The sequence below is a fragment of the Aurantimonas sp. E1-2-R+4 genome (assembly GCF_036549515.1).
In the GTDB taxonomy this organism is placed as follows: domain Bacteria; phylum Pseudomonadota; class Alphaproteobacteria; order Rhizobiales; family Rhizobiaceae; genus Aurantimonas; species Aurantimonas coralicida_A.
This window is the reverse complement of sequence record NZ_JAZHLK010000027.1, coordinates 1-55,723: the sequence shown is the minus strand read 5'-3', so window position 1 is coordinate 55,723 and position 55,723 is coordinate 1. Positions and strand designations below refer to the sequence as shown.

The following is a 55,723-nucleotide window of genomic DNA, read 5'->3' as shown; positions in this document are numbered from 1 at the left end:
CTGGAAATGACGCCGCAAGAGGGCGGCGGCGCGCCTGACGCCGCGGCGATCCGCGCCGCGCGGGCCAACCTCAAGCACCATTTGCGCTATCTCGGCTGGCTGGCCGAAAGCCGCGACTGGCTGGCCGGGACGAAGCTGTCCTACGCCGATCTGGCGGCGGCGGCCGCCCTGTCGATCCTCGACTACCTCGGCGAAGTTCCCTGGGACGACGAGCCGGCGGCCAAGGACTGGTACATGCGGGTCAAATCCCGGCCGTCCTTCCGCCCGCTGCTCAGCGAACGGGTGCGCGGCCTGCCGCCGGTACATCATTATGGCGAACTGGATTTCTGAGCCGCGCGGCGGTTTCCGCTGGCCGCAGGCTTCCGCTATAACTGACGCATGGTGGCCCCACCCCACAATTTGCCTGACCGCCTGAAATCCTTCATCCGGGACGACGCGCGCCGTCTCGGCTTCGACGCCGTCGGCATCGCGCCGGGCACCGGCGACGTTGCGGCCGGTCCGCGGCTCGACGACTTCCTCGCCCAGGGCCGCCACGGCACCATGGACTGGATGCCGGAGACGGCGGAACGGCGCCGCTCGGCGAGGGCGCTGTGGCCACAGGTGCGCTCGATTATCGTTCTGGGCCTGAGCTATGCGCCGGACGAGGACCCGCTGGCGATCCTGTCGCGGCCCGATCGCGGCGGGATTTCGGTCTATGCCCGCCACCGCGACTATCACGAACTGATCAAGGGTCGGCTGAAGGAACTGGCGTCACGGCTGATCGCCAAGGCCGGAGGCGCCGCCAGCGGCCACGACGCCAAGGTCTTCGTCGACACCGCGCCGGTGATGGAAAAGCCGCTCGGCGAGATCGCCGGACTCGGCTGGCAGGGCAAGCACACCAATCTGGTCAGCCGGGAACATGGCTCCTGGCTGTTCCTCGGCTCGATCTTCACCACGCTCGAGCTTCCCGCCGACGAGCCGGGTCGAGACCTGTGCGGCTCGTGCCGCGCCTGCCAGGACGTCTGTCCGACCGACGCGTTCCCCACGCCCTATCAACTCGACGCGCGGCGCTGCATCTCCTACCTCACCATCGAAACCAAGGCGGTGATCCCGCGCGAGTTCCGTGCCGCGATGGGCAACCGCATCTATGGCTGCGACGACTGCCTCGCCGTCTGTCCCTGGAACAAGTTCGCGGCGAACGCCCGCGAGGCCAAGCTGATCGCGCGCGACGAATTGCGGGCGCCGCGCCTTGCGGAACTGCTCGCCCTCGACGATCCTGGCTTCCGGGCGCTGTTTTCCGGTTCGCCGGTGAAGCGGATCGGTCGCGACAAGTTCGTCTCCAACTGCCTGATCGCGGCCGGAAATTCCGGGAATCCGAATTTGGCTCCCATGGTCGGGGGACTGCTGCGGGACCCAGCGCCGCTGGTTCGGGCGATGGCGATCTGGGCGCTGGACCGTCTCGATCGTGCTGGCGCCTTGCGTGAACGCGTCGGGGCGCTCGATAGCGAAGACAATCCGAACGTCAGGAGCGAATGGCATGCGCTGGGGCAGGAAGACGAGGCAGTCGGCCGAGACGGTGCGTGATGCCACTGTCACGGCCGGCGAAACCGCGGTCAAGGCTGGCAGAATGAGCGTCGAGCAGGCCCGGCACTCGCTGCAATGGGCCGGCGACAGCCTGCCCGACGCGCTGCGCCGCCGCCAGGCGATCGGCGCTGGGGCGGTCGGGGCGCTGGCGATCGGCGCGCTCGCCGTCGGAGTGATCGCGGTCGGCGCCTTCGCGATCGGCCGGCTGTCGATCGGTCGGGCAAAGGTCGGGTCCGCCGATATCGGTCGTCTCAGGATCGGTCGGCTCGAGGTCGACGAGATCGTTCCGGCCGGCCGGGTTCATTCGCGTGTCAAAGGCCGAGCGGCATGACGGACATATCCGATCTATCTCGGATGCGGCTCTTCGTCTTCGGCCACGGCTATTCGGCTTCGCGCTTCGTCGAGACGTTCGACGCCAAGGCCTTCGACAGGAACACGGTCACCGGCGTTACAGTCCGCTCCAGGGACAAGGCGGCAAGCTTGGCCGCGCATGGCCTGAAGCCCTTCGTTTTCGACGGCGAGCATCCGGCGGACGGCATCGCCTCGACGCTCTATCGCGCCACCCACCTCCTGGTCTCGATCCCGCCCGGCCATGCCGCCCCGGCCGGCGCCTGCGTCGGCGGCGCCAACGCCCGGGCCGGCGATCCGGTGCTGCGCTGGTATGCCGACGAGATCGCCCATGGCAGCCCGAACCTGCAATGGATCGGCTATCTGTCGACGGTCGGCGTCTATGGCGACCATGACGGCGACTGGGTCGACGAGGACAGCGAGACGCGGCCGGTCTCCGAGCGCTCCAAGGCGCGGGTCGCGGCGGAGGATGCCTGGCGGAAGGTCGCGGATACGCGCGGCGTGCCGTTGGCGATCCTCAGGCTTTCCGGCATCTACGGGCCGGGCCGCAACGGCTTCGTCAATCTCGCCAAAGGGACGGCCAAGCGGCTGGTCAAGCCCGGCCAGGTGTTCAACCGCATCCATGTCGACGACATCGCCGGAGCACTGGCGCTGCTTGCCGACCAGCGCCTCTGCGGTGTGTTCAACGTCAGCGACGACGAGCCGGCGCCACCGCAGGAGGTCGTCGCCCACGCCGCCGAACTCGCAGGCGTCGCGCCGCCGCCGGAAACCGGTTTCGATGAGGCCGAGTTGTCGCCGATGGCGCGCAGTTTCTACGGCGAGAACAAGCGGGTTTCCAACGCCAAGATCAAGGCGGCGGGCTACGCCTTCTGCTATCCGACCTATCGCGAGGGCCTGGCGGGGCTGGTCGGGGATTACGGGTCGGCACAGCAAGGGTAATACCAACCTGCGGTGATAGGGACCTATTCGATGGCGCTGAACGGGCTTGTCCGGCCAGGAGCGGCGCGCAGTTCGATGCGGCGCATCGGGCAAGCGGTGCGACGCCGTCCGGCGAGCCCATTCAGCCCACCGCAGGCCGGGCGCTCGCCGCGCCTGGCTTCGTCGCGGGCCTCGCCCGATGCGCCGCATCGTGCGTCGCCCCGCTCCTCGCCACGCATCGGCGATCGTCCCGGTCGAATGGGTTCCTATCACCGCAGGTTGGTATAAGGCCCGCCCCCGGTTTGATCCGCATCAAGGCGACGGTTGCTGGAAGGTTCATGGTTTGCGGATGGTACGGCGGAGCGCGCGCGTGCGAGCCGCCCGAGCCGGAAACATGGAGCAGCACAATGAGCAGGCACACAATCATTCCGGCGGCGGTCGCGGCCGTCGCCCTGATGCCGGGCATGGCCCTGGCGCAGCAGACGGAACCCTATCGATACGCCTATGGCCCGCATATGGGCTGGGATGGAGGCTGGTCCGGCATGATCTTCGGTCCTTTTTTCATGATCCTGTTCCTGGCCATCGTGATCGGCCTCATTGTCCTCCTGGTGCGCTGGCTCGGCGGCGGGGCGTGGCCGGCGATGCAGGCGCCCAATCAACAGGGCGGACGCTCGCCGCACGATATCCTCAAGGAGCGCTTTGCGCGCGGCGAGATCGACAAGGACGATTTCGAGGAACGCAAGCGTACTCTCGGCGAGTGACCGAGGGGTCGCGGTCGACGGCGAACCGGCTCGGCGACGGCGGTCAGGCCGCTGTCGCGGGTTCCGGCGCCGCGCCCGGCTTCAGCGCGAAGACGTCGGACGGCGAAAAATAGAGGTCGACGAGCGCGCCGCGCAGCGGCGGCGGCGCGGTCGGCCGGTTGAAGGTGTCGGCGAGGATGATGCCGCCGGCAACCGACAGTTTCAGCCGCACCACCGAGCCGAGAAATTGCGTGTCCTCCACCCGAGCGCTCAGCCGGTTGATCCGTTCGGGCGAGGGTTCGAGCTTCACTGCCTCGGGCCGTAGCGCCAGCGTCACCGGGGCTCCCGCCGCGCCTTGCGGCGGTTCGGCCAGCGTCACCGACGTGCCGTTGACCGCGACCGTCGAACCGCTCTCCCTGACGCCGTCGAGAAGGCTGAGCGTGCCGACGAAACTCGCCACGAAACGGCTGGTCGGCCGATTGTAGATCTCGAAGGGTGCGCCGCATTGTTCGATGCGGCCGTCGCTCATCACGACGATCCGGTCGGAGATCGACAGGGCCTCTTCCTGATCGTGCGTGACGAAGATCGTGGTGATGCCGAGTTCGCGCTGCAGCGCGCGGATCTCCTCGCGCAGCGACAGGCGGATCTGCGCGTCGAGCGCCGAGAGCGGCTCGTCGAGCAGCAAGACGCGCGGGCTCGGCGCCAGGGCTCTGGCGAGCGCGACGCGCTGCTGCTGTCCGCCGGAGAGCTGGTAGGGATAGCGCTCGGCGAGATGCGGCAGCTTGATCAGCGCCAGCATTTCCTCGACACGGGGGCCGATCTCGGATTTCGAGCGGCCGGCGACCTTGAGGCCGAAGGCGACGTTGTCGGCGACCGAGAGGTTCGGAAACAGCGCATAGGCCTGGAACACCATGCCGATCCGCCGGCGGTTGGGCCGGGTGTCGGTCACGTCCTCGCCGTCGATCACGATGTTGCCGGCCGATGGCGTCTCGAAACCGGCGATCATCCGCAGCATCGTCGTCTTGCCGCAACCGGACGGTCCGAGAAACGAGACGAACTCGCCGCGCTCGATGCTTAGGTCGAAGTCGCGGACCACGGTAGTCGCTCCGAAGCGCTTCGAGACGTTCGAGATCTGGAGAAAGCTCATCGGGCGGCGCGCCTTCCCAATTTGAACAGCGATCGTCCCGAACGGGAGCGGCCGGGAGCCTGGCTGCCGACAACCTGGAGCATGGCCATGCACGCCCAGGTGACCGCGAAGGCGATCACCGCCAGCGCCGCGGGCTCATAGGCGCGGTTGGCTCCCATCAACGCGAGATAGGGGCCAAAAGCCGGCCGGTTGAGCAGGCTTGCCAGCACGAACTCGCCGATCACGATGGCGAAAGTCAGGAACGCGCCGGACAGGACCGCCGCGCGGACATTCGGCAGGATCACCTTGAACAGGATCGTCGGGCGCTTGGCGCCGAGGCTTTCGGCGGCCTCGGTCAGGGTCCGGATGTCGATCGCCGCCATGCCGGTATCGACCGCGCGGAACATGTAGGGCAGCGACAGGATGACATAGCCGAAGACGAGCAGGATATTGGTGCCGAGGGCGCTGCCGGTGAAGGGCAGGAAAGACGACGAGTTGTAGAGCCGCAGATAGCCGAAGACGAGAACGATCGGCGGGATCACTAGCGGCAGCAGCGTGATGAACTCCACGAGAGGCCTCAGCCTGGGAAATTTCAGCCGCACCCAGTAGGCCGTCGGCACGACGAGAAGCGCGCCGAGGACGATCGTCGCCAGCGCCGCCACGACGGAGAAGACGAAGGTCTCGCGAAAACGCGGATCGTCGAAAACGACACGGTAGGCCTCGAAACTCCAGATTCCGCGCAGCATCGACAGCGAGAATTCGAACGTGGCGACCAGCGGCAGGAAGAAATACAGCGCGCCGACGGCGACGATGGCGAAGGGGGCGATCCGCGAATTTGTCATTGCCGCCACCGCTCGGCACGGGCGCGCAGCCACAGATAGAGAACATTGGAGCAGCCGGTGATGACGATCATGCCGAAGGCGAGCGCGTAGCCGAGATTGGGGTTGTAGAGGACATCGCCGCGGATCTGCGCGTAGAGCAGGATCGGCACGATGTTGAGCGAGGAGCCGGTGAGTGCATAGGCGGTCGCGATCGCGCCGAAGGAATTGGCGAAGAGCAACAGGAAGCAGCCGAGGATCGAGGGCGCCAGCACGGGCAGCCCGACCATCCGCCAATATTGCCAGCGCGATGCCCCGAGGATCTCGGAGGCCTCGCTCCATTCCTTCTTCAACCCGTCGAGCGCCGGGGTGATGATCAGCACCATCAGCGGAATCTGAAAATACAGATAGGTGATGGTCAGGCCCCAGAACGACAACAGGTTGAAGCCCAGCGTGTAGATGTTGATACCGAACGTATCCTTGAGGAACAGTGTGACCAGGCCGAGCCGGCCGAGCGTCGCCAGGAAGGCGAAGGCGAGCGGGATGCCGGCGAAATTAGAGGCGACGCCCGCGAAGGTGACTACGGTCGGCCGGATCCCGCCCGGAAGGCCGCCGTGGACGATCGCGTAGGCGATGAAGAAGCCGACCAGCGCGCCGAACGCCGCCGAGGCCAGGCTGACCTGGATCGAGATCGCATAGGCCGCCATGATCTGCGGGGTGAACAGGCCGATGATATTGTCGAAGGTCAGCGCGCCGCTCGGGGTCTGAAAGGCGCCGAAGACCAGATAGACCGTCGGCCCGATCAGGAACAACAGCGCGAAGGCGAAGAATGGAACGATGCCGAGCCAGGCCAGCGAGCGCGGCGGTCGTCTGCGCGGCGGTCCCGCGGCGGGCGCCGTTCGCGAACCGGTCGTCCCTGCATCGACGATAGACGCCATGATCCCCCGCTGTCGTCCGTGTCGCGACCGGACGGACCGCCGGCGTCGCCGGCGATCCGAACATCGAGCGTGCTACTGGACGGTGGCGCCGACGACACTGTCCCACTCGCCGGTGATCGCCGCCTTGGCGGCGTTCTGGTCGTCGAGGCTCGGGAACTTCGCGGTATCGTAGGCCTCAGCCGGCGGCAGCTTGTCGAGGAGTTCCTGCGGGATCTTGCCGGCTTTCGACATCGCATTGAACCGGATCGGATGACAATAGCCCTTCAGGTAGGTCAACTGGCCTTCGTCTGAGTAGAGATATTCCATCCACAGCTTGGCGGCGTTCGGATGCGGCGCGAAGGCGCTGATCGCCTGGACGTAGACGCCGGCGACGACGCCCGACTTCGGCACCACGACTTCCGTCGCGGGATTGCCCTTCAGCGTATCGCGCGAGGCGAGCGCGTTGTAATCCCAATGGATGAGCACAGGAGTCGTCCCCTGCGCCAGCGTCGCGGTCGAGCCGACGACCGGGACGAAATTGCCCGCTTCGTTCAGCTTCTTGAAGAAGTCGAGGCCGGCCTTGCCGACCGCCTCGCCGCCGCCGTCGGGCGTGGCCACGAGTCCGGCCGCGTAGACCGACTGGATCGCCTGGGCCGAGCTGCGCGGATCACCCGCCAGCGAGACCGCGTTGGCATATTCCGGCTTCATCAGATCGGCCCAGTCGGTGGGCACGTTGTCGATGATGTCCTTGTTCACCTGGAAGGCCAGGACGCCGTAGTAATCGCCGTACCAGTTGCCGTCGGCATCCTTGGCATCCTCCGGAATTTCGTCCCAGGTCGAGACCTTGTAGGGAGCCAGCAGGCCTTCGGCCATCGCGGACGGTCCAAACGACAGTCCGACATCGATGACGTCGGGCGCCTGCGGGCCGGTGTTGCCCTTGTTGGCCTTGATCGCCTCGATCTCGTCGCCGGAGCCGGCATTGGGATTGAGCTCGTTGACTTCGAGGCCGTACTTCGCCTTGAAGCCTTCGATCATCTCGCCGTAATTGCACCAGTCGTGCGGCAGCGCGATGGTGGTGAGCTGACCTTCCTTTTTGGCTGCCGCCACGAGATCGTCCATCGACATCGCGGCGTCGCCGGACTGCGCGAGGGCAAGGCTGGTCGACAGCGACAGGACGGTGGCGAGCGCCGTGGTGCATGTTCGGGACGTCATCATGGGTAACCCTCTCAGAGAGCGTCGACACGGGCGTCGACGAAAACCAGTCGCTTCCCCAGTGGGAGCGCCGGTGCGGTAACATCCGTCGATGACAGTCCGATGTCGCTGCACGGCAGGCTTCAGAAAGGCTCGACCGGTGATATTAGGCACGTCCTCGCCTCGCCATCAATCCGATATGAAAATGGGGCCCGCGCCGCGGCAATGGCGCATGGCGGTTCGAGTGAGCGAACCGGCGGTCGTTTCGGCACGGTGAGGCGTTCTCGGCTTTGCTATCCGGACCCGCCGTCGCCGTCCCACCAATGCATGCTCCCCGCCCAAGCTATCGCGATGGATTGAGATCGCCGGTTCTCTCGGCCTCAAAGAGGATCCACGCGACCACGGCGTCCCTGGCGGGGTTCGGCCTCGCCGCGATCGGGTGGACGATGTGGTAGCCGCCTTGATCTTCGCTTTCGTCCCGCCACAGCATGACGAGTCGGCCCCGCGCAATCTCGTCCGCCAGAAGCAGGCGCGGCGCCAGCGCGACGCCCTGTCCGTTCGCCGCCGCGTCCATGGCGAGCGCTGTCTGATTGAATTGCATGATGCGATGGCGGGCCGTCGTCCCGCAGCGCTCGAACAGCGTTTCCCAGAAAATATGGCTGTCCTGGATCAGCCGGTGCGCCGTAAAATCCTCAAACCGCTCGATCGCGGCGGCTGACTCCGCGTATCCGGGGCTGCAGACCGCGCAGAGATCGAGCGGGGCGAGAAGCGTACTGTGCGTGCCGCGTTCGAACGGCGGGTGCCCGTGACGGATGGCGATGTCGACGCCGTCGGGCTGGAAATCGGCGATCCGTTCGCTGGCGACGGTGCGCAGGTCGATCTCCGGGTGGGCCTCTTCGAAGCGGCTTAGTCGCGGCACCAGCCATTTCGCCGCGAAGGAGGGCGTGACGCTCAGCGTGATGCGAGCGGTCTCCGGCCGCAGCTTCTCGGTGGCATCATCGATGATCGCCAACGCCCGGAAGATGGGGCGATGATAGCTTTCGCCCGTCTCGGTCAGCGCGAGGCCGCGTGCCTTGCGATGGAAGAGCACCTGCCCGAGATCGGCCTCGAGCTGGCGCACCTGCTGCGCTACGGCCCCTTGCGTCAGGTTCAGTTCCTCCGCCGCGAGCCGGAAGTTCAGATGTCGCGCGGCGGCGTCGAACATCCGCAACGCGTTCAAATTCGGTGTTCGCACGGGGAGCGCCCCTGTTCAGGCAGTAGACTTTCTACAGTCTGGCGCAACGAGACATGATTGGTCAAGCCGCCGCCGGAGGTCCATTCTGGCACCGGATAGAGACAACGGAGAACGGTAATGACCTCGAAAGTAGCTCTCGTCACAGCCGGCGGTAGCGGCATGGGCGCCGACGCGGCAAAGCGCCTGGCCGCCGACGGCTACACCGTCGCGATCTTGTCGTCGTCCGGCAAGGGCGAGGCGCTCGCCGCCGAGCTTGGCGGTGCCGGCGTCACCGGCTCGAACCGGTCGGTCGCGGATCTGCAAAAGCTTGTCGATCTGGCAATGGACCGCTGGGGCCGCGTCGATGTGCTGGTCAATTCGGCCGGACATGGGCCGAAGGGGCCGGTGCTGGAGATCAGCGACGAGGACTGGCACACCGGCATGGAGGTGTATCTGCTCAATGTCGTGCGGCCGACCCGTATCGTGGCGCCGATCATGGTGGCGCAGGGCGGCGGTTCGATCGTCAACATCTCGACCTTCGCCGCCTTCGAGCCGGACCCGCTGTTTCCGACCTCGGGCGTCTTCCGGGCGGGGCTTGCCGCCTTCACCAAGCTGTTTGCCGACAAATACGCCGCCGACAATGTGCGGATGAACAACGTCCTGCCCGGCTTTATCGACAGCCTGCCCGAGACCGAGGACCGCCGCGCCCGCATTCCGATGGGCCGCTACGGCAAGGCCGGCGAGGTCTCGTCGCTGATCGCCTATCTCGCCTCCGAGGACGCCGCCTACATGACCGGCCAGAACATTCGCGTCGATGGCGGGCTGACCCGTGCTGTCTGACGCCGTGGCGGAGCCGGCACCGCGCAACAACGGCGAGATCGCCTTTACGATCAAATGGGTTGCGTCGATCATCCAGATCATGGGCTATACGGCGACGGCCTTTGGGTGGACGCCCTGGAACATCTATCTGTTTGTGATCGGGCTTATCGGCTGGTTCGCGGTCGGTGTGCTGTGGAACGATCGGGCACTCATCCTGATCCACCTCGTCGCTCTCGGCGCGATGCTGGTGGGACTCGCGAGCAGCTGAAAGTCGCCGGAAATCGGCTGATCGTCGCTCCGTCGCATCGACCTGACGAAGGCCTGATCGCCGAACCAGATCCGCGAGCGGAACGATGCGCGACTGCCGGCTCCCTCGCGTCTGGATATTGGCGGCATCGGCACGTTGTCATTGCCGCCCGGGCGATTATAGACTTCCCCGCGAGGAGAAAGCGCGCCCGGAAGGACACCGGCGCGCTGCGGTAGCAAGATGTTCGACGGGCACAATCCCTATCTGGTCGCCCTCTCGCTGGCGGTCGCGATTCTGGGCGGATACACCGGCTTCAGCCTCGCGGCCCGGGTCCGCGGCGCGCCGGGACTGACGCGCCGGCTGCTGCTCGCCGGCGCGGCCGTGTTCCTCGCCGTCGGCATCTGGACCATGCATTTCATCGGCATGCTGGCCGCGCCGCTTCCGCAGGCCGCCGGCTATCTCGTCCTGCCGACGATCGTCTCGTTTCTGATCTGCGCGCTGGTCGTCGGCGTTTCGCTGTTCTTCGTCAGCGTCGGTGAGCCGTCCGAAGGGCGGGTCATCGCCTCGGCGCTGTTGCTCGGCGCCGGTATCGTCTCGATGCACTATGTCGGGATTCACGGACTGGCGGGCGATTTCACCATCGAGCACGACCCCGTCATGGTCGGCCTCGCGGCGCTCATCGCGGTCGGCACGGCCTATGGCGGCTTGCGGATCCTGATCGCCCGGCATGATGGCCGGCGGCTGGCGCTGAGTGCCGTCGCCTTCGGCCTCGCCGTCTCCGGCATGCACTATACGGCGATGTACGGGATGCGATTGCAGCCGCTCGATTCCCTGGACGGCGCGAGCCCCGTCGGACTGGTCGCCTCGGCCGAAGTTCTGGCGCTGATCGTCGCGCTGCTCTGTTTCGTCATCGCCGCGGGCTTCCTGCTGCTGCTGGTTCCCGAACCGCGCCAGCGCGCTGTCCATGCCTTTGCCCCGGCGGGCATCGGCGACGCGGCGTTTTCAACAGACGTCGTCGACGTTGGTGCGACTCATCCTCTGACCGACGCGCGGCCGTTGTCGCCGCCGCCGGTGACGCGGCTGCCGGTCGAAGGGCCGGACGGCACGCATTTCATCGACGTGGCGGAGGTGCGCGGCGTGAAGGCTGATGCGCATTATACGCTGGTGCATGACGGCACCCGTGAGCGGATGTGCCCGTGGTCGATTTCCACGACCGAGGCGCGGCTCGACCCGGCCCAATTCCTGCGGGTGCATCGCAGCCACATCGTCGCGATCCCGCACGTGACCTCGGTGCGCCGGGCGGGAGATGGCGGCATCGTCGAACTCGACGGGCTGACGCCGCACCAGGTTCCGGTGAGCCGAGCCCGGATCGCGGAACTGAAGACGCGTCTCGGCCTCGCCCGACACGATGCCAGGCCGCAGCAGGCCGCAAATAGGTCATAAACGCTGACGCAGTTCATGCGCCGAAAACGGCATTTCGTGCGCAATCCGGGCGTTCGTGACGCGTTGAAGCCGGCCGTCTTGCCGACGCGCGAACCGCGGAACAGCCTCGCCCCAAATATCCGCGCCTATCGCGAAAAAGGACAAGGGGGGAACGATGATAACGGGTCAGTTCGACTATCACCGGCCAGCGACCGTCGCCGAAGCGGTCAAGCTCATGGCCTCGCTGGGCGAGGACGCGAATCTTCTTGCCGGCGGCCACAGCCTGATCCCGATGATGAAGCTGCGGCTCGCGGCGCCCGAGCATCTCGTCGACCTGCACGGCATCGGCGCCTTGAAGGGCATTCGCCGCGAGGGCGACACGGTGGTGATCGGCGCGATGACGACCCAGCACGAACTGCTCGCCAACGACACCATCGCCGCATCGCTGCCGATCCTTCGCGAGACGGCGCTTTTGATCGCCGACCCGCAGGTGCGCTATCGCGGCACGATCGGCGGCAATGTGGCGAATGGCGATCCGGGCAACGACATGCCGGCGCTGATGATGACGCTGGGTGCGCGCTACCGGATCGAAGGGCCGAGTGGAACCCGCGAGGTCGCGGCGGCGGAATTTTATCAGGGCGCCTATGTGACCGCGCTGGAGCCGGGCGAGATCGTGACGGCGATCGCCATTCCGGCGCCGGCGGACGGCCACGGCTACGCCTACGAAAAGCTGAAGCGCAAGGTCGGCGACTACGCGACGGCGGCCGCCGCCGTCATGCTGACGATGGACGGCGGCACGGTGGCGAGTTGCGCGATCGGGCTGACCAATTTGTCGGACACGCCGTTGCTCGCCGACGAGGCGGCCGGGATCGTCATCGGCACCAACCTCGATGACGCGACGCTGAAAAAGGCTGCCGCCGCCGCCGAGGCGATCATGTCACCGGCCGCCGATACGCGCGGTCCGGTCGAATACCGCAAACATGTCGGCGGCATCATGGTCGCGCGCGCGCTGACCCGCGCCGCCGGCCGCGCCGGCTGAGGGGGAAACCATGGCGAAGACTCACATCACGATGACGGTGAACGGCGAAGCGGTCGAAGGCCTCGTCGAGCCGCGCATGCTGCTCGTCCATTTCATCCGCGAGAATTTACAGCTCACCGGCACGCATATCGGTTGCGAGACCACCCATTGCGGCGCCTGCACCATCGATATCGACGGCATGTCGGTGAAGAGCTGCACGATGTTCGCGGTCCAGGCGGAAGGCGCCGCGATTACCACGATCGAGGGCGTGGCCAATGCCGACGGTACGCTGTCGGCCTTGCAGGAGGGCTTCCGGCAGATGCACGGCCTGCAATGCGGGTTCTGTACACCGGGCATGATCCTGCGCGCCCAACGTCTGCTGCAGGAGAACCCGACGCCGAGCGAGGAGGAAATCCGCTTCGGTATCGCCGGCAATCTATGCCGCTGCACGGGCTACCAGAACATCGTCAAGGCGATCCAGTACGCGAGCGCCAAGATCAACGGCACCGAATTTCAGGAGGCCGCGGAATGAACGACATGGCACCCACGCGGGAACAACGCGAAGCCAAGCTCGAAGGCATGGGCTGCAAGCGCAAGCGCGTCGAGGACGTGCGCTTCACCCAGGGCAGGGGCAATTATGTCGACGATTTGAAGCTGCCGGGCATGCTGCACGGCGATTTCGTGCGCTCGCCCTATCCGCATGCGCGGGTGCTCTCGATCAACACGGAGGCGGCGCTGAAGGTGCCGGGCGTGTTGGCCGTGCTGACCGCCGAGGATCTCAAGGGCGTCAATCTCGCCTGGATGCCGACGCTCGCCGGCGACGTGCAGATGGTCCTGGCCGACGGCAAGGTGCTCTACCAGAACCAGGAAGTGGCCTTCGTCGTCGCCACCGACCGCTATGCGGCGGATGACGGCATCAACGCCGTCGAGGTCGAATACGAGCAACTCGACGTCGTCATCGATCCGTTCACGGCGATGGCGCCCGACGCGCCGGTCCTGCGCGAGGATCTGGCCGGCAAGACCGAGGGCGCGCACGGGCCGCGCAAGCATCACAACCACGTCTTCGAGTGGACTGTCGGCGACCGGGAGCTGACCGACGCCGCCTTTGCCAACGCCGACGTGACGATCAAGGAGATGCTCTCCTATCACCGCACCCATCCCTCGCCGCTGGAAACCTGCCAGTGCGTTTGCTCCTTCGACAAGATCACCGGCGAGCTGTCGATCTGGGGCACCTTCCAGGCGCCGCACGTCATCCGCACGGTGGTGGCGCTGATCGCCAAGATTCCCGAGCACAAGATCCATGTGATCGCGCCGGATATCGGCGGCGGTTTCGGCAACAAGGTCGGCGCCTATCCGGGCTATATCTGCGCCGCCGTCGCCACGATCGTCACCGGCAAGCCGGTGAAATGGGTCGAGGATCGCATCGAGAACCTGACCACGACGTCGTTTGCCCGCGACTACCACATGACCACGGAGATCGCCGCGACCAAGGAGGGCAAGGTCACCGGGCTTCGCGTCCATGTCCTCGCCGATCACGGCGCCTTCGACGCCTGCGCCGACCCGTCCAAATGGCCGGCCGGCTTCTTCAACATCGTCACCGGGTCCTATGATTTCCCGACGGCGCATGTGGCGGTCGACGGCATCTACACCAACAAGGCCCCAGGGGGCGTCGCCTATCGCTGCTCGTTCCGGGTGACGGAAGCCGCCTATTGCATCGAGCGCGGGATGGACATTCTGGCGCAGAAGCTCGGCATGGACCCGGCCGAACTGCGGCTGAAGAACTTCATCAAGCCGGAGCAGTTTCCCTACCATTCGGCGCTCGGCTGGGAATATGATTCCGGCGACTACCACACCGCCATGAAGAAGATGATGGAGGCGGTCGACTACGCCGGCCTGCGCAAGGAGCAGGCGGAAAAGCGCGAGGCCTTCAAGCGCGGCGAGACGCGCGAGATCATGGGACTCGGCGTTTCCTTCTTCACCGAGATCGTTGGCGCCGGCCCGTCGAAGAACTGCGACATCCTCGGCATCGCCATGTTCGACAGCTGCGAGATCCGGATGCACCCGACCGGCGCCGGCATCGCCCGCGTCGGCTCGAAGAGCCAGGGCCAGGGCCACGAGACCACCTGGGCGCAGATCATCGCGACGGAAATCGGCATTCCGGCCGACGACATCATGGTCGAGGAGGGCAACACCGACACCGCGCCTTATGGTCTCGGCACCTACGGCTCGCGCTCGACCCCGGTGGCCGGCGCGGCGATCGCCATGGCGGCGCGCAAGATCAAGGCCAAGGCGCAGATGATCGCGGCCTACAAGCTCGAAGTCCACGAAGGCGATCTGGAATGGGACATCGACGGTTTCCGGGTGAAGGGCCTGCCGGAAAAGACCATGTCGATGAAGGACATCTGCTGGGCGGCCTATAATTCGGTGCCGCCGGGAATGGAGCCGGGGCTGGAGGCGGTCAGCTATTACGATCCGCCCAACATGACCTATCCCTTCGGCGCCTATATCTGCGTGATGGAGATCGACGTCGACACCGGCGTCTACAAGATCCGCCGCTTCTATGCGCTGGACGATTGCGGCACGCGGATCAATCCGATGATCATCGAGGGGCAGGTCCATGGCGGTCTGACCGAAGCCTTCGCCATCGCGATGGGCCAGGAAATCCGCTACGACGAGACCGGCAACGTCATCACCGGCTCGTTCATGGATTTCTTCATGCCGACCGCCGTCGAGACCCCGCATTGGGAGACCGATTTCACGGTCACGCCCTCGCCGCATCACCCGATCGGCGCCAAGGGTGTGGGCGAAAGCCCGAATGTCGGCGGCGTGCCGGCCTTCTCCAACGCCGTCAACGACGCCTTTTCGTTTCTGGGCTCGACGCATATCCAGATGCCGCATGATTTCTGGCGCAACTGGAAGGCGGCGAAAGACCTCGGCGCGCTCGGTTGAGCCTGTCGTGAGAGAGCAAAGCATGGCGGCGTCGCGCGTCACGATCGGCGCGCGGCCGGCGCCGCGGGGGAGACCGGAGCACCGGCCATGAACCTGTCCCGCGACCAGATCGCCGAGCGCCTCGCCGGGGCGGGCTACATCGCTGACGCCGAACTGGCGGTGGCGATCTCGCTGATGGACCTTCTGAAGCGTCCGCTGCTTTTGGAAGGCGAGGCCGGCGTCGGCAAGACCGAGGTCGCCAAGGCGCTGGCGGCCGTGCATTCGGCCGAGCTGATCCGGCTGCAATGCTACGAGGGCCTCGACCAGTCGACGGCGCTCTACGAGTGGAACTACCAGCGGCAGTTGCTGGCAATCCAGGCGCACCAGGCCGAAGCAGGCGGCAAGGCGGGCGCGATCGAAGACCAGATCTTCTCGGAAAAATATCTCCTGGAGCGCCCGCTGCTCGCCGCGATCCGCCGGGAAAAGCCGCCGGTCCTGTTGATCGACGAGGTCGATCGCGCCGACGAGGAGTTCGAGGCGTTCCTGCTTGAGCTCCTGTCGGACTTCCAGGTCTCGATCCCCGAGCTCGGCACCATCACCGCCGTCTCGATCCCGCATGTCGTGCTGACATCGAACGGCACGCGCGAGCTGTCGGACGCGCTGCGCCGACGCTGCCTTTATCATTACGTCGACTACCCCGACGTCGATCGCGAGGCCCGCATCATCATGGCGCGGGTTCAGGGCGCCGGCGCCTCGTTGTCGCTGCAGATCGCACAGATGGTCGAGAGCATCCGCAAGGAGGATCTGCGCAAGGTTCCGGGTGTCGCCGAGACGCTGGACTGGGCGGCGGCGCTGGTCGGCCTCGACGTGCGCGATCTCGCCGATCGGCCGGAGACCGTGCACGAAACGCTGATGTGCCTGTTGAAGACCCATGAGGACAAGGCGCGGCTGTCGCGGGAAGTGACGGAGCGCCTGCTAGGGAAGGTGGCATGACAGGCCGCGGCACGGCGCCGGCCCTGGTGCCGGGGGAGCCCGAGGCGGTGTCGGCGCTTGTCGCCGACAAGCTCGCGGCGTTCTTGCGCACCTTGCGCGACAATGCCTTTGCCGTCGGCCTCAGCGAGGGCCAGGACGCGGCGATGCTGCTGGCGTCCGGCTATGGCGACCGGCCCGGCCTACTGCGGGCGGCCTTCAAACATCTGTTCGCCGCGCGCAAGGCCGACTGGGAGGTCTTCGACGGCCTGTTCGACGCCTTCTGGCTCGGCAAGCGGGTGCGCTCGCGCTCGGCGATCTCCGGATCGACCCGGGCCGCCAACAGCCCATCGCTCAAGAATCTGCGCAACGACGCCGCCCATTCAGGCGGCGACACGGCGCCGGACCAGATGCCTGCCGGCGACGAGCCCGGCGAGGACCGCGACGGCGTCGGCCGCATGGAAGGCGCGTCACGGGCTGACAATCTCGCCGAAACCGATTTTCGCAAGATCGCCGATCCGGCGCAGATCGCGGCGGCCCACGACATCGCCGCGCGCCTGGCGCGGACCATGCGCACGCGCCTCACCCGCCGCGATCTTGCCCGCCGCCGCGGCTACCGGCTCGACCTTCGCCGCACCATCCACCGCAATATCAGCCATGGCGGGGTGCCGATCACCCTGGTGAAGCGCCGCCGCAAGGAGAAGCCGCTGCGGCTGGTCATGCTGCTCGACGCGTCGGGCTCGATGAGCCTCTACACCGTCGTCTTTCTCCGCTTCATCCACGGCGTCCTGGACGAGTTTCGCGAGGCCGACGCCTTCCTGTTCCACACGAGGCTTGCCCATGTCTCCGACGCGATGAAGGAGAAGAACCCCGTCCGCGCGCTCGACCGGCTGTCGATGATGGCGCAAGGCGCCGGTGGCGGCACGCGGATCGGCGAGAGCCTTCAGACCTTCAACCGCTGGCACGCGGCGCGGGTGATCCATTCGCGGACCTGCGTCATGATCGTTTCCGACGGCTACGAAACCGGCGACGCGGCGCTGCTTGGCCGCGAGATGGCGCGGCTTTCCCGGCGCTGCCGCCGGATCGTCTGGCTGAACCCGATGATCGGCTGGGAGGGCTACGCGCCGGAGGCCGCCGGCATCAAGGCGGCGCTGCCCCATATCGACCTCTATGCCCCGGCGCATACGCTGCAGAGCCTTGCCGACCTCGAACCCTATCTGGCGAAACTGTGACGGACCCCTTGCGATGACCGCCCATGTCGACGTGATCGATCTGATATCCCGGCTGAAGGCGGCCGAGGAAGCCTTCGTTCTGGCGACCGTCGTGCGGACCGTTTCGGTGACCGCCGCCAAGGCCGGGGCCAAGGCGGTGATCCGTGCGGACGGCACCATCGCGGCCGGCTGGATCGGCGGCGGCTGCGCCCGTGGCGCGGTGCTGAAGGCGGCGCGCGAGGCGCTCGCCGACGGTGTGGCGCGGCTGGTCTCGGTGCAGCCGGAAAACCTCCTTGCCGAACTCGGCGTCAGCCCCGGCGAAAGCCGCGAGGGCGTGCGCTTTGCCAAGAACATGTGCCCGAGCGAGGGCACCATGGACATCTTCATCGAGCCCGTCCTGCCGCAGCCCTCGCTGGTGATCCTTGGCGCCAGTCCCGTCGCGATGGCGCTGGCGAGCCAAGCCCGCCCACTCGGCTTCCACGTCACTCTCGCGGCTCCGGCGGAGGATCGGCCGGGCACGCCGGACGCCGACCGCGTCATCGACGGCTTTGCGGTCGATGGCCTGCAAGAGGCCCGGCGCTTCGTCGTCGTCTCGACGCAAGGTCGGGGTGATAAGGCGGCGTTGACAGCCGCGCTGGGCATTGCGGCCGACACCCACGCCTTCGTCGGCAGTCGGCGCAAGATGGCGGCGCTGCGCCAGACGCTGGCCGCCGAAGGTGCCGACCCTTTGGCGCTCGCCGGGGTCAAGGCGCCGGCCGGTCTCGATCTCGGCGCGATCACGCCGGAGGAGATCGCCCTGTCGATCCTCGCCGAGATCGTTCAGGCTCGCCGTCGCGGCCAGCGCGAGGGTGGGGGATAGGGGCCGGTCAACCCGCCTATCGCCTCCCCCTCACGTGAATTTCTTGAACATCGCGGTTTCGTCGAGCAGGCCTTCCAGCTCGTTCATCCGCCGCCGCGCGGTGTCCCAGTGGATCGCCTGGATGCCGGCCAGCAGGGCCTCCACCATGTAGGTCAGGACGACGGTCGAATCCCAGGCCGACGGTACCTCGATCCGGGCATGAAAGCCGTGCGCCGCGTGGGTGGTGATCGGCGATCCCCACTGGTCGGTCATCAACACGATGGTCACGCCGCGCGCGCGGGCCATCTTGGCGAGACTCAGGAGTTCGCGCTCGTAGCGCCTGATGTCGAAGATCAGGAGGACGTCGCCCTCCTTCATGCTCAACACGCTGTGCGGCCAGATATTGGCGTTGGGCGGCAACAGATGCGCGCCGTCGCGGATCACCTGGAGCAGGCTGAAGAAATAGTCGGCCAGCGAGCGAGTGACACGGCCGCCGACGACGAACACCGCGCGATCGGGGTCCGCCAGAAGGGCTGTCGCGGCGTCGAAGGTTTCGACGTTCATCCGCTGCAGGGTCTTGCGGAGATTGTCGGATACCGCCTCGGCGAAGCGGTTGAGGATATGGGCGTGCGGTAACTCGTCGGTCCAGTGCTCGCGCCTGGCGACGGGATCGGAAATCATCATCTTCAGTTCGCCGCGCAGGCTCGCCTGAAAATGCGTGAAGCCGTCGAAGCCGAGCTTGCGCGCCATGCGCAGCACCGTCGGCGTCGAAACGCCGGAGCTTTCCGATAGGGCCGTGATGCTGCCGAGCCCGGAGATCGGATAGTCCTCGAGGATGGCGTCGGCCAACTGCCGCTCGGCGCGGGTCAGATCGGGAAACGCGGCGCGGATCAGCTCCGCGACCGTCCGGTCATCGCTCGTCGTCATGGAAAAGCTCCCCGTTCATCCGCGCCGGCCTCGTAACATGGCGCCAGCCCTCCGACGAATTTCGCGGCCGGCGCGCTTGACATGGTAGGTAACTCTGTAATGATCGTTTCAGAGCCAGTCGAGAGGTAACGCCTTGTCCGAAGGGAGTGCAACACCGAAGGAGCCGTCCGCCGGCTCGCGCGCTCAAACGGTCGAGGTGATCAATCCGGACGGGGCCGGCACCATTCTTCTGGTCTGCGAACATGCCTCGAACGCGATTCCCGCCGAGTTCGGCGATCTCGGCATCGGTGCGGCGACCAAAGCCAGCCACGCCGCCTGGGACCCGGGAGCATTGGCGGTGGCACGGCATCTGTCGGAGACGTTCGACGCACCGCTCGTCGCGCAAAAGGTGTCGCGGCTCGTCTATGACTGCAACCGGCCGCCGGAGGCCGAGGATTCGATTCCCGCGCGCAGTGAAGTCCACGAGATTCCCGGCAATACTGGGCTGATCGCGACCGCGCGAACCGACCGGGTCGAACGCTTCTATCGGCCGTTCGAGAGCGCATTGGCAAAGGCCGTCGCGCGGCATCGCGCCACCCATGCCAACCCCGTCCTTTTGACGATCCATTCCTTCACCCCGGTCTATGCCGGAGAGCGCCGGTCCGTGGAAATCGGCATCCTGCACGACAGCGACCAGCGCCTCGCCGATGCCATCCTGGAGGCGGCCGATGGCTCGCTCGACATGCGCCGCAACCAGCCATACGGTCCGGCTGACGGGGTCATGCATACGCTGGCGACCCACGCGGTTCCGCATGGGATGGCCAATGCGATGATCGAAATCCGCAACGACCTGATCGCCACGCCCGCGGACGTGGTCGAGATCGCCAGCCGCCTGGCAGCCTGGGTGTCGCGCGCCCACGCTTCGCTCGGGGCCGACGCGTCGAAAGGGGCGGCGGCATGAAGCGGCTGGCCGCCTATGTCCGGTTCATCGACCGCGTGAACGGTTGGGTGGGTCTCGTCACGATGTATTCGATCTTCGGGATGATCGGCATCCTGTTTTATTCGACCATCACCAAGACCTTTTTCCTGCCATCGCTGTGGACGCTGGAGATGGCCCAGTTCGCGATGGTGGCCTATTTCCTGGTCGGCGGTGGCTACTCGCTCAAGATGGGCGCCCATGTCCGCATGGACCTGGCTTACGGGCGCTGGCGCCCACGCACACAGGCGGCGACCGACGCGGTCACGATCCTTCTCCTGATCTTCTACCTCGGCATCCTCCTCTATGGGGGCCTCTCATCCACGGCCTATGCGCTGGAATATGGCGAGCGGAGCTATTCGTCCTGGCGGCCCTACATGGCGCCGATCAAGATCGTCATGGTCTGCGGCATCGTGCTGATGCTGCTTCAAGCCATCGCCATGCTGATCCGCAACGTCGCCGAGGCTCGCGGAATCGTGCTGCCGGGGGTCGAGCGGCTGCCGCGGGAAGACGAGGTCGATCACCCGCGTGACCGGGAACCGGACGAAGCCGAGCGGGGGGCCTCCTCGTGAGCTACGAGATGATCGCCATCCTCATGTTCGCCAGCATGATGGTGATGCTGCTGACCGGCCAGCGCGTCTTCGGCGTCATCGGCGGCGTGGCGGTGGTGACCGCGCTTTTTCTCTATGGCGACGGCGGCTCGGAGATGGGTTTCTCGGCCGTGATGAAGCTGATGAAATGGTATCCGCTGCTCACGCTGCCGCTGTTCATCTTCATGGGCTACATGCTGTCGGAGAGCGGCATCGCCGACGATCTCTACCACATGTTCCACGTCTGGATGGGCGGCACGGCCGGCGGCCTTGCCATTGGGACGATTGGGCTGATGGTGATGATCTCGGCCATGAACGGGCTCTCCGTCGCCGGCATGGCGATCGGCGCGACGATCGCGCTGCCTGAACTGTTGCGGCGCGGCTACGACAAGGTCATGGTGACGGGGGTGATCCAGGCGGGATCGTCGCTGGGCATCCTGGTGCCGCCGAGCGTCGTCCTCGTCCTTTACGGCATGATCGCGCGCCAGCCGGTCGGCCAGCTCTGGCTCGCCGGCGTGTTTCCGGGGCTGATGATCGCGGCGATGTTCGTCGTCTATATCTACCTCCGCTGCCGGGTGAACCCGGAGCTGGGTCCCGCCCTGCCGCTGGAAGAGCGGGAGGGCATCACCCGCGCGGAGAAGATCGGTCTGCTCAAGGCCGGCATCCTGCCGCTGTTCATCTTCTTCGCCATGACCGGCCTTTTCGTCATGGGCGTCACCAGCCTGGTGGAAAGCTCCGCCGTCGGCGCGGTGGCGGCGATGATCGCGGCGCTGGTCAAGCGTCGGTTGACCCTCCATGTGCTGCACGAGACGGTGCGAAAGACGCTCCTCATCTCCTGCATGTTCTTCTGGATCATCATGGCGGCGCTCGCCTTCGGCAGCATCTTCGACGGTGTCGGCGCGTCGCGAGCGCTGGACAGCTTCTTCACCGAGGATCTGGGGCTTGGGCCCTGGCAGATCCTGATCATGATGCAGATCTCCTACATTCTGCTTGGCATGTTCCTCGACGACACGGCCATGCTGGTCATCGTCGCGCCGCTCTACATTCCGCTTGTCGGCGCCCTCGGTTTCGACCTCGTCTGGTACGGCGTCCTCTACACGATCACCTGCCAGATCGCCTATATGACGCCGCCCTTCGGCTATAATCTCTTCCTGATGCGGGCGATGGCGCCGCCCGAAATCACGCTGTCCGACATCTACCGCTCGGTCTGGCCGTTCGTCGGCATCATGATCGTCGGCCTCGGCATCGTCACCGCCTTTCCGCAGATCGCGCTGTGGCTGCCGGAATACGCCTATTCCAATGGCCGCTGACCAAGCTGGTCGGCAAAACAAGCGGGCGGCAAAGCCCGTGCAACCGGCCTGACCGGGCCGCAACAGAAGGAAGCGACGACATGACGAACAGACGCGATTTCCTCAAGAAGGCGGGCGTTGTCACGGCGGCGGCCGGTGCCTCGACCCTCGCCGCCCCGGCCGTTCATGCCCAAAGCGCGCCGATCCGCTGGCGGTTGCAGACCTATGCCGGCCCTGCGCTCGCCGAATTCGTCGTCAAGGGCATGGTCGACGACTTCAACAAGGCGGCCAATGGCCAGATGGAGATCGAGCTGTTCTTCGCCGATCAGCTTGTGCCGACGGGCGAACTGTTCCGTGCCATGCAGCGCGGCACCATCGACATGGTCCAGTCGGACGATGATTCGATCGACGCGCCGGTCGATATCTCGGTGTTCGGCGGCTATTTCCCGTTCGGCACCCGCTACAGCCTCGACGTGCCGGTGTTGTTCGAGCAGTACGGGCTGAAAGAGATATGGGAAGAGGCCTATGGCGAGGTCGAGGGCGTCAAATGGCTCTCTGCCGGCTCCTGGGATCCCTGCAACTTCGCCACCAAGGAACCGATCAACAGCCTCGCGGATCTGAAGGGCAAGCGGATCTTCACCTTCCCGACGGCCGGCCGCTTCCTCACCCGCTTCGGCATCGTGCCGGTGACGCTGCCCTGGGAGGACGTCGAGGTGGCGCTGCAGACCGGCGAACTCGACGGCATCGCCTGGTCCGGCATCACCGAGGACTACACCGTCGGCTGGGCCGACGTGACCGAATACTTCCTCACCAACAATATCTCCGGCGCCTGGTGCGGCTCGTTCTTCGCCAACCAGGAGAAGTATGACGAGCTGCCGGAGCACCTGAAGATGCTGTTGAAGCTGGCGATGGATTCCTCCCACTACTTCCGCCAGCAATGGTATTGGGGCGGCGAGGCCAAGCTGCGGGTCAACGGCGACAAACTGAAGCTGACCACGATCCCGGAAGAGGAATGGGCGACGGTGGAAGCCGAGGCGTTCAAGTTCTGGGATGAAATCGCCGCGACCAGCGAGCGCACGGCCCGTGTGGTGAAGATCTTCCGCGAGTACAACGACGTGATGGCGAAAGCCGGCAAGCCTTACCGCTACAGCTAGAATTGAGCTGATCGAACCTCACCCAGCCGCGGCGCCACGATCGGCGCCGCGGCGCCCTCACTCCAACTGCGACATGTCTCACCGATGCCCGGCAAACTGACCTTCGACGAACTGAAACAGGCCGTTCAGAGCGGCGAGATCGACACCGTCCTGGTGGTCCAGGTGGACATGCAGGGGCGGCTGATGGGCAAGCGTTTCCACGCTGCGTTCTTCGTCGAGAGCGCCTGGGAAGAGACCCATGGCTGCAACTATCTCCTCGCCACCGACATGGAGATGAACACGGTCGAGGGATACGAGGCGACGAGCTGGGCGGCGGGCTATGGCGACTACGTCATGCGGCCGGACCTGTCGACGCTGCGCCGCGTGCCCTGGCTGGAAGCGACGGCGCTGGTCCTCTGCGACGTGGAGGATCATGACGCCGATGGGCCGGTCGCCCATTCGCCCCGCGCCGTCTTGAAGTGCCAGATCGCGCGGCTGGAGGCGATCGGGCTGAGGCCGACGATGGCCTCGGAGCTCGAATTCTTCCTGTTCGAGGACAGTTTCGCGGCCGCCGAGCGGGCCGGCTACCGCGATCTTTCCCTCGTCAGCGCCTATAACGAGGACTATCACATCCTCCAGACGACCAAGGAAGAGGAGGTGATGCGCGCCGTGCGCAAAGGGCTCTACGGCGCCGGCATCCCGGTCGAATGCTCGAAGGGCGAGGCCTCGGCGGGCCAGGAAGAGATCAACGTCAAATACGATCACGCGCTGACCGCCGCCGACAATCACGTCATCGTCAAGAACGGCGTCAAGGAGATCGCCTGGGCCAAGGGCCGCGCGGCGACCTTCATGGCGAAGTGGAACGACAGCTCCGCCGGCTCGTCCAGCCATGTCCACCAGTCCCTGCAGACCTTGGGCGGCGAGCCCGCCTTTTATGACGCCGAGGCCGAGCACGGCATGTCGGAACTGATGCGGCACTATCTGGCCGGGCTGCTGAAATACGCCGACGACGTCACGCTGTTGCTCGCGCCGAACGTCAATTCCTACAAGCGCTTCGTCGCCGGCACCTTCGCGCCGACCATGGCCGTGTGGAGCCTCGACAACCGCACCGCCGGCTATCGCCTGTGCGGCGCTGGTACCAAGGGCGTCAGGGTCGAGTGCCGGGTCGGCGGCTCGGATCTCAATCCCTATCTCGCTTTCGCCGGCCAGATCGCCGCCGGCATCGCCGGGATCGAGGAAAAGCTGGCGCTGGAGCCGGCCTTCGAGGGTGATGCCTACGGCGCGCGGGAGGGGATGCGGCACGTCCCGTCCACCCTTCGCGCCGCCACCGAGGCTTTCGACCAATCCGCGATGCTGAGACAGGCCCTGGGCGACGACGTCGTCGCCCATTATGTGCATGCCGCCCGGTGGGAGCAGCGCGAATATGATTCCCATGTGACCGACTGGGAAGTCCGGCGCGGCTTCGAGCGCTCCTGAGAGGTTGTGATGAGCGAATTGACCTGTATCTCTCCGATCGACGGCAGCGTCTTGGTCCGTCGGGACACCGAGGACGCGGCGGCGCTGGCGCCACGCCTTGCGGCCGCGCGGGCGGCGCAGAAGGATTGGGCGGTTCGACCGCTTGCCGAGCGTGTCGCGATCGTCGACCGGGCGATTGCGGCGCTGGAGGCGATGAACGACGAGATCGTTCCCGAACTCGCCCGGATGATGGGCCGGCCGGTGCGCTACGGCGGCGAGATCGGCGGCGTGAAGGAGCGTGCCTTCCACATGACCGCGCTGGCGAAGGACGCGCTGGAGCCGACGGTGATCGAGGATTCCGACGCCTTTCGCCGCTTCATCGCCTATGAACCCCTCGGCCTCGTACTGGTCGTCGCGCCTTGGAACTACCCGTATCTGACCGCGGTCAACACGATCGTGCCGGCGCTGGCCGCCGGCAACGCGGTGGTGCTGAAGCATTCGACGCAGACGATCCTCGCCGGCGAACGCTTCGCCGCCGCGTTCTGCGCCGCCGGCCTGCCGGACGGGCTGTTCCAGGCGATCCACGTCACCCATGAGACGACCGCCGAGCTTCTTCGCGCTCGCGCCTTCGACTTCGTCAATTTCACCGGGTCGGTCGGCGGCGGACGGGCGATCGAGCGCGCCGCGGCGGGCACCTTCACCGGCGTCGGACTGGAGCTCGGCGGCAAGGATCCGGGTTATGTCCGCGCCGACGCCGATCTCGACGCGGCGGTGGAGACGCTGATCGACGGCGCGATGTTCAACTCCGGCCAATGCTGCTGCGGGATCGAGCGGATCTACGTCGCGGACGCGCTCTTCGACGCCTTCGTCGAGAAGGCGGTCAAGATCGTCGAAGCCTATCGTCTCGGCGATCCGCTCGACCCGGAAACGACGCTCGGGCCGATGGCCAACATCCGCTTCGCACGCGAGGTCCGGGCCCAGGTCAAGGAAGCGATCGACGCCGGCGCCAGGGCGCTGATCGATCCGGCGCTGTTTCCGGCCGATACCGGCGACACCGCCTATCTCGCCCCGCAGATCCTGATCGACGTCGATCATTCCATGCGCGTCATGCGCGACGAAAGCTTCGGCCCCGTCGTCGGCATCATGCGGGTGTCATCTGATGAAGAGGCGATCGCGCTGATGAACGATTCGCCCTTCGGACTGACCACCTCGCTGTGGACGCGGGACGCCGACGCGGCGGAGCGGATCGGCCGTCAGATCGAGACCGGGACGATCTACATGAACCGCTGCGACTATCTCGACCCGGCGCTCTGCTGGACCGGCTGCAAGGACACCGGCCGTGGCGCGGCGCTGTCGACGCTCGGCTATCGCAGCGTGACCCGCCCGAAATCCTATCATCTGAAGAAAGCCTGACCCATGAAGCTCTGGGGCAATTGGTCGTATCCCACCGCCATCCGTTTCGGCGCCGGACGCATCGCGGAACTCGCCGACGCCTGCGCGGCCGCCGGCATCGCGCGCCCGCTGCTGATCACCGACAGGGGCCTGGCCAAGCTGCCGGTCACCGCCCGCGCGCTCGACCTGATGCAGGAGGCGGGGCTGGGACGGGCGATGTTCGCCGATGTCGATCCGAACCCGAACGGCGCAAATCTCGACGCCGGGGTGAAGGCCTATCGCGACGGCGGCCATGACGGGGTGATCGCCTTCGGCGGCGGCTCGGGTCTCGATCTCGGCAAGCTCGTCGCGCTGATGGCCGGGCAGTCGATCCCGGTCTGGGACCTGGAGGACATCGGCGACTGGTGGACGCGGGCGAATGCCGACGCGATCGCCCCGATCGTCGCGGTTCCGACGACGGCGGGAACCGGCTCGGAGGTCGGCCGCGCGGGAGTCCTGACTGACGCGGCGACTGAAACCAAGAAGATCATCTTCCATCCGAAGCTGATGCCCCAGGTCGTCATCTGCGATCCCGAGCTCACCATCGGCATGCCGCCGGCGATAACCGCCGGTACCGGCATGGATGCCTTCGCCCATTGCCTGGAGGCCTATTGCTCGCCGCATTTCCATCCGATGAGCCAGGGCATCGCCCTGGAGGGCCTGCGGCTGGTCAAGGCGTATCTGCCGCGCGCCTTTCGCGACGGCTCGGACATCGAGGCCCGCGCCCAGGTGATGGCCGCTGCCGCGATGGGCGCGACCGCCTTCCAGAAGGGGCTCGGCGCCATCCATGCGATCTCGCATCCGATCGGCGCCCTCCATCACACCCATCACGGCACCACCAACGCCGTCGTCATGCGGCCGGTGCTGGTCTTCAACCGCGAGGCGATCGAAGCGCGGATCGAACGGGCGGCGGCCTATCTCGGCATCGCCGGCGGCTTCGAGGGGTTCGACGCCTTCGTCGGCGAACTCACCGGTGAGCTTGGCATCCCCGCCAACTTGACGGCGTTGGGCGTCGTCGATCCCGACATCGATCGTCTAACCGAGATGGCGTTGCGCGATCCCAGCACCGGCGGCAATCCGGTCACGATGACGGCCGAGAACACCCGCGACCTGATCCGCGCCTGTCTGTGAGACGATGCGGGGGCGCCGGGCCCCGCCGCGCTCAAGCGACGCAACTCGACTTCGAGGCCGGCATGGCTTAGGCAGTGGCCGCGAAATCCCGGCGCGTGGATGCGTGTCGAGAGCCGCGGTCTTGTGCCCACGCTTTCCGAGAGACGATGATGCTTCACACGATTTCAGGCTTCGATCGCATTGGCGAAGAGAACGCCTTCGCCGTGCTCGCGCGCGCCACCGCGCTCAGCGCCACGGGCAAGGACATCATCAATCTCGGCATCGGCCAGCCGGATTTTCGCACCCCGGACCATATCGTCGAAGCGGCAATCAAGGCGCTGCGCGACGGCCACCACGGCTATACGCCGGCAACCGGGCTGCTGGCGACACGCGAGGCGGTGGCGCGGCGAACGCTGACGACGACCGGCGTCGAGGTGTCGCCGGAGAGCATCGTGATCCTGCCGGGCGGCAAGCCGACCATGTATGCGGCGATCGTCATGTTCGGCGAGCCGGGCGCCGAGATCCTCTACCCCGATCCGGGATTTCCGATCTATCGCTCGATGATCGAATACACCGGCGCGACGCCGGTGCCGGTGCCGGTGCGCGAGGAGAATGGCTTTGCCTTCTCCGCCGACGAAACCCTGTCGCTGATCACTGACCGGACGCGGCTCCTGATCCTGAATTCCCCGGCCAATCCGACCGGCGGCGTCACCCCGCGCACCGAGATCGAGAAGCTGGTCAAGGGCCTCGCCGATCATCCGGACGTGGCGATCCTGTCGGACGAGATCTACGACGTCATGACCTATGACGGCGAGGAACATTGCTCGCTTTTGACGTTCCCGGAACTCCGCGACCGGCTGATCGTGCTGAACGGCTGGTCGAAGACCTGGGCGATGACCGGCTGGCGCATGGGGTGGTCGATCTGGCCCGACCAGCTCTACGACAAGATCCGCAAGCTGGCGGTCAATTGCTGGTCCTGCGTCAACGCGCCGAGCCAGTTCGCCGGAATTGCGGCGATCGACGGGCCGCAGGACGATGTCGCGGCGATGATGGCTGCCTTCGACCGCCGCCGCCGTGTCGTCGTCGACGGGCTGAACGCCCTGCCGGGCGTGACCTGCGCGACGCCGAAGGGCGCGTTCTATGCCTTCCCGAACATCTCCGGGACCGGCTGGAAGGCTAAGAAGCTGGCGTCCGCGTTGCTCGAGGAGACCGGAGTCGCGCTGATCGGCGGCCCCGATTTCGGTATTCTCGGCGAAGGCTATGTCCGGCTGTCCTACGCCAATTCCGAGGAGAACATCCGCAAGGCGCTGGCGCGGATGGATGGATTTCTTCGCTCCAACGCCGGGACCTGATCGCCTCAGGGCCTATTCGCCAGCCGCGCTAGACGCGGTCCGCCATGTCTTCCCGTATGCGGCGTCGCGGCATCGCGGGGTGGTCGATGGGGGGCCATTGCTTGCCGGAAATCGCGGCGTGGACGGTCTGCATATGCTGGACCGTCGCCATGGCCGCGGCGGCCTGATCGCGCGCCTCAAGGGCGCGAAGAATGGCCCGGTGCTCGATGCGATAGCGGTCCCGCAGGTCCGGGTTGAACGACGCCCGCTTCAGCCTGTCCCATTCCGCCGTGCTGCGCATGGTCCGCATCATCTCCATCACCATCGTGAAGACCGCGTTCTGGGTCGCGTCGGCCAAGGCCCGGTGAAAGGCGATGTCCCATTCCTCGAAGGCCTCGAATCCGTCGGCGGATTCAGAGCGAACGAGGCACAGCTCCAGCCGTTCCAGATCCTCCTTGCGCGCCCGCAAGGCCGCTTCGCGCGCGATGGCGGGCTCCAGGACCAGACGGGCCTCCATGAGCTCGATCGGCGAGGCGTTTTCGGCGGGTGCCTTCGAAGCCTCGGGCGGCGCGCTGACGAAGGTGCCGCGTCCGACATGTCGGACGATCGCTCCCTCCATCTCAAGGCGCGCCAAGGCCTTGCGCAAGGTCGCCCGATTGATCCCCAGCCGATCGGCGAGCGCGCGCTCCGTCGGCAGCCTGACGCCGGGAGCCAGGCCGTCGTCGCGCAAAAGCCGCCGGAGTTCGTCCAGCGCCAGATCGGCGGAGCCTCGCTTGGAATCGAAACCTTGCATTGCGTCTTTCATTGGTTGACAATACCAAACCAAGAATATACCAGAATGCCGTAAAGGTCAACCAATAAGGCCTCGGATAGAAACGAGAACGATGCGGCTTACCGCGTTTATCAGGGAGGTTACACGATGAAATTCACCACACATCCGTCTCGCCGCAAGTTTCTTGCCGGCACGGCGGCCGGTGCCGCGGCGCTGTCGCTCGGTCTCGGCCGCTCGGCCTTCGCCCAGGATTATCCCGCCGGCAACATGGAAATCACCATCCCGACCGGAGAAGGTGGCGGCGCTGATCGCGATTCCCGCGCTTTCGTCCAGGTCTGGAACACATATCTGAAAACCAACTTCGAATTCGGCTACTACCCCGGCGCCGCGGGGCAGGTCGGCTATGAATTCTTCATGCAGAAAGAGCCGAACGCCTACAATTTGCTGTTCTCGAACCTCGGTCCCGAGGTCATCATGCTGACGCTGCAGAATGTCGGCATCGATATCGGCAAGGATCTGGTCTACATCCGGCGTACCAGCACCGAACCAATGGCGGTCTGGGTAGGCGCGGATTCGCCGTTTGAATCGCTCGAGCAGCTTGTCGAGGAAGGCAAGAAGCGGCCAGTGAGCATTTCGGTCAGCCGTCTGCCCCATCCGGCCTCGATCGGCATGCTGGCGCTCGGCGAGGCGACCGGCGCCCAGTTCAACCTGATCCCGTTCGGCGGCGGCAATCCGACGGCGATGGCGGCGATCACCGGCGAGGTCGACGCCTCGGCCTTGCCGCTGGCCAACCCGATCGCGCTCGGCGATCAGGCCCGCATTCTCGGCATCTTCGCCAATAAGAACACCGTTCCCGAGGCGTCCGGAAACGCCCCGACCGTGAACGGGGCGCTTGGAACCGAGTTGCCGGAACTGTTCAGTTCGCGCGCCTGGGCGGTCCACGCCGCGGCGCTCGAGCAATATCCCGAGCGGGTCGAGTTGCTGAAGTCCACCATCGACCAGACCATGGCGGATCCTGCCTATGTCGAGGCGGTGAAGGCGGCCGGCGTCCCGCCCGAGTTCATCACGCCGGGTGACCAGGAAACGGCGATGGCGGAGGCCGCGGCCACCCGCGAACTGGCGGAGCGCTACCGCGATCTTTTGACGGGCAAGTAATCCCACCTCGGGCAAGAAGACTTTTGCCTGATGGGGGCGGTCGTGCGGCCGCCCCCTATCCCATCCGGTCGCAAGCAGGATCTCGCCGATGTTGGATCGCGAAACCAGGAAACCAGTCGGGGCTGATCTCATCATCCCCATCGCCGCGGGCGCCTACGCCATCTATTACGTGCTGTCCGTCCGGAGCTTTCCCTGGCAGGCGCAGATGAGCGGCATGATCCTCGCCGGGCTGATGCTGCTGCTCGTCCTGATCTACATGGCGCGAGTCGCGATCGGCCTTCGCCGCGGCCGTTATTCGATGGGTTTCGGCGACTTCTTCGGGGCGCCGGCTTCGCGCGCCAGTCGGGCGATCTTCGTCGCGCTGATCGTCGCGTATATTTTCGCGGTTCCCTATCTCGGCTTCACCCTCACGACCTTCGCCTTTCTGGCGCTCTCGTTTCACGTCGCCGGCGCGCGCCCGGTCGGGCGCGCCTTGCTGACGGCCGGCCTTGCCGCCCTCGGCGGTTGGTTCTTCTTCATCGTTCTCTTGAATACCCGATTCCCCAAGGGTCCGTTCGAGCAGCTCATGGGAGCCATCTTCTGATGGAATTCGACGCCGCCTTTATCACGGGCCTGTTCCTGCATTCCTTCAGCCTCTGGTGGGTGATCATTCCCGCCGTGCTGATCGGCATCGTCATGGGGGCGATCCCCGGTTTCGCCGCGCACAACACGATCATCATCCTGTTGCCGCTGACGCTTGCCCTCGATGTGGAAGTGGCGCTGGTGTTCATGGTGGCGCTCTACAGCGCCTCGCATCTCGGCGGCGGGATTCCGGCGATCCTGCTCAACATCCCCGGCACCGGCGGGGCCGCTGCGACGACGCTCGACGGCTACCAGATGACCAAGAATGGTCAGGCCAGCAAGGCGCTCGCCGTCTGTTTCGTGGCGTCGGTGATGGGCGGGCTGATCAGTTCGATCGTGACGCTGTTCGCGCTGCCGGCGCTGTCGCGCGTCGGCTACTACGTCCACAGCGTCGAGATGGTCGTGATCATGCTGTTCGGCCTTGCGCTGATCGCCTCCATCGCTGCCCAGGACATGTTGAAGGGCCTGATCGCCGGCGCTTTCGGATTGATGCTCGGGGCGATGGGTGCGGACCACATCTACGCGACGCCGCGCGGCACCTTCGGCTTTCTCGAGCTCTTCGACGGCGTGCCGCTGGTGCCCGCCTTGATCGGCCTGTTCGCCATCTCCGAAGCCCTTGTCATGCTCGAGCAGAAATGGCTCGTCGACACCAAGGGGACGGTCGCCGTGCCGGCCACAACCTGGGCGAACAGCCTGAGCGAGACCCTGCAGGCCTTCCGCAAATGGTGGTTGATCACCTGGACCAGCCTGCTCGGGCTGGTGATCGGCGTGCTTCCGGGCGCCGGCGCCTCGATCGCGGCCTTCGTCGCCTACCAGCAGGCCCGGCTGTTCTCCAAAACGCCGGAACGGTTCGGCACCGGCTTTTCCGACGGCGTCGCGGCGCCCGAGGCCGCCAATAACGGCGTGACCACCGGGACGCTGGTGCCGCTGCTCGCCATCGGCGTGCCGGGCGGCAGCACGGCGGCGGTGATGATGGTCGTGCTGCAGTTCCACGGCTTTCCGTTCGGCCCGCGGCTCTTCGTGGAGGCCCCGGAACTGGCCTATGGCGTCATAACGGCGATGGCGGTGTCCTACGTCTTCATGTTCCTCACCATCGTCCCGATGGTTCGCTACATGTCGCGGATCACCGTCGTCTCGACCATGTATCTCGCACCGATGATCGTCGCATTCACGCTGGTCGGCGCCTTCGTCCCGCGTGGATTCCTGTTCGATATGGGCATCGCCTTCGCCTTCGGCATCATCGGCTATGTGGCGCGCAAGACCGGCTATCACGTCGCGGCCATTTTGATCGGGGTGATCCTCGGCCCGCTGATCGAGCGCTCCTTCATCCTGGCCATGCGGATTTCCGGAAACGACCCGATGGTGATGTTCTCCTCCACGATCGGCAACATCCTCTGGGTGCTGCTGCTCCTGAGCCTGCTGCTGCCGGTCGTCACCGGGCGGTGGCGCGACCGGCGGGCCAGGGCGGCGGGACCATCGGCGGGAGCCGGTCGATGAGCCCCGCGGATCAGCCGCTTTCGCACCGGGTGCGTCAGATCGCGATGCTCGACATTCCCGGTGGTGGCCAGGTCGTGGTCGACGGCGATCATGTCTTCATCGGGCACATGAAACCGCCCTACGGCACCTCGATCGTCGACGTCTCGGACCGCAGAAATCCGAAGGTCGTGGCGGACATCCGGCTGGAGACGGACGCCTCGCACACCCACAAGCTGCGCGTCGTCGGCGACCTGATGATCACCAATGTCGAGCAGAACGACCGCCACTTCAAACGCCGCGCCAAGGGCATCGCCGCTGCGGAAATCGCGCTGCGCGACGAACTCGGCCGTGACCCGGGCGAGGCGGAGGTGGCGGCGCGGGTCGGCGTCGCGCCCGGCGACATGCCGCGGCTGCGCAAGGCCGCGAACGAGAGCTACGACGAGGGCGGCTTCAAGATCTGGGATATCTCCGACCGGACCAAGCCGTCCCTCCTCGCCTATGAGCGCACCCATGGCGTCGGCGTCCACCGTTTCGATGCCGACGCACGTTACGCCTACATCTCGACCGAGATGGAGGGCTATGTCGGCAATATCCTGGTCGTCTACGACCTTGCCGAGCCCGCCCGGCCGCGCGAGGTCGCGCGCTGGGCGCTGCCCGGCCAGCACGTAGCCGGCGGCGAGACGCCACATTGGCACGGCCTGAAGAACCGCCTCCACCACGCCATGCGTTGCGGCGACGAGCTGTGGGCGGCGGTCTGGAACGCCGGGATCCGGGTGATCGACGCGACCGACATCACTGATCTCAGAACCATCGGGGCCTATGACTACCATCCGGCGATTCCGGAGCCGACCCACACCGTCATGCCGTTCGAGAACCCGATCGGCGGCCGGCGCATCGCCGCGGCGATCGACGAGGAGCATGACCATTTGCACGGCCGGCTGCATGGGTTCCTCTGGCTCTTCGACGCGAGCGACCTGAGCGATCTCAAGCCGCTGTCGATCTTCAGTCTGGGCGAGCACGCCTCACCCTACAGCGGCGCGCCCGGCCGTTTCGGCGCGCACCAATTCCACGAGCGGCTCGATACGACCCTGATTTACGCCACCTGGTTTTCCGGCGGCCTGCGCATCATCGACGCCAAGGACCCCACCTTGCCGGAGGAGGTCGGCTTCTTCATCCCCGAACCGCTCGGTGACGAGCCGAGCCCGCAGTCGAACGACGTCGCGGTCGGCGATGACGGCATCATCTATCTGCTCGACCGCAATCGCGGCCTGCATATTCTGGAATTCGAGGGCGCGTGAGGGTCTTGAACGAAGGATCGGAGGCGACATGAAAACCCGGAAGCTGGGTGAACAGGGACTGACCGTCTCGGCCATCGGCCTCGGCTGCATGTCGATGACCGATATCTACGGTCCGGCGGATCGAGAGGAGTCGATCGCGACGATCCACCACGCGCTGGATCGCGGCATCGACTTCATCGACACCTCCGACATGTACGCCAACGGCCGCAACGAAGAGCTGCTGGGCGCGGCGCTGGACGGCCGGCGGAAAGAAGCCGTCCTGGCCACCAAATTCGGCAATCTGCGGCTTCCCGACGGCAAGACCGGGGTGAACGGCACGCCGGAATACGCGCATGCCGCCTGCGAGAAGAGCCTGATGCGGCTCGGAACCGAGGTGATCGACCTTTATTACCTGCACCGCGTCGATCCGAATGTGCCGATCGAGGACACGGTCGGGGCGATGGCGCGGCTGGTCGAGGCGGGCAAGGTGCGCTTCATCGGGCTTTCGGAGGCCGGTGCGTCGACGATCCGCCGCGCCCATGCGGTGCATCCGCTCAGCGCCGTGCAGACCGAATATTCCCTGTGGACCCGCGACGTGGAGGCAGAAATCCTGCCGACCTGCCGCGAACTGGGAATCGGCTTCGTCCCCTATTCGCCGCTCGGGCGGGGGTTCTTGACCGGCGCGATCGGCGGCGAGGCCGATCTGGCGGAGAAAGACCGCCGCCGCGACATGCCGCGCTTTACCGGCGAGAATCTCGCCCAAAATCTGCGGCTGCTTGAGAGGCTGCGGGCCTCAGCCGACGCCCATGGCGCGACGCCGGCGCAAGTGGCGCTGGCGTGGCTCTTGGCGCGCGGCGACGACATCGTGCCGATCCCCGGCACCAAACGACCGCAACGTGTGGACGAGAATGCCGCTTCGCTGGACCTTGTTCTCACCGACGCCGAACGCGCTGGGCTCGACGCGGCCTTCCCGCCCGGCGCGGCGGCGGGCCTGCGCTATCCGGAACCACAGATGAAGCGCCTCGGCATCTGAGCCGACTGAACGATCCCCAACCATCAGGAACACGACATGCAGGACGACATCCGCCGGACGACGAAGACCGAAGGCAAGGCACACCGCACGACATCGAACGGCCAGGAAGTTTTCATCTGGGAGAAGCCGAGCGTGGCCGATGGCCCCGTCCGCGGCACCATTTTGTTCGTGCACGGGTCGTCGATGGCCAGCCAGCCGACCTTCGACCTGCAGGTCGACGGCATGCCGGAAGCCTCGGTCATGGACTGGTTCGCCAGCCGCGGCTTCAACACCTGGTGCTTCGACTGCCGTGGCTACGGCCGCTCCTACAAGGGCGAGGACGTCTTGGCGACGATCGCCGACGGCGCCGACGATGCCAAGGCGGTCTCCGATTTCATCATCGCGCGTGGCGAGAGCGGACCGCTTTTTGCCTATGGCATTTCCTCCGGCGCGCTTCGCGCCGCGACGTTCGCCGAACGCCATCCCGACCGTGTCAGCCGCCTGGCGCTCGACGCGATGGTCTGGACCGGCGAGGGTAGCCCGACGCTGGAACAGCGACGCAAGAAGATCGACGATTGGCGCGGCACCGTCCGCCGTCCGGTCAACCAGGAATTCATGTGGTCGATCTTCACTCGCGACCACCCCGGCACCGTGCATGACAGCTTCGCCCAGCCCTTCATCGATCAGGTGCTGGCGCTCGACGATTCGATGCCGAACGGCACCTATATCGACATGTGCACCCGGCTGCCGCTGGTCGATCCGGAAAAGCTCGAGGCGGCGACGATCGTCATGCGCGGCGAGTTCGACGGCATCGCCGGCATCGACGACCTGCTCGCCTTCTTCAAGCGGCTGCCGAACGCCGACAAGGAGTTCGCGGTGATGAAGGGCATCTCGCATGCGTCCTTCACCCAGAAGAACTTCCTGATGGCCTACCAGATCCTGCATGGCTTCTTCACCCGGCCGGCATCGGACTATCACGGCTGAATTGCCCGCGAAAAAGCAGACACTGGACTGGAGAGGAAGCCCGGCAGGATGAAGTTCATACGGTATGCGAAAAACGGCGAATCCCGGATCGGCGTCGTTGAGGATCAGATGGTGCGGGCGATCGAGCCAGCCGTCTCCGACATGGTCGAACTGATCGAACATTACGATCGTCTGCGCGGCGAGATCCGCACCGTCGGCGAAGCGATGCCGTTCGACAGCCTGACGATCGAAGCGCCGATCCCGGCGCCGCGCCGCAACATCTTCTGCGTCGGCAAGAATTATCATGCCCACGCCAAGGAATTTGCCCAGAGCGGCTTTGAGGCCGGCGCGGTGGCGGGGGCGGAGGTCGACGAATTTCCGGCCGTCTTCACCAAGCCCGCCTCGTGCGTGGTGGGAACCGGCGACGTCGTGCAACTGCATGGTGACGTCACGCAGTCGGTCGATTACGAGATCGAACTCGCCCTGGTGATCGGCAAGGGCGGCCGCAACATCCCCAAGGCTAAGGCTTACGAGCACATCTGGGGTTACATGATCGTCAACGATGTGACGGCGCGCGACCGCCAGAAACAGCACAAGCAGTGGTTCCTCGGCAAGGCGCTCGACACCTTCTGCCCGATGGGGCCGTGGATCGCCACCGCCGACGAGGTCGACCCGGAGAACCTCGATCTGGAGACCCGGGTGAACGGCGAGGTCCGGCAAAAGGCGAATACCAGCGACCTGATCTTCGACATCCCCAGCCTCGTCGAGACGATTTCGGCCGGCCTGACCCTGGTGCCCGGCGACATCATCGCCACCGGCACGCCGGTCGGCGTCGGGATCGGCTTCAAGCCGCCGCGGTTTCTCAAGCCGGGCGATGTCGTGCGCATGAACATTACGGGGCTTGGCACGCTCGAAAACAGCTTCCAGTAGGTTCGAGGGCGGAGCTGATGCTGAGCGGACCGCTCGCCCTGGCCGGGCTCGCCGTGCTGGTTCTCGGCACGTCGTTCCTGAGCGGCGTGTTCGGCATCGCCGGCGGCATGGTGCTGATGGGCGGCTTGCTGTTCCTGTTGCCCGTTCCGGCGGCGATGATCCTGCACGGCGTCACGCAGCTGGCGGCCAATGGTTGGCGGGCGGTGCTGTGGTGGCGCTATATCGATTTTCGGGTCGTGGCGCGGTTCGCCGCCGGATCGGCGGCGGCGCTGGCGTTGTTCTCGTTTCTCTTGCTCGTGCCGGATCGCGCCACCGTGCTGATCAGCCTCGGGTTGGTGCCGTTCATGGCTTTCGCGCTGCCCGAGCGCTACGCGCCCCATGCCCGGCGGCGCGGCGCCGCCGAATTTGCCGGCTTCGTCGGCACCGGCCTGCAATTCGTCTCAGGCGTATCAGGCCCGCTCCTCGACGCGTTTCTCGTCCGCATGCCGGTGGATCGCCGCATCATCGTGGCCAGCAAGTCGGCTTGCCAGGTCATGGCCCACGGCATGAAGCTGGTCTATTTCGGCGTCATCGTGACGGCGGGGGGCGATGCGGTCTCCGGCTGGCTGTTGCTGATGGGCGCGGGCTTGGCGGTCGTCGGCACCTCGCTGGCCCGCACCGTCCTCGATCGGATCACCGACCGCCAGTATAGAACCTGGACCAAGACCATCGTGCTGGGGATCGGCGCGGTCTATCTCGTCCAAGGGCTCGCGATTCTCCTCAGCCCGGCATAGCGAACTCGGGCGTCCCTCCTCGTCTGTGGGTCGAGAATGCCAGCGGGGTTGCGCGTCATGGTTGGCGCCACCTGTTTCGAGAGGAAGTGGGCCACACCGGGGATGCCGTGGCTGGACTACGCGGTATCGGCCGGTCGCGCCTGCCTGTGTCGAAGGACCGCGCCCAAGACGGCGAGGACGAGCGTTCCGACAATGAGCAGCAGAGCGGCCGCGGCGACGGCGGGGCTGATATTCTCGCGGATCGTCGAAAACATCTGGCGAGCCAGCGTGCGCTGGTTGGGCCCGGCGACGAACAGGGTCAGGATCACCTCGTCGAGAGACGTGGCGAAGGCGAAAACCGCGCCCGAAACGACGCCGGGGAGGGCGAGCGGCAAGGTGATCTCGCGAAACGTTCGCGTCCGCGAGGCGCCGAGGCTCGATGCGGCGCGCTCGATCGCCGGGTCGATGCCGGCGAGCGAGGCCGAAACGGTGACCACGACGAAGGGCACGCACAGGACGGAATGGGCGACAATGACGCCGAGATAGCTGCTGGCCAGCCCGACTTTGACAAACAGGATCTGCATCCCGACGCCGAGAACCACCGGTGGCACCACCATCGGAAAGATGAAGCCGGTGCGCAAAAGCCCGGCCAGCGGAATCCGATCGCCGCGCAGGCCAAGCGCGGCGAGGGTGCCGATGCTGGTCGACAGGACGGTGGCGCTGGTCGCGATGATCAGGCTGTTGACGATCGACCGGCTCCAGGTCTCGTTGGCGACGAGTTCCCTGAACCACCGGTCCGAAAAGCCGTTGATCGGATAGGAAAGGAAGATGCTGTCGGTGAAGGCGAGCGGCAGGATCGCCAGGATCGGCGCGATCAGGAAGAACACCACCGCGGCGCCGTAGATCGTGCGCAGGATCCGCCCGGTCATACGCCGAACCCCGGCGGTGTGCGGGAAAAGCGGCCATAGACGGCGTAGAGAACGAGGGTCGCCGCAAGCAGGATGATGCCGAGTGCCGCGGCCATCCCCCAGTTGGCGGTGCCGGTCGCGTAGAACGCGATGACCGACGAGATCATCTGGTCCTCTGCTCCGCCGACCAGCGCCGGCGTGATGTAATAACCAAGCGCCACCATGAAGACGAGCAGCGAACCGGACATCAGACCCGGAAGCACGAGGGGAAAGAGAACGTGCCGGAACGCCCGGAGCGGGTTCGCGCCGAGCGTGGCCGCCGCCGGCATCAGGTTCGACGGGATTGTCAGCAGCACGCTGTAGATCGGCAGGACCATGAACGGCAAGAGCACATGGGTCATGGCGATCACGACGCCCGCGCGATTGAAGATCAGCGGCAGCGGATGGTCGATCAGACCGATGGTCTGGAGGAAACCATTCACCAGCCCGTTGTTCTGCAGGAGCACCACCCACGCCGCGGTGCGCACCAGCAGCGAGGTCCAGAGCGGCAGCAGCACCGCGAGGAGGAGGAGGGTTCGCACCCAACCGCCGGCACCGGCGATCAGCATGGCGTAAGGCAGTCCGATGGCGGCGCACAGCGCCGTGACGCTTGCCGCGATGACGAAGGTTCGCACCATGATGACGCGGTTGGCCGAAGCGGCCTCGCCGACCTGGCGGATGTCGCCGTCGGGGCCGCGTTGAAGATCGACGGCGGCAAGGAGATTGCGATCCGTATAGGGCGGCACGGCTCTGGCGAAGCCGCGCCATACCGCAGGATCGCCCCATTGGGCGTCGATCGCGGTGAGGTCCAACGGCGCGTCGGCGTTCTGGCGAACGGTACGATAGGTCTTGGTGATCAGCGAACGAAACCCTGGCACCGCACTGTTGAGGCGGCGCACGGCGTCGCCGAGGACGCTGCGATCCTCGATCACGCGCAGGTCGGTCGCCACCGCCGTCTGGATCGCCGCGTCGGGCGGCACCGCGCCGTCCCAGGACGAGAGCGCCGCCGCCGTCGTCGGAAACGCCTTGCCGACGGCATCGTCGCTCACGGCAGTCGCCAGCATCGTGGCCAGCGGCCAGAAGAAGAACACGCCGAGAAACAGCACGAGCGGCAGGACAAGGGCAGCCGATCTCAACCCCGCCGCGTTCATGCGTCGACCAGCGCGCAATCGCCCGGAGCGAAGGAGGCATAGCCGCGTGTGCCGGTCGGGACGTCGGCGCGGCTGCGGTCCCGGCGCCCGACCAGCGACACGCCATCGCCCTCGAGCCGCAACCGGATGTGGTCGCCCTGGTACACGCTGTCGGCGACTTCGACCGGAATGGCGTTGGCGGCGCCGGGGTCGTCCGAAACGGCGATTCGTTCCGGCCGGACACAGACGAGCAGCCGTTGCCCTGCGGCGAGATCGCGGTCGGTCCGCGCGAGGAGCGTTCGTCCACCCCCGGCGGCCAGCCGCGCGACGCCCTTCTCCAGCGACACCACCGTCCCTTCCAGCACATTGGTCTCGCCGATGAACTCGGCGACGAAACGGGTCCGCGGACGGTCGTATATCTCCTCCGGCGGGCCGATCTGCTCGATGCGGCCCGACTCGAAGACCGCGATGCGGTCGGACATCGTCAGCGCCTCGGACTGATCGTGCGTCACGAAGACGATGGTCAGCCCAAGCGAGCGGTGCAGGTCCCGCAGTTCGAGCTGCATTTGCTCGCGCAACTGCTTGTCGAGCGCACCGAGCGGTTCGTCCATCAGCACCACCTTCGGCTCGTAGACCATGGCGCGGGCGAGCGCCACGCGCTGCTGCTGGCCTCCCGACAGTTGCGCGGGCCGCCGGGCGCCGAGTTTGCCGAGTTGGACCATGTCGAGCGAACGCGTGACGCGCTCGCTGATCTCGGCCTTGCGCACTCCGCGCATGCGCAAGGGAAAGGCGACGTTCTCGGAAACCGTCATATGCGGAAAGAGCGCATAACTCTGGAAGACGACGCCGAGATCGCGCTTGTGCGCGGGGACGCCCTGAATCTCGCGTCCGTCGAGCCGAATCCGGCCCTGCGTCGGCGCGACGAAGCCGGCAAGCATCATCAGGATCGTCGTCTTGCCCGACCCCGAGGGCCCGAGCAGGCTGAGAAATTCGCCCCGCCGGATCGTCAGATCGAGATTGTCGACCACGGTCTGCGCGCCAAACGCCTTCGAGATGTTCTCGAACCTGATAAACGCGTCCATTGCATACCTTCGAGCCCGCATACCCGCAACGCTCCGACCCGGCGGATCTCGCCGGATCGGAGCCACTTGATCCCACAGCTTACTGTGCGAGCCAGGCGTCGAAGCGCTTGGTCAGTGTCTCGACATTGTCGGTCCAGAAGCCGGCATCGAGGGGGACGGCATTCTCGATATTCTGCGCTGTCGTCGGAAGATCGGCCTGCAAATCGGCCGGCACTTGCGCCGCCGCCTCTTTGTTCGGCAAGCCATAGGCGATGTATTCGGGCAGCTTCGACTGGTTCTCCGGCGCGCTGGCGAAGGCGATGAAATCCATCGCCTCTTCGGCGTTGGGGCTGTCCTTGAGGATGACCCAGCTGTCGACCGCATAGATGCTGCCGTTCCACACGACCTCAAAGTTCGTGCCCTCGTCCTTGTTGATGCCCGAAATGCGCCCGTTATAGGCGGTCGTCATCGCCACCTCGCCCGAGGCGAGCAACTGCAACGGCTGGGCGCCCGACTCCCACCAGACGATGTTCGGCTTCAACGCGTCGAGCTTGGCGAAGGCCCTGTCGACGCCCTCCGGCGTGGCGAGAACTGAATAGACCTCCGCCGGCGCGACACCGTCGGCCATCAATGCGAATTCGAGCGAGTATTTGGGTCCGCGTCGCAGGCCACGTTTGCCGGGAATTTTCTCCACGTCCCAGAAATCTGCCCAGGAGGTCGGCGCTGTCGTCAGCTTGCTGGCGTCGTAGCTGATCGCCGTCGACCAGACGATCGCCCCGACGCCGCAGTCGCTGACCGCCGCGTCGATGAATTTGTCGCGCCCACCGAGCGCGTCCCAGTCGATCGGCTCGTACATGCCGTCGAAACAGCCGAGTTCGAGCTCCTCGGACTCGACCTGAACAACGTCCCAATTGGGTACGCCCGCCTGCGTCTTCGCCGCGATCACGCCGATGCCGCCATCCCAGCTCTCGTCGAGAACCGGCTTGCCGATCTTCTGCGAGAATGGCTCGAAATAGATTTTCTTCTGGGCGTCCTGGTAGCTGCCGCCCCAGGAGACCACGGTCAGGTCTCGCGCCTGCGCCCCGGCGGACGCAAGAAGTATCAGGCTTCCAAGCGCGGCGGCGGCAGCGCGTGGCAGATTGGTCGTGCTCATTGAATTCCCCCCATTTCGGAACTGGTTTGAAATGGGATCACGCTTTGCCTGCCAGCACAATATGCATTCTCGGATTGGGAACGTCCGGGCGGGTTTCCCGACGGATAATTGCCGGTTGCAGGTCGCGAAAGTTACCCTCGGCGGCTGTAGAGAAATTGGAATCCGAGCCATCCCTTCTGGGGTACCGACGGTCCTTTACCGGACGTTTGATGACGCCAAGGATGGCTCGGATGCGAGAAAAGGCCGGGACGGCCCGGCCACTTCGATTGCTTGGCGGATCGTTTCAACGGGGTGATCCGAACCAGAGGCTTGGCTGCGCCGCTCAGCCCTTGCGGGCTGCGGCGATGGCCGCCTTCATGTCGTTCGGCGCGACCACACCGGGATAGATGGCGGTTCCGATGACGTATGCCGGCGTTCCTGGAAAGCCGAAGGTCTCGGCCTGCGTGCTGTTTCGCTGCAGCATGGAATTGATCCGGTCCTTGTCCCGATCATAGGCCGCATTGAGCTTGGGCACCGAAAAGCCCGCCTTGGTCAGGATCGCCTCGATCATGTCGGGCGTCAGCTTGCCCTTGGTCGCCATCAAGGCGGCCATTGCCTTGGCGTGGCCCGAGCCGGCGGCGAGCGTCAGGCGCGCCGCATAGAGCGAGGGGGGGCCGAAGATCGGCCAGTCCTTCATGACGAAGCGGACGTTGCCGTCTTCCTGCACCACCCGCATGTCGTCCGGATGGGCCTTTTTGCAGTAGGGGCACTGGTAATCGAAATATTCCACGATGGTCACGTCGCCTTTCGGATTGCCGAGGACGGGAACCTGCGGATCGAACAGCACGGCCTCCTTCGACATCGGATCGACCTCGGCAAAGGCCGTCCGGGATAAAAATGGCGTACCGGCGAGGACAGCGGAGGCGACGATCAGCTTGCGGCGGGAGATGGATGGAATGGTCATGGCGGGAGTTCCTTTTTGGTTGGGCAATCAGATCACGACGATCCGCGTATCCTTCGGGACACGGCTGTTGAGATCGATAACGTCCTGGTTTAGCATCCGGATGCAGCCGGAGGAGACGGCCTTGCCGATCGACCATTCCTGATTGGTACCGTGGATGCGGTAGAGCGTGTCCTTGCCGTCCTTGTAGAGATACAGGGCCCGGGCTCCGAGGGGGTTGTCGATGCCGCCGTCCATGCCGTCGCGCAGGGCGCCGCCATATTTGTCGGGCTCGCGCTTGATCATGTCCTGGGTCGGCGTCCAGTGCGGCCATGCCGCCTTGCGCTTGATGATGCCGCTGCCGGTGAACTCCAGGCCCGCCTTGCCGACGCCGACGCCGTAGCGCATCGCCTTGCCATTCTCCATGACGAGATAGAGGAAGCGGGCGCGGGGATCGACGACGATCGTTCCCGCCGGCTCCGTCGTTTCGTAGTCGACCACCTGGCGAATGTTGCGGGGGTCCATGTTTTTCGGATCGACAGCCGGAATCTGCCAGCCGTCGTCGGTCACCGCGCCATACATCCGGTTGACGCGCGGGTCGACGGGCGGCTTGGGCGCGGCATAGGCCAGTTGCTGGGTCGGCTGAGACGATGTCGAGCAGGCGGCCAGCGTGAATGTCGCCAGCGCGATGGCGCTGATGCGCAGAAGAGTTGCAGACAAATCGAAAGACCTTTTGGTTGGCATGGGTGATCGGCTTTGACGCGGCGGCGGTGAATCCGCATCCGACGCCGCAATTCGCCGCTGGGGGGCTGCGGCGCGTGCCGGGGCTGACAGGCGATTACACGGACCCCGGAGTCTCGCTTCCGTCGAGCACCACGACGCGGGTGCCGACCGGAGTCCTCTGTTCAAGGTCGATGACATCCTGGTTGACCATCCGGATGCAGCCAGACGACACGGATTGACCGATCGTCCAGGGCTCGTTGGTCCCGTGGACGCGGTAGAGCGTGTCTTGGCCGTTCCGGTAAAGGTACATGGCCCGCGCGCCGAGCGGATTTCCAAGGCCACCTGAAACACCGCCCGCATGCGGGCCGTACCGCTCGGGGTCGCGCCGGATCATGTTGGCCGTCGGCGTCCATCCCGGCCAGCTCGCCTTCCGGGCGATGGTGGCCGTGCCCGAAAAGGCGTAGCCCGCCTTGCCGACGCCGACGCCGTAGCGCATCGCCTTGCCGTTCTCCATCACCAGGTAGAGAAAGTGGTTGTTTGGATCGACGACGATGGTGCCGGCCGGTTCCTTGGTGTCGAAATCGACGACCTGCCGGATATTGCGCTGCTCCACGACGTCCGGCTGGATCGCCGGAATCGCCCAACCCTGATCGACAACGCCGCCGTAGTAGCGCGAGATACGCGGATCGTCGTTGGAGCTGCCCGCATATCCGAGGGCGACGCGCGAAGGATTGCTCGTCGTCGAGCAGGCGGAGAGAAGCGCCGCCGCGCCGAGGAGGCTTCCTCGAATGGCGATGGTCCATCCGGACATGTCAGTCATCCTTCTTTGCGATGTCGGAAAGGGTCGAGGCCAGGATTTCCCGCGAGATTTCACCGAAATGCATCGTTTGAAGGGTTCCCGTCTTGTCGAGAAACAGGGTCGCGGGATAGCCGGCGACGCTGTAGTGGCGGGCGAAACTGTTGGCCTGGTCGAGCAGGACGTTGTCGATCTGCACCCCGGTCTGTTCGAGATAGCGGCGGACCGTATCCGCGCCTTCGCCCTGATTGGCGAAGACGAAGAAAGCATCACCGCGCTCCTTGGCCATTTGCGCCATCATCGGCATTTCCCGACGGCAGGGCGGACACCAGCTGGCCCAGAGATTGAGCACCACGGGTTTGCCCTCGAAGTCGGACAGGCGCGCTTCGCCGCCATCGAGCGTGGCGAAGGCGGTCATCGGAGCGGCGACCGCGCTGGTCGTGGCGGTCAGTTGCCAGGCGGTGTTCCAGATGACGAACGCGGCCGCCAACGTTCCAAATGACCAGGCGCGCAGTTTCGCGCCGCGGCAGGCGTAGAGGGTGTAAAGGGCCGCGGCCGCGATGGCGGCAATCCAGGAAAATCCGCCCTCCTGAACAGCGAAGATCCGTAGCGGGGCCTCCGCGAAACTATCCCAGTTCGCGGCGACATGGCCGAGCCGCGCCGCCACGAAGCCGACGACGACCACGGCCAGCGACCAGTTGCCGATGCGCGGGTCGATCCGGCCCGCCACGATCGCCGCGATCCCGAGAAAGGCGACGATGGCGAGGATCGCGGCCAGCCGGTCACCGGCGAAGACGAGGGGGCCGAGGCTGATGGCCGTCATATCAGCTACCCTCCGCCAGGCGGGCCGCGGCGAGAAAACCGCTGGCCGTGATATCGCCGATCAGCCGGGAGCCGGGCACTTCGCGCGCTTGGTTGTCGACAAAGAGCATGGTGGGCGGACCGACGACGTCCAACTCCTTCATCAGCGCGGTCCGGGCGGGATCGTCCTCGGTAAGGTCCAGTTCGAGCAACTGAAATCCGGCAAGCTCGGCTCTGACGGTTGGGTCGCCGAAGACGTTCCGTTCGATGACCTTGCAGGTCACGCACCATTCGGCGGTGGTGTAGATGAGCGACGGACGGTCGGCCGCGCGAACCAACGCTGCCATGTCCGCCGAATCCCGCACTTTGCGGAAGATCGGCTTTTCGCTTGGTGCCGCCGGTCCGGCCGTAGCCAGACTTGCCAGCGGGCGCAGCGGATCGTCCGCCCCGGCGGCGGCGCCGACGGCCAGAATCGCGCCATAGAGCATCGCGGCGAAGCCGCCGGCCTTGGCCAGACGCTGCGGAACGCCGGCTTCGCTGCCGAGGACGTCCAACGCGCCGAGGAACACGCCGGCACCCAGAAGCAGCGCCGACCAGAGGCCGAGCGTGGCTGTCGGCGGCAGGATCCGCGACATCATCCAGATCGCCAGGCCGAGAAAGGCGAAGCCGAAGGCGCGCGTGACCAGCACCATCCAGCGGCCGGCTTTCGGCAGCGCCCTGGACCCGATCGTTCCGAAGACGATCAGGGGAATGCCCTGGCCGAGCCCGAGCGCGGACAGTGCGACCGCGCCGAGGCCGACATCGCCCGTCTGGGCGATATAAAGAAGACCGCCGGCGAGGGGGGCCGTTACGCAAGGGCCGACGATGAGCGCCGAGGTGAATCCGAGCGCGGCGCTGGACGAGAGGCTTCCGCGCGATCCCGGCGCCTTTCGGGCGATCGCGTTTGTCCAGGCGGCGGGAAGCCGCAGCTCGAACAGGCCGAACATCGACAGTGCCAGAACGACGAAGAGCGCCGAGACGAACAGGATCGCGGCCTTTGATTGCAGCGCGATCTGTAGATTCTGGCCGGACCATGCCGCAGCGACGCCGAGAAGCCCGAACGCTGCGGCCATCGCTCCGACATAGGTCGCGGAGACCACGAAGCCGCGACCGGCCGACAGCCGCTCGCCGCCACGGCTGAGTTGACCCGCCAGGATCGGATACATGGGCAAGACGCAAGGCGTGAACGCCAGTCCGAGACCGAGGACGAAGAACATCGCAACCACCCATGCCGCGCCGCCATCGGCGAGCAGATCGGCGACGAAACCGCGGTTCGATCGGTCGATCGCGATGCCGGGCGTGCCCGCCGAAGGTTGCGGAAGGTTGCTGATCGTCGTGGCCACCGGCGTCCCGGCCTGCGGGGCGGAGGAGGCCGGGGCGTTGGCGGTGGCAACGCTCGTTTCGTCGCCCGCCGCGGACACCGACGGACGTTTCCAGACGCTTTCGCCCCGGACGAGGCGGTTCAGCGCGTCCTCGGCCTTGCCGGGTGTCGTCGGTTGCGCCGACAGCGCCGCGAGATCGAACGTCTTCGTCTGCGGCCGGTAGCAGATGCCGTCGTCCTGGCAGCCCTGGTAGCTGACGGTTACGGCCGGTGCATCACCGAGATCGGCGATGGCGGCCGGCTCGGCGGAGGCCTCGGCCGAGCGATGGTACACCTCCATCCGACCGAAATAGGGATCGTCCTTCGGCTCTCCGGCCGGGGTCGTCATCGGGACATTGCGGCCATCGGTCGTTTGCGCCGCGATGCGATCACGATAGAGATAATAGCCGTCGGCGATCTCCCATCGCAGCTCGAGCCCTCCGGCCGGGGTCTTGTTCGCGGAGAACGCGAACGCCGTGTCCACCGGCAGCGGCGCCGTCTGGGCAAGAGCCGATGCCAGAGGCAGAAAAAGCCAAAGCGAAAAGAAGATCGTCATCGATCTCATGGGCGACCCCTCATTGCGTCGTTGCGGGGGTGAGATCGCCTGCCCAGCTTAAGGCAGCCTTAAGCTGGGCAGGCGAGCAGGGAAAACGACGCCCCGTTCAGATCGAGAAGGACGACGCATGCGCATTCTGATCGTCGAGGACGACGAGATCCTCGGCAACGGCCTGACGGTCGGCCTCCAGATGAACGGCTTCACCGCCGATCTGGCGACATGTCGCGGCGATGCGGACGCAGCGTTGCGGTCGGGTGGCTTCGATGCGGTCGTCCTCGACATCATGCTGCCTGACGGGTCCGGCCACGAATTGCTGGCGACGATACGCGGGCGCGGCGACGCGACGCCCGTTCTCTTGCTGACGGCGCTCGATACCGTTGCCGATCGTGTCGAGGGGCTCGATGGCGGGGCCGACGATCATCTCGGCAAGCCGTTCGATCTCGACGAGGTTGCAGCGCGGTTGCGTGCGCTGGTTCGACGCGCGAGCAATCGTCCGACGGCCCATCTGGAATGGGACGGCGTGCGCCTCGATCCGGCCAAGATGCTCGCCACGCGCGGCGGCGAGGACGTGCGTCTTTCGCGCCGCGAGTTCAAGCTTCTGCATGCGCTCATGGAACGGCCCGGCACGATCCTGTCCAAGGCCCAGCTGGAAGAGAAGCTCTACGGTTTTCAGGAAGGCGTCGAAAGCAATGCGGTCGAGGTCCATATCCATAATCTGAGGGCCAAGTTCGGCAGAAGCGTCGTCGAGACGGTTCGCGGTGTCGGCTACCGGCTGCGGGAGGCCGGCCGATGATGCGATCTCTCAAGGGCAGGCTGTTCATCATCCTGGTCGTGATGACGGGGCTCGTCTGGCTGTCGGCGACGGCGTGGATCTATCTCAACACGCGGGCCGAAGTGGAGCGGGTTCTGGATGCCCGGCTCATGGAGGCCGCGCGGATGGTATCGTCGCTGATCGACAGCCAGGAGATCGACGTTGCGACGGCTACCCTCGAGCCTCCCGCCATCGCCGTCGATCCGCGCAGTCCTTACGAGCGGCAATTGACCTGTCAGATCTGGTCGCTGACCGGTTCGCTGATCGGGCGTTCCGACGGCGCACCGAACCAGCGCCTGTCGGATCACGCCGACGGGTTTGCCGAGCGGGTCATCGATGGGCGGGCCTGGCGTGTCTACGCGGTCACCAACACCAAGCTTGGCGTTCAGGTGCTGGTCGGTGACAATCTCGATATCAGGGCACGGCTGGTCCGCGACGTGGTCAAGGGTCTGCTCCTGCCGATGGTGCCGATCGTACCCACCCTTGCGGCGTTGATCTGGTTCGGGGTGGGCCGCGGCATGCGCCCCCTCGACCAACTGGCCGCGGGGCTGGCGCAACGCGAGGCGGAGAACCTGCATCCGATTGCCGCCGACCACGCGGCCACGGAGATCCGACCGGTTGTCGCCGCGCTGAACGGTCTCTTTGGACGTGTCCAGGAGGCACGGGAGCGCGAGCGGCATTTCCTGACCTACGCCGCTCATGAGTTGCGCACGCCGCTCGCGGGACTGAAAACGCAAGCCGAAATCTCGCTGAAGACCGATCAGGAGGCGGTGCGGACCGCCGCGCTCAAGCAGATCGTCACGGCGGTGGATCGGACCTCGCGTCTGGTTCGGCAATTACTCGAGACGGCGGAGGCGGAGGCGGCTGCCGCTAGTGCCCGCTCCGGGACGATCCGGTTGTCCCGCTTCCTGCGCGAGACGGTCGCCGACCAGGCCGGGCGCATTGAGGCAACGGGCGGGCGGCTGGTTTTCGACGCGTCGCTCGACGGCGTCGAGATTGTCTCGAAGGAGATCTTGCTGGCCCTGGCGGTGCGCAATCTCGTTGAGAACGCCGTCAACCATTCGCCGAAAGGCGGCGCCGTCGTTCTGCGATGGTCGCCCGAGAATGCCATTGTGGTCGAGGACGAGGGGGCCGGAATGCCGCCCGGCGAGATCGAGCGCGCCACCGACCGGTTTTTTCGCGGCGCCAACCGCTCATCTGTCGGTAGCGGTCTCGGCCTGTCCATCGCGAAGCTTTGCGCCGAAAAGCTGGGTGGCGAACTCGAGCTCACCAACCGGGCGCCGTGCGGTTTCCGCGCGGCGTTGCGGTTGGCATAGATATCAAAAGGTTGGTGCGCACGTTCCAGATGAGACCAAGACTCGGTCAGACCAATCTACGCCATCGTTCGCGTTGATCGACCAGATCCGCGTCAAGCGGCTCGGGCGCAATGCTGCGGGGGACAGGGCCCTGCGAACGCCGGCTTTCGTTGTCCGACATATCGCCACTGAATGTCCTGGATGGGGCCGGAAGCTGCTGAAGCACCTGCTAGGCATCAGCGTCCGCTCTGCCTAATACCAACCTGCGNCCTGGATGGGGCCGGAAGCTGCTGAAGCACCTGCTAGGCATCAGCGTCCGCTCTGCCTAATACCAACCTGCGGTGATAGGGACCTATTCGATGGCGCTGAACGGGCTTGTCCGGCCAGGAGCGACGCGCAGTTCGATGCGGCGCATCGGGCAAGCGGTGCGACGCCGTCCGGCGAGCCCGTCCAGCCCACCTATGGCCGGGCGCTCGCCGCGCCTTTCTTCGTCGCGGGCCTCACTCGATGCGCCGCATCGCGCGTCGTCCCGCTCCTCGCCATGCATCGGCGATCGTCCCGGTCGAATGGGTTCCTATCGCCGCAGGTTGGTATAAGTCACATCAATCTACGAGATCCCAGTCTCTCCCGCGCCGTATTCGAACGCTCGATTTAGCATGCCGTCAAATGCCACAGCATGCAGCCCGGCTCCATGCCGCTTCAGCCAATTCTTGCCGTGATCCATGTTGGGGCAAAGCTCGCGGCAGAGTGCCCAGAAGGCCGGGCCGTGGTTCATCTCGCGAAAATGCGCCACCTCGTGGGCAACGAGATAATCGAGGACCTCCGGCGGGGCCATGACGATCCGCCAGGAAAACGCCAGCCGCCGATCGATGGTGCAGGAGCCCCAGCGGCTCTTCGTGTCCTTCAGCGCCATCGCCCGTGGACGCAGACCCACGGTGGCTGCGTGGCGGTCGACACGGACTTGCAGATCATGCCGCGCCTCGCGCTTCAGCGCCTCGACGACGCGGCGGGAAAAATGCTCCGGCTCGCCGCCGACGAAGAGATGCGCCACGCCGTCCACAATCTCGAAGCGGCTGGCGCGGCGTTCCGATGCCTGGATCAGCCGCAATTGGGCGCCCCGAAACGGGATGGTCGCACCATCCGCCGCGATAATCCGGTCGGGCGCCCGCGCGACGCGTTCCTCCACCCAGCCGCGATGCCGCTCGAGAAATTCCGCAATCGCCCGCGCCGGCACCTTTTTCGGCGCCGTGACGACGATTCCAGTTCCGCCCGGAGCAAGCCGCAGGATGAGCCGCTTGGCACGCGGATTGCGGCGCACGGTGACCGGGACCGGGCCGGCGGCAAGGTCCAGGCGCTCGGGGATGGCGGGCGTGTTTGCGTTCCGCCGGGAGAAGAAAAGCGACATCGGCAAGATGAACCGTTCCTCGAAGCAGCCCATCGCCGCGATTCGAACCCCACCCTATAGCGGAGCCCGCCGACACGCGACAAAAAGACGGCGGCGTTCTTCCCACCGCCGCCGTCACTCTATCCGCTACGCCCGGTAGGTCAGGCGGGCTGGCCGTCGATGGTCTGGCCGCTAGTCTGGTTCTGGCGATCGGCCATGAAGCGGTCGAACTCCTGCTGGTCCTTGGCCCGGCGCAGCTCGCGGGCATAGGATTCGAACTCGGCCGCCGCTTCATTCAACTTGCGGCGCTCCTGGTCGAGGCGGGACAGCTCCTTTTCACGCCAGTCGTCGAAGGCGACGTTGCCGGTGCGGGTCTCGGCGAAGGGGTTGACCGCGCCGGTGCGCTTCAGTCCGCCGAAGAAACGGTCGGTCGTACGGTTGACGTCCCGCCGGAAGCTCTCCAAACGATCACCCCAGAGAATGTAGGCGAGCATCGCCAGGCCGAGGGGCCAGTAAATCATGAAACCGACCACCATCAATGCTATGGTCGCGGGCGTCCAGGCCGGACGGATCAAGGCTTGCGAAGTCATCGCAGACTGTTCCTTTCGAGAATGGCCGCGATGCGCAAGCATCGCGGGGGCTTCGACAATTCGATGCGGTAGTATTCAAATGGTGAGGGTCACTCGCCCGTTCAATTGCCTGCCAGCGAAAATCGGTATCGGGCAGCGCGAAAACCGTTGGCTGGACGTAACGAACCCGGTTCCCGACGCCCCTCGGTGGAAGGGCATCATTCGCCTCCAGCCGCCGTTGGCGGCGGCGGGAAAGCGGATGAATTGAGCGTCCTTGCCGCCTGTTTCAGTCTGTTCTGGGGCGCCTTTCTGGCCGCGACCATCCTGCCCGGCGCGTCCGAGCTCATGCTGATCGGGTTGATCGCGAAAGGCATTGCCGACCCATGGCTGCTGGTCCTTGTGGCGGGAACCGGCAACACCTTGGGCTCGGTCGTGAACTGGCTCTGCGGTCGGTTCATGCTGCGCTACCAGGAGCGTCGCTGGTTTCCGGTGAAGCCGAAGCAGCTGGAGGCGGCGACGCGCTTCTTCAATCGCTATGGGGTCTGGACGCTGCTGTTCGCCTGGTCGCCGCTCGGGGGCGACGCGCTGACGGTGATCGCCGGGACCTTGCGGGTGCCGCTCGTCCCGTTCGTCGTGCTGGTCGCGATCGGCAAATTCGCCCGCTACGTGGTGGTCGCGGGCGCGACGCTTGCCTGGCCGGGGCTTTGAGAAGCCGACCGCCCGTCGCACGCGAGGGCTAGAGATATCCCCCGCCTTGTTGTCGCTTGCCACAGACCTCGACTGGCATCATCGGGCTCTAATGGGCATTCTTCGCGTCATGGAGCTGACGGCACCCATCGACGCCTATTGCGAGCGGATCGGCACGGGCTTCTGGGCCGAACCGCTCAACGCCTTGTCGAATCTCGCCTTCTTCGCCGCCGCGGCGCTCGGGCTCTGGTACTGGCGACGGGGGCCGGCGCGAGACCGGCCGAGCCTCTATCTCATCTGTCTCGTCGCGATCATCGGAACCGGCTCGTTTCTGTTCCACACCTTCGCGAACCGATGGTCGAGTTTCGCCGACGTCATCCCCATCGCGCTGTTCATCTTCGCCTATTTCGGCCTCGCACTCCGCCGCTTCGTGGGTTTGTCCCCGATGGCGGCATTTGTCGGAACACTCGCCTTCGTCGCAGCCTCCCTGGCGGCCGAACCGCTGCTCGCTTCGCAGCTCGGATCGTCGGCCGGCTACGTTGCCGGGCTTTTCGCACTGTACGCCATTGGCGGCTATCTCGTGGCGCGGGACCATCCTGAGGGCTGGCCGGTGTTCGCCGCCGGCGGGGTCTTTACCGTCTCGCTCGCATTCCGGATGGTCGACCTGCCGCTCTGCCCGGATTGGCCGCACGGAACCCACTTCCTCTGGCACACGCTCAATGCGGCAACGCTGGGACTTTTGCTCGTCGCGGCGGTCCGCGGCGCGACGCCCGAACCACGATGAAGTCGAACCGATTCCAGCAAGTGAGCGCTTAGTGAGCGCCGAATGCGAGCGATACGCCGATGATCGAGGCTCGCCCGCCGCCAATGCCGGCATTGCTCAGCTGGACGCCCCGGCAACGGGCCGTCTCTTAAAAAAATGGCCGGACGCCTCCCCCGAAGCACCCGGCCGTGGCGGTCCCCCGCCTTGTAGAACTGTCGCGCCGCGATCGCGCGGCTGGTCAGGCGCCGGCGTAACCCGCCGCCATCCGCTCCTTACCCTGCCTGACCACGACGCGGGCATCCATGGGAACGCGCTCGTAGAGGTCGAGGATGTCCTGATTCATCAGACGGATGCAGCCAGACGAGGCGGCCGTGCCGATCGTCCACCATTCCGGCGTTCCGTGCAGGCGAAACAGCGTGTCCTTGCCACCCTGGTAAAGGTAGAGTGCGCGGGCGCCGAGCGGGTTGGTCAGGCCCGGGTCCATACCGTTGCGGTAAGGCTCAAGCTCAGGTTTGCGGTCGATCATCTCGCCCGGCGGAAACCATTTCGGCCAGGATCGCTTGGCGCGAATGTTCGCTTCACCCGCCCAGGAGAAGCCGGCGCGACCGACGCCGATGCCGTAGCGCATCGCCATGCCGTCGGCTTCGACCACATACAGGAACCGGTTCGGGGTATCGACGACGACCGTGCCCGACTCGTATTGGCGGCCTTCCTCGAAAGACACGCGCTGACGCAGATATTGCGGATCGATCTTGTCGGTTGGAATCGCGGGCAGGGCAAAGCCTTCGTCGACCACGGCGCCATAGCCGAGTTTCGTCGTCGCGCCAGCACTGCCTTCGGTCGGCAGGGAATCGGGCGCCGTATAGGCGGCCACCTGTGCATTGCCCGACGGCGTCAGCGACGCGCGCTCGGACGTCGCGCACCCCGCCATGGTCGCGACCGACAGCAGAGCAGCGCCTGCAAGGATAATCTGTCTCATCTTCATAACGAACGCCAAGTTGGGTGCGATGGATGAAGCGGTCGCTGTGCGAACCGCGCGGGTCTGATTGCCGACCATCTGAAGCCGTCTCTTCGTTAAGCCGCACAATTTGTTGAAGCAATGACCCTATTTGGCACGCGGATGGTTAATAAGCGCTTTGTTGCCGCCATGTGACAGTTGACGGAGCCGGCGGCCGCGACATCTCCTTAGCGTCGAGATGATCGAAGCCATCAACGAGGACGTCTCATGAATATCGGGGAAGCATCCCGGTTGTCGGGTCTGCCGCCGAAGACGGTCCGTTATTATGAGGAAGTGGGGCTGATAAAGCCGGCCAGGGCATCAAATGGCTACCGCTACTACCGCGATCGGGACGTGCACATGCTGCGTTTTCTGCAGCGCTCGCGCTCATTGGGCTTTACCATAGAAGAGGCGCGGCGGCTGCTGTCGCTCTACGAGGATTCCAATCGCAAGAGCGAGGATGTCAAACGCCTCGCCAGTTCGCGGATCGCGGAGATCGACCGCAAGATCGCGGAACTGAAGTCGCTGAAACGCGCGCTCGCGAATCTCGCCGAGCAATGCCATGGCGATCAGGCCCCCGACTGCCCCATCCTCGACGAGATTGCAGGAACCATCCGGGCGGAGGCGTAGATTCCGTTTAGTGTGCCTGGAATCGCGCGCCCGTCCGCCGGCCCGACTTTTTGTTTCTGGTTTGTTTCCATTTTTGCTTGCCGCCGATCGTCCGCATGGACTATCTGTGACGCATGCCGCTCGTTTCTCCCTTTGCCGTCGATCCGCTCGTCGACGGACGCCAGTCGGAGCGCGCCCTGATGGTGCGCCGCGGCGTGCAGCGGCTGATGACCGCGCGACGGGTGGCGCTGCTTCCCGAAATGCCGCTGGCGTCCGGTCGGCGCGCCGATCTGATTTGTCTTTCGGAGAAGGGCGAATTTTCGATCGTGGAGATCAAGACCTCGGTCGAGGATTTCCGCGTCGATCGCAAATGGCCGGACTACCGACAGCATTGCGACCGGCTGTATTTCGCCACCCATCCGGGCGTGCCCGCCGATATTTTTCCGCGGACCTGCGGCCTGATCGTCTCGGACGGCTATGCGGCCGAAATCCTGCGGGACGCACCGGAGGAAAGGATGGCAGCGGCGACCCGCAAGGCGCTGATGCTGCGCTTCGCGCGGCTGTCCGCCGACCGCCTTTTGCAGGCCGAATGGGCGGCCAACCCTTTCATGACCGCCCCTCGGGAGATGGACTTGCCGGACGGGTGACCCGGGTCAGCGCGGCGCGCGCTTGGCGAGGATGCGCTGCAATGTCCGCCGGTGCATGGACAGCCGCCGCGCCGTCTCCGAGACGTTGCGGTCGCAAAGCTCGAAAATCCGTTGAATGTGCTCCCAGCGCACGCGATCCGCCGACATCGGGTTTTCCGGCGGCTCGGCGCGCGCCTCGCCATCGCACGTAAGCGCGGCCACGATCTCGTCGACTTCCGCGGGCTTGGTCAGATAGTCGATGGCGCCGATTTTCACGGCGCTCACCGCCGTCGCGATGTTGCCATAGCCGGTCAGGATGATGGCGCGCACGTCCTCGCGTGCAGCCCGCAACGCCGCGATCACGTCGAGCCCGGTGCCATCGCTGAGGCGCAGATCGACAATGGCGTAGGCCGGCGCGCTGCGGCGCAGCTGCGCCAACCCTTCGGCGACACTTTCGGCTGCCACCACATCGTAACCACGCTGTTCGAGTGCCCGGCTCATGCGCAAGAGAAACGCTCTGTCATCGTCCACGAGCAGCAGAGACCGATCACAATCGCGCGCAGACCTCCCCTGCGGCGCGGCGGCCGCCTCTCCTCTGAGCATAATGCGAGTCCTTCCGTTTACGTCAGACGCACATTGCCCAGCGTCACCTTCACGGCAACCCAACAAAAATGTGTTCACTAAACCTTGGAATTTTGCCGCACAGGAGCGACAGTCGGGTTGCCGCTGGGATACTACGCTTTCCGCTCAGGATTCGTACGCCGAATTTTGGTCTGAATCTTTGGAAGAACCTGGATCCGCGCGCCCCAGGGGCCGTGCGGATAGCCGACCAAACATCTCCATGCCGGATTGATGGAACGTCGGAGCGATTCGGTCGCTTAGAGCGTCAGGCGATTAATCTGCAACATAGCCAGCGGCTTTGAGGTAGTTCCAACATTCTTCGGGCTCGAACAGGTCGCAGATGTTGCCGACTGCACGCCAGAGATCGTCGAGGGTTCGCGCGGCGGCCTTCCTCAAGAGCGTTTTGAGCTT

Annotated in this window: 57 protein-coding genes (1 of these 57 cut by a window edge); 36 read left to right on the top strand and 21 right to left on the bottom strand. The window is 65.7% G+C overall.

Annotated elements, in window-relative coordinates:
• The 4 genes in view from VQ045_RS13445 to VQ045_RS13430 are tightly spaced (at most 48 nt apart) and all read left to right on the top strand, a layout consistent with a single transcriptional unit that may run on beyond the window.
• Positions 1-330 carry the final stretch of a glutathione S-transferase family protein gene (locus VQ045_RS13445; RefSeq protein ID WP_331830458.1) on the top strand. It extends 363 nt beyond the left edge of the window, so 330 of the gene's 693 nt are visible here — the last part of the coding sequence; its start codon lies beyond the left edge, outside the window; it ends in the stop codon at positions 328-330.
• A 48-nt stretch (positions 331-378) separates the two neighbouring features.
• Complete coding sequence (gene queG, locus VQ045_RS13440; RefSeq protein WP_331830457.1) at positions 379-1,563, top strand: tRNA epoxyqueuosine(34) reductase QueG; 1,185 nt, start codon at positions 379-381, stop codon at positions 1,561-1,563.
• On the top strand, positions 1,517-1,894 hold the full coding sequence (locus VQ045_RS13435) for a hypothetical protein (RefSeq protein ID WP_331830456.1): 378 nt from the start codon (positions 1,517-1,519) through the stop codon (positions 1,892-1,894). The genes queG and VQ045_RS13435 overlap by 47 nt, the downstream gene beginning before the upstream one ends.
• 23 nt (positions 1,895-1,917) lie before the next feature.
• Complete coding sequence (locus VQ045_RS13430) at positions 1,918-2,850, top strand: SDR family oxidoreductase (RefSeq protein ID WP_331830464.1); 933 nt, start codon at positions 1,918-1,920, stop codon at positions 2,848-2,850.
• A 23-nt stretch (positions 2,851-2,873) separates the two neighbouring features.
• On the opposite strand, the gene VQ045_RS13425 is transcribed toward VQ045_RS13430, so the two are convergent.
• Entirely contained in the window at positions 2,874-3,068 is a 195-nt protein-coding gene (locus VQ045_RS13425) for a hypothetical protein (protein WP_331830455.1), read from the bottom strand.
• Positions 3,069-3,236: 168 nt separating this feature from the next.
• On the opposite strand from VQ045_RS13425, the gene VQ045_RS13420 reads away from it, so the two are divergent.
• On the top strand, positions 3,237-3,590 hold the full coding sequence (locus tag VQ045_RS13420; RefSeq protein ID WP_331830454.1) for an SHOCT domain-containing protein: 354 nt from the start codon (positions 3,237-3,239) through the stop codon (positions 3,588-3,590).
• A gap of 43 nt (positions 3,591-3,633) precedes the next feature.
• Here the strand turns inward: VQ045_RS13420 and VQ045_RS13415 are convergent, their stop codons facing one another.
• The 5 genes from VQ045_RS13415 to VQ045_RS13395 all read right to left on the bottom strand — a co-directional run bounded on the left by VQ045_RS13415 (position 3,634) and on the right by VQ045_RS13395 (position 8,855).
• On the bottom strand, positions 3,634-4,716 hold the full coding sequence (locus tag VQ045_RS13415) for an ABC transporter ATP-binding protein (protein ID WP_331830452.1): 1,083 nt from the start codon (positions 4,714-4,716) through the stop codon (positions 3,634-3,636).
• A complete protein-coding gene (locus VQ045_RS13410) occupies positions 4,713-5,537 on the bottom strand; it encodes an ABC transporter permease (protein WP_327625034.1) in 825 nt (274 codons plus the stop codon). The genes VQ045_RS13415 and VQ045_RS13410 overlap by 4 nt, the downstream gene beginning before the upstream one ends.
• Positions 5,534-6,451: an ABC transporter permease gene (locus VQ045_RS13405; protein ID WP_327625033.1), complete on the bottom strand. Its 918-nt coding sequence runs from the start codon at positions 6,449-6,451 to the stop codon at positions 5,534-5,536. Before VQ045_RS13405 ends, VQ045_RS13410 begins: the two co-directional genes overlap by 4 nt.
• Before the next feature lie 72 nt (positions 6,452-6,523).
• Positions 6,524-7,642 (bottom strand): ABC transporter substrate-binding protein, encoded by a 1,119-nt coding sequence (locus tag VQ045_RS13400; protein ID WP_331830450.1) that lies wholly within the window; start codon positions 7,640-7,642, stop codon positions 6,524-6,526.
• Positions 7,643-7,964: 322 nt separating this feature from the next.
• Positions 7,965-8,855 (bottom strand): LysR substrate-binding domain-containing protein, encoded by an 891-nt coding sequence (locus tag VQ045_RS13395; RefSeq protein WP_331830449.1) that lies wholly within the window; start codon positions 8,853-8,855, stop codon positions 7,965-7,967.
• 117 nt (positions 8,856-8,972) lie between these two features.
• Between VQ045_RS13395 and VQ045_RS13390 the strand changes: the two genes are divergently transcribed.
• From VQ045_RS13390 to VQ045_RS13350, 9 genes are all read left to right on the top strand, one after another.
• Positions 8,973-9,674, top strand: coding sequence for an SDR family oxidoreductase (locus VQ045_RS13390; RefSeq protein WP_331830447.1), 702 nt, complete (start codon positions 8,973-8,975; stop codon positions 9,672-9,674).
• Positions 9,664-9,921: a DUF6552 family protein gene (locus tag VQ045_RS13385; protein WP_331830446.1), complete on the top strand. Its 258-nt coding sequence runs from the start codon at positions 9,664-9,666 to the stop codon at positions 9,919-9,921. Before VQ045_RS13390 ends, VQ045_RS13385 begins: the two co-directional genes overlap by 11 nt.
• Positions 9,922-10,140: 219 nt before the next feature.
• The gene (locus VQ045_RS13380) at positions 10,141-11,343 is read left to right on the top strand and encodes an MHYT domain-containing protein (protein WP_331830445.1); all 1,203 of its coding nucleotides are present in this window, start codon (positions 10,141-10,143) and stop codon (positions 11,341-11,343) included.
• 154 nt (positions 11,344-11,497) lie between these two features.
• On the top strand, positions 11,498-12,361 hold the full coding sequence (locus VQ045_RS13375) for an FAD binding domain-containing protein (RefSeq protein WP_327625026.1): 864 nt from the start codon (positions 11,498-11,500) through the stop codon (positions 12,359-12,361).
• Between the two features lie 10 nt (positions 12,362-12,371).
• The gene (locus VQ045_RS13370) at positions 12,372-12,872 is read left to right on the top strand and encodes a (2Fe-2S)-binding protein (protein ID WP_331830444.1); all 501 of its coding nucleotides are present in this window, start codon (positions 12,372-12,374) and stop codon (positions 12,870-12,872) included.
• Positions 12,869-15,289, top strand: coding sequence for an aerobic carbon-monoxide dehydrogenase large subunit (locus VQ045_RS13365; RefSeq protein WP_331830443.1), 2,421 nt, complete (start codon positions 12,869-12,871; stop codon positions 15,287-15,289). Before VQ045_RS13370 ends, VQ045_RS13365 begins: the two co-directional genes overlap by 4 nt.
• A gap of 87 nt (positions 15,290-15,376) precedes the next feature.
• The gene (locus VQ045_RS13360) at positions 15,377-16,261 is read left to right on the top strand and encodes an AAA family ATPase (RefSeq protein WP_331830442.1); all 885 of its coding nucleotides are present in this window, start codon (positions 15,377-15,379) and stop codon (positions 16,259-16,261) included.
• A complete protein-coding gene (locus VQ045_RS13355) occupies positions 16,258-17,469 on the top strand; it encodes a vWA domain-containing protein (protein WP_331830441.1) in 1,212 nt (403 codons plus the stop codon). The genes VQ045_RS13360 and VQ045_RS13355 overlap by 4 nt, the downstream gene beginning before the upstream one ends.
• 13 nt (positions 17,470-17,482) lie before the next feature.
• Complete coding sequence (locus VQ045_RS13350; protein WP_331830440.1) at positions 17,483-18,307, top strand: XdhC family protein; 825 nt, start codon at positions 17,483-17,485, stop codon at positions 18,305-18,307.
• Between the two features lie 30 nt (positions 18,308-18,337).
• Here the strand turns inward: VQ045_RS13350 and VQ045_RS13345 are convergent, their stop codons facing one another.
• Positions 18,338-19,213: a MurR/RpiR family transcriptional regulator gene (locus VQ045_RS13345; protein ID WP_327625018.1), complete on the bottom strand. Its 876-nt coding sequence runs from the start codon at positions 19,211-19,213 to the stop codon at positions 18,338-18,340.
• 133 nt (positions 19,214-19,346) lie between these two features.
• Between VQ045_RS13345 and VQ045_RS13340 the strand changes: the two genes are divergently transcribed.
• From VQ045_RS13340 to VQ045_RS13305, 8 genes are all read left to right on the top strand, one after another.
• Positions 19,347-20,153, top strand: a complete 807-nt coding sequence (locus tag VQ045_RS13340) for an N-formylglutamate amidohydrolase (protein WP_331830439.1) — start codon at positions 19,347-19,349, stop codon at positions 20,151-20,153.
• Complete coding sequence (locus tag VQ045_RS13335) at positions 20,150-20,740, top strand: TRAP transporter small permease subunit (RefSeq protein ID WP_331830438.1); 591 nt, start codon at positions 20,150-20,152, stop codon at positions 20,738-20,740. The genes VQ045_RS13340 and VQ045_RS13335 overlap by 4 nt, the downstream gene beginning before the upstream one ends.
• A complete protein-coding gene (locus tag VQ045_RS13330; protein ID WP_327625015.1) occupies positions 20,737-22,068 on the top strand; it encodes a TRAP transporter large permease in 1,332 nt (443 codons plus the stop codon). Before VQ045_RS13335 ends, VQ045_RS13330 begins: the two co-directional genes overlap by 4 nt.
• 80 nt (positions 22,069-22,148) lie before the next feature.
• On the top strand, positions 22,149-23,201 hold the full coding sequence (locus VQ045_RS13325) for a TRAP transporter substrate-binding protein (RefSeq protein ID WP_331830437.1): 1,053 nt from the start codon (positions 22,149-22,151) through the stop codon (positions 23,199-23,201).
• 84 nt (positions 23,202-23,285) lie between these two features.
• Complete coding sequence (locus VQ045_RS13320; RefSeq protein WP_331830436.1) at positions 23,286-24,656, top strand: glutamine synthetase family protein; 1,371 nt, start codon at positions 23,286-23,288, stop codon at positions 24,654-24,656.
• 9 nt (positions 24,657-24,665) lie between these two features.
• On the top strand, positions 24,666-26,048 hold the full coding sequence (locus VQ045_RS13315) for an aldehyde dehydrogenase family protein (RefSeq protein WP_331830435.1): 1,383 nt from the start codon (positions 24,666-24,668) through the stop codon (positions 26,046-26,048).
• Between the two features lie 3 nt (positions 26,049-26,051).
• Complete coding sequence (locus VQ045_RS13310) at positions 26,052-27,197, top strand: iron-containing alcohol dehydrogenase (protein WP_331830433.1); 1,146 nt, start codon at positions 26,052-26,054, stop codon at positions 27,195-27,197.
• Between the two features lie 149 nt (positions 27,198-27,346).
• Positions 27,347-28,528, top strand: a complete 1,182-nt coding sequence (locus VQ045_RS13305; protein ID WP_331830463.1) for a pyridoxal phosphate-dependent aminotransferase — start codon at positions 27,347-27,349, stop codon at positions 28,526-28,528.
• Between the two features lie 28 nt (positions 28,529-28,556).
• Here VQ045_RS13305 and VQ045_RS13300 read toward each other — a convergent pair whose 3' ends face one another.
• Complete coding sequence (locus VQ045_RS13300; protein WP_331830432.1) at positions 28,557-29,300, bottom strand: FadR/GntR family transcriptional regulator; 744 nt, start codon at positions 29,298-29,300, stop codon at positions 28,557-28,559.
• 126 nt (positions 29,301-29,426) lie between these two features.
• Between VQ045_RS13300 and VQ045_RS13295 the strand changes: the two genes are divergently transcribed.
• The 8 genes from VQ045_RS13295 (at position 29,427) to VQ045_RS13260 (ending at position 37,486) form a co-directional block, all read left to right on the top strand.
• Positions 29,427-30,434, top strand: a complete 1,008-nt coding sequence (locus VQ045_RS13295; RefSeq protein ID WP_327625009.1) for a tripartite tricarboxylate transporter substrate-binding protein — start codon at positions 29,427-29,429, stop codon at positions 30,432-30,434.
• A gap of 88 nt (positions 30,435-30,522) precedes the next feature.
• On the top strand, positions 30,523-31,017 hold the full coding sequence (locus tag VQ045_RS13290; protein WP_327625008.1) for a tripartite tricarboxylate transporter TctB family protein: 495 nt from the start codon (positions 30,523-30,525) through the stop codon (positions 31,015-31,017).
• Positions 31,017-32,552 (top strand): tripartite tricarboxylate transporter permease, encoded by a 1,536-nt coding sequence (locus VQ045_RS13285; RefSeq protein WP_327625007.1) that lies wholly within the window; start codon positions 31,017-31,019, stop codon positions 32,550-32,552. Before VQ045_RS13290 ends, VQ045_RS13285 begins: the two co-directional genes overlap by 1 nt.
• On the top strand, positions 32,549-33,829 hold the full coding sequence (locus VQ045_RS13280; protein ID WP_331830431.1) for an RNA polymerase subunit sigma-70: 1,281 nt from the start codon (positions 32,549-32,551) through the stop codon (positions 33,827-33,829). Before VQ045_RS13285 ends, VQ045_RS13280 begins: the two co-directional genes overlap by 4 nt.
• Before the next feature lie 28 nt (positions 33,830-33,857).
• Positions 33,858-34,841: an aldo/keto reductase gene (locus VQ045_RS13275; RefSeq protein WP_331830430.1), complete on the top strand. Its 984-nt coding sequence runs from the start codon at positions 33,858-33,860 to the stop codon at positions 34,839-34,841.
• 36 nt (positions 34,842-34,877) lie between these two features.
• The gene (locus VQ045_RS13270; RefSeq protein ID WP_331830429.1) at positions 34,878-35,804 is read left to right on the top strand and encodes an alpha/beta hydrolase; all 927 of its coding nucleotides are present in this window, start codon (positions 34,878-34,880) and stop codon (positions 35,802-35,804) included.
• A gap of 48 nt (positions 35,805-35,852) precedes the next feature.
• Entirely contained in the window at positions 35,853-36,713 is an 861-nt protein-coding gene (locus tag VQ045_RS13265; protein WP_331830428.1) for a fumarylacetoacetate hydrolase family protein, read from the top strand.
• Positions 36,714-36,730: 17 nt separating this feature from the next.
• Positions 36,731-37,486, top strand: coding sequence for a TSUP family transporter (locus VQ045_RS13260; RefSeq protein ID WP_327647487.1), 756 nt, complete (start codon positions 36,731-36,733; stop codon positions 37,484-37,486).
• A 116-nt stretch (positions 37,487-37,602) separates the two neighbouring features.
• Here VQ045_RS13260 and VQ045_RS13255 read toward each other — a convergent pair whose 3' ends face one another.
• The 9 genes from VQ045_RS13255 to dsbD form a co-directional block, all read right to left on the bottom strand.
• Positions 37,603-38,394 carry an ABC transporter permease gene (locus tag VQ045_RS13255; protein WP_331830427.1) on the bottom strand — a complete coding sequence of 264 codons (792 nt, stop codon included), beginning with the start codon at positions 38,392-38,394 and terminating at the stop codon, positions 37,603-37,605.
• Positions 38,391-39,563, bottom strand: coding sequence for an ABC transporter permease (locus tag VQ045_RS13250; protein WP_331830426.1), 1,173 nt, complete (start codon positions 39,561-39,563; stop codon positions 38,391-38,393). Before VQ045_RS13250 ends, VQ045_RS13255 begins: the two co-directional genes overlap by 4 nt.
• Positions 39,560-40,624, bottom strand: a complete 1,065-nt coding sequence (locus VQ045_RS13245; RefSeq protein ID WP_331830425.1) for an ABC transporter ATP-binding protein — start codon at positions 40,622-40,624, stop codon at positions 39,560-39,562. The genes VQ045_RS13250 and VQ045_RS13245 overlap by 4 nt, the downstream gene beginning before the upstream one ends.
• A gap of 79 nt (positions 40,625-40,703) precedes the next feature.
• Positions 40,704-41,756 carry an ABC transporter substrate-binding protein gene (locus VQ045_RS13240; RefSeq protein ID WP_331830424.1) on the bottom strand — a complete coding sequence of 351 codons (1,053 nt, stop codon included), beginning with the start codon at positions 41,754-41,756 and terminating at the stop codon, positions 40,704-40,706.
• 322 nt (positions 41,757-42,078) lie between these two features.
• Entirely contained in the window at positions 42,079-42,699 is a 621-nt protein-coding gene (locus VQ045_RS13235; RefSeq protein ID WP_331830423.1) for a DsbA family protein, read from the bottom strand.
• Between the two features lie 27 nt (positions 42,700-42,726).
• Complete coding sequence (locus VQ045_RS13230) at positions 42,727-43,395, bottom strand: L,D-transpeptidase (protein ID WP_442879867.1); 669 nt, start codon at positions 43,393-43,395, stop codon at positions 42,727-42,729.
• A 118-nt stretch (positions 43,396-43,513) separates the two neighbouring features.
• A complete protein-coding gene (locus VQ045_RS13225; RefSeq protein ID WP_331830421.1) occupies positions 43,514-44,209 on the bottom strand; it encodes a L,D-transpeptidase in 696 nt (231 codons plus the stop codon).
• A gap of 1 nt (position 44,210) precedes the next feature.
• Positions 44,211-45,017: a TlpA family protein disulfide reductase gene (locus VQ045_RS13220; protein ID WP_327624993.1), complete on the bottom strand. Its 807-nt coding sequence runs from the start codon at positions 45,015-45,017 to the stop codon at positions 44,211-44,213.
• Between the two features lies 1 nt (position 45,018).
• A complete protein-coding gene (dsbD, locus tag VQ045_RS13215) occupies positions 45,019-46,959 on the bottom strand; it encodes a protein-disulfide reductase DsbD (RefSeq protein WP_331830420.1) in 1,941 nt (646 codons plus the stop codon).
• A gap of 118 nt (positions 46,960-47,077) precedes the next feature.
• Here dsbD and VQ045_RS13210 point away from each other — a divergent pair, with 118 nt between their 5' ends.
• Positions 47,078-47,743, top strand: coding sequence for a winged helix-turn-helix domain-containing protein (locus VQ045_RS13210; protein ID WP_331830419.1), 666 nt, complete (start codon positions 47,078-47,080; stop codon positions 47,741-47,743).
• Positions 47,740-49,077, top strand: coding sequence for an ATP-binding protein (locus VQ045_RS13205; RefSeq protein ID WP_331830418.1), 1,338 nt, complete (start codon positions 47,740-47,742; stop codon positions 49,075-49,077). The genes VQ045_RS13210 and VQ045_RS13205 overlap by 4 nt, the downstream gene beginning before the upstream one ends.
• 586 nt (positions 49,078-49,663) lie before the next feature.
• Here the strand turns inward: VQ045_RS13205 and VQ045_RS13200 are convergent.
• Together VQ045_RS13200 and VQ045_RS13195 are read right to left on the bottom strand one after the other, a co-directional pair.
• Positions 49,664-50,461: a M48 family metallopeptidase gene (locus VQ045_RS13200; protein ID WP_331830462.1), complete on the bottom strand. Its 798-nt coding sequence runs from the start codon at positions 50,459-50,461 to the stop codon at positions 49,664-49,666.
• Between the two features lie 140 nt (positions 50,462-50,601).
• Positions 50,602-51,030 (bottom strand): DUF2852 domain-containing protein, encoded by a 429-nt coding sequence (locus VQ045_RS13195; RefSeq protein ID WP_331830417.1) that lies wholly within the window; start codon positions 51,028-51,030, stop codon positions 50,602-50,604.
• A 243-nt stretch (positions 51,031-51,273) separates the two neighbouring features.
• On the opposite strand from VQ045_RS13195, the gene VQ045_RS13190 reads away from it, so the two are divergent.
• Positions 51,274-51,717: a YqaA family protein gene (locus VQ045_RS13190; protein ID WP_331830416.1), complete on the top strand. Its 444-nt coding sequence runs from the start codon at positions 51,274-51,276 to the stop codon at positions 51,715-51,717.
• Positions 51,718-51,808: 91 nt separating this feature from the next.
• A complete protein-coding gene (locus VQ045_RS13185) occupies positions 51,809-52,480 on the top strand; it encodes a ceramidase domain-containing protein (protein WP_331830415.1) in 672 nt (223 codons plus the stop codon).
• 217 nt (positions 52,481-52,697) lie between these two features.
• On the opposite strand, the gene VQ045_RS13180 is transcribed toward VQ045_RS13185, so the two are convergent.
• Positions 52,698-53,444, bottom strand: coding sequence for a L,D-transpeptidase (locus tag VQ045_RS13180; RefSeq protein ID WP_442879866.1), 747 nt, complete (start codon positions 53,442-53,444; stop codon positions 52,698-52,700).
• A gap of 240 nt (positions 53,445-53,684) precedes the next feature.
• On the opposite strand from VQ045_RS13180, the gene cueR reads away from it, so the two are divergent.
• Entirely contained in the window at positions 53,685-54,086 is a 402-nt protein-coding gene (cueR, locus tag VQ045_RS13175; protein ID WP_331830414.1) for a Cu(I)-responsive transcriptional regulator, read from the top strand.
• Positions 54,087-54,199: 113 nt separating this feature from the next.
• Positions 54,200-54,712: an MmcB family DNA repair protein gene (locus VQ045_RS13170; RefSeq protein WP_331830413.1), complete on the top strand. Its 513-nt coding sequence runs from the start codon at positions 54,200-54,202 to the stop codon at positions 54,710-54,712.
• A gap of 6 nt (positions 54,713-54,718) precedes the next feature.
• Here VQ045_RS13170 and VQ045_RS13165 read toward each other — a convergent pair whose 3' ends face one another.
• Positions 54,719-55,294: an ActR/PrrA/RegA family redox response regulator transcription factor gene (locus VQ045_RS13165; protein WP_331830460.1), complete on the bottom strand. Its 576-nt coding sequence runs from the start codon at positions 55,292-55,294 to the stop codon at positions 54,719-54,721.
• Between the last annotated feature and the right edge of the window lie 429 nt (positions 55,295-55,723).

Coding starts and splice junctions, on each gene's coding strand:
- VQ045_RS13210 (WP_331830419.1), top strand. CDS start 47,078: ATGCGCATTCTGATCGTCGAGGACGACGAGATCCTCGGCAACGGCCTG.
- VQ045_RS13300 (WP_331830432.1), bottom strand. CDS start 29,300: ATGCAAGGTTTCGATTCCAAGCGAGGCTCCGCCGATCTGGCGCTGGAC.
- VQ045_RS13270 (WP_331830429.1), top strand. CDS start 34,878: ATGCAGGACGACATCCGCCGGACGACGAAGACCGAAGGCAAGGCACAC.
- VQ045_RS13165 (WP_331830460.1), bottom strand. CDS start 55,294: ATGCTCAGAGGAGAGGCGGCCGCCGCGCCGCAGGGGAGGTCTGCGCGC.
- VQ045_RS13180 (WP_442879866.1), bottom strand. CDS start 53,444: ATGAAGATGAGACAGATTATCCTTGCAGGCGCTGCTCTGCTGTCGGTC.
- VQ045_RS13260 (WP_327647487.1), top strand. CDS start 36,731: ATGCTGAGCGGACCGCTCGCCCTGGCCGGGCTCGCCGTGCTGGTTCTC.
- VQ045_RS13405 (WP_327625033.1), bottom strand. CDS start 6,451: ATGGCGTCTATCGTCGATGCAGGGACGACCGGTTCGCGAACGGCGCCC.
- VQ045_RS13415 (WP_331830452.1), bottom strand. CDS start 4,716: ATGAGCTTTCTCCAGATCTCGAACGTCTCGAAGCGCTTCGGAGCGACT.
- VQ045_RS13225 (WP_331830421.1), bottom strand. CDS start 44,209: ATGTCCGGATGGACCATCGCCATTCGAGGAAGCCTCCTCGGCGCGGCG.
- VQ045_RS13360 (WP_331830442.1), top strand. CDS start 15,377: ATGAACCTGTCCCGCGACCAGATCGCCGAGCGCCTCGCCGGGGCGGGC.
- VQ045_RS13200 (WP_331830462.1), bottom strand. CDS start 50,461: ATGTCGCTTTTCTTCTCCCGGCGGAACGCAAACACGCCCGCCATCCCC.
- VQ045_RS13370 (WP_331830444.1), top strand. CDS start 12,372: ATGGCGAAGACTCACATCACGATGACGGTGAACGGCGAAGCGGTCGAA.
- VQ045_RS13170 (WP_331830413.1), top strand. CDS start 54,200: ATGCCGCTCGTTTCTCCCTTTGCCGTCGATCCGCTCGTCGACGGACGC.
- VQ045_RS13280 (WP_331830431.1), top strand. CDS start 32,549: ATGAGCCCCGCGGATCAGCCGCTTTCGCACCGGGTGCGTCAGATCGCG.
- VQ045_RS13390 (WP_331830447.1), top strand. CDS start 8,973: ATGACCTCGAAAGTAGCTCTCGTCACAGCCGGCGGTAGCGGCATGGGC.
- VQ045_RS13315 (WP_331830435.1), top strand. CDS start 24,666: ATGAGCGAATTGACCTGTATCTCTCCGATCGACGGCAGCGTCTTGGTC.
- queG (WP_331830457.1), top strand. CDS start 379: ATGGTGGCCCCACCCCACAATTTGCCTGACCGCCTGAAATCCTTCATC.
- VQ045_RS13205 (WP_331830418.1), top strand. CDS start 47,740: ATGATGCGATCTCTCAAGGGCAGGCTGTTCATCATCCTGGTCGTGATG.
- VQ045_RS13295 (WP_327625009.1), top strand. CDS start 29,427: ATGAAATTCACCACACATCCGTCTCGCCGCAAGTTTCTTGCCGGCACG.
- VQ045_RS13245 (WP_331830425.1), bottom strand. CDS start 40,624: ATGGACGCGTTTATCAGGTTCGAGAACATCTCGAAGGCGTTTGGCGCG.
- VQ045_RS13425 (WP_331830455.1), bottom strand. CDS start 3,068: ATGCGTGGCGAGGAGCGGGGCGACGCACGATGCGGCGCATCGGGCGAG.
- VQ045_RS13320 (WP_331830436.1), top strand. CDS start 23,286: ATGCCCGGCAAACTGACCTTCGACGAACTGAAACAGGCCGTTCAGAGC.
- VQ045_RS13235 (WP_331830423.1), bottom strand. CDS start 42,699: ATGACCATTCCATCCATCTCCCGCCGCAAGCTGATCGTCGCCTCCGCT.
- VQ045_RS13285 (WP_327625007.1), top strand. CDS start 31,017: ATGGAATTCGACGCCGCCTTTATCACGGGCCTGTTCCTGCATTCCTTC.
- VQ045_RS13195 (WP_331830417.1), bottom strand. CDS start 51,030: ATGACTTCGCAAGCCTTGATCCGTCCGGCCTGGACGCCCGCGACCATA.
- VQ045_RS13290 (WP_327625008.1), top strand. CDS start 30,523: ATGTTGGATCGCGAAACCAGGAAACCAGTCGGGGCTGATCTCATCATC.
- VQ045_RS13420 (WP_331830454.1), top strand. CDS start 3,237: ATGAGCAGGCACACAATCATTCCGGCGGCGGTCGCGGCCGTCGCCCTG.
- VQ045_RS13275 (WP_331830430.1), top strand. CDS start 33,858: ATGAAAACCCGGAAGCTGGGTGAACAGGGACTGACCGTCTCGGCCATC.
- VQ045_RS13380 (WP_331830445.1), top strand. CDS start 10,141: ATGTTCGACGGGCACAATCCCTATCTGGTCGCCCTCTCGCTGGCGGTC.
- VQ045_RS13345 (WP_327625018.1), bottom strand. CDS start 19,213: ATGACGACGAGCGATGACCGGACGGTCGCGGAGCTGATCCGCGCCGCG.
- VQ045_RS13400 (WP_331830450.1), bottom strand. CDS start 7,642: ATGACGTCCCGAACATGCACCACGGCGCTCGCCACCGTCCTGTCGCTG.
- VQ045_RS13335 (WP_331830438.1), top strand. CDS start 20,150: ATGAAGCGGCTGGCCGCCTATGTCCGGTTCATCGACCGCGTGAACGGT.
- VQ045_RS13305 (WP_331830463.1), top strand. CDS start 27,347: ATGCTTCACACGATTTCAGGCTTCGATCGCATTGGCGAAGAGAACGCC.
- VQ045_RS13355 (WP_331830441.1), top strand. CDS start 16,258: ATGACAGGCCGCGGCACGGCGCCGGCCCTGGTGCCGGGGGAGCCCGAG.
- VQ045_RS13325 (WP_331830437.1), top strand. CDS start 22,149: ATGACGAACAGACGCGATTTCCTCAAGAAGGCGGGCGTTGTCACGGCG.
- VQ045_RS13410 (WP_327625034.1), bottom strand. CDS start 5,537: ATGACAAATTCGCGGATCGCCCCCTTCGCCATCGTCGCCGTCGGCGCG.
- VQ045_RS13375 (WP_327625026.1), top strand. CDS start 11,498: ATGATAACGGGTCAGTTCGACTATCACCGGCCAGCGACCGTCGCCGAA.
- VQ045_RS13255 (WP_331830427.1), bottom strand. CDS start 38,394: ATGACCGGGCGGATCCTGCGCACGATCTACGGCGCCGCGGTGGTGTTC.
- VQ045_RS13430 (WP_331830464.1), top strand. CDS start 1,918: ATGCGGCTCTTCGTCTTCGGCCACGGCTATTCGGCTTCGCGCTTCGTC.
- VQ045_RS13240 (WP_331830424.1), bottom strand. CDS start 41,756: ATGAGCACGACCAATCTGCCACGCGCTGCCGCCGCCGCGCTTGGAAGC.
- VQ045_RS13185 (WP_331830415.1), top strand. CDS start 51,809: ATGGGCATTCTTCGCGTCATGGAGCTGACGGCACCCATCGACGCCTAT.
- VQ045_RS13220 (WP_327624993.1), bottom strand. CDS start 45,017: ATGACGGCCATCAGCCTCGGCCCCCTCGTCTTCGCCGGTGACCGGCTG.
- VQ045_RS13350 (WP_331830440.1), top strand. CDS start 17,483: ATGACCGCCCATGTCGACGTGATCGATCTGATATCCCGGCTGAAGGCG.
- VQ045_RS13310 (WP_331830433.1), top strand. CDS start 26,052: ATGAAGCTCTGGGGCAATTGGTCGTATCCCACCGCCATCCGTTTCGGC.
- VQ045_RS13435 (WP_331830456.1), top strand. CDS start 1,517: ATGCGCTGGGGCAGGAAGACGAGGCAGTCGGCCGAGACGGTGCGTGAT.
- VQ045_RS13265 (WP_331830428.1), top strand. CDS start 35,853: ATGAAGTTCATACGGTATGCGAAAAACGGCGAATCCCGGATCGGCGTC.
- VQ045_RS13250 (WP_331830426.1), bottom strand. CDS start 39,563: ATGAACGCGGCGGGGTTGAGATCGGCTGCCCTTGTCCTGCCGCTCGTG.
- VQ045_RS13365 (WP_331830443.1), top strand. CDS start 12,869: ATGAACGACATGGCACCCACGCGGGAACAACGCGAAGCCAAGCTCGAA.
- dsbD (WP_331830420.1), bottom strand. CDS start 46,959: ATGAGATCGATGACGATCTTCTTTTCGCTTTGGCTTTTTCTGCCTCTG.
- cueR (WP_331830414.1), top strand. CDS start 53,685: ATGAATATCGGGGAAGCATCCCGGTTGTCGGGTCTGCCGCCGAAGACG.